Annotated in this window: 70 protein-coding genes, 1 pseudogene and 1 other annotated feature (2 of these 72 running past the window's edge); of the genes and pseudogenes, 69 read left to right on the top strand and 2 right to left on the bottom strand. The window is 50.2% G+C overall.

Annotated features, from left to right (window positions below; genetic code table 11):
- From E6C60_RS18610 to E6C60_RS18290, 65 genes and pseudogenes are all read left to right on the top strand, one after another.
- Positions 1 to 1,040 carry the 3' portion of a PIN/TRAM domain-containing protein gene (locus tag E6C60_RS18610; protein ID WP_138227170.1) on the top strand. It extends 49 nt beyond the left edge of the window, so 1,040 of the gene's 1,089 nt are visible here — the last part of the coding sequence; its start codon lies beyond the left edge, outside the window; the stop codon is at positions 1,038 to 1,040.
- A gap of 96 nt (positions 1,041 to 1,136) precedes the next feature.
- Positions 1,137 to 1,835, top strand: coding sequence for a 2-C-methyl-D-erythritol 4-phosphate cytidylyltransferase (ispD, locus tag E6C60_RS18605; protein ID WP_138227169.1), 699 nt, complete (start codon positions 1,137 to 1,139; stop codon positions 1,833 to 1,835).
- On the top strand, positions 1,832 to 2,320 hold the full coding sequence (ispF, locus tag E6C60_RS18600) for a 2-C-methyl-D-erythritol 2,4-cyclodiphosphate synthase (RefSeq protein ID WP_138227168.1): 489 nt from the start codon (positions 1,832 to 1,834) through the stop codon (positions 2,318 to 2,320). The genes ispD and ispF overlap by 4 nt, the downstream gene beginning before the upstream one ends.
- A 58-nt stretch (positions 2,321 to 2,378) precedes the next feature.
- Positions 2,379 to 3,839, top strand: a complete 1,461-nt coding sequence (gene gltX, locus E6C60_RS18595) for a glutamate--tRNA ligase (protein ID WP_217496350.1) — start codon at positions 2,379 to 2,381, stop codon at positions 3,837 to 3,839.
- Positions 3,840 to 4,303: 464 nt separating this feature from the next.
- Positions 4,304 to 5,011 (top strand): serine O-acetyltransferase, encoded by a 708-nt coding sequence (gene cysE, locus E6C60_RS18590; RefSeq protein WP_138227166.1) that lies wholly within the window; start codon positions 4,304 to 4,306, stop codon positions 5,009 to 5,011.
- A gap of 24 nt (positions 5,012 to 5,035) precedes the next feature.
- Positions 5,036 to 6,442 carry a cysteine--tRNA ligase gene (gene cysS / locus E6C60_RS18585; RefSeq protein ID WP_138227165.1) on the top strand — a complete coding sequence of 469 codons (1,407 nt, stop codon included), beginning with the start codon at positions 5,036 to 5,038 and terminating at the stop codon, positions 6,440 to 6,442.
- Positions 6,439 to 6,882: a Mini-ribonuclease 3 gene (locus tag E6C60_RS18580; protein ID WP_138227164.1), complete on the top strand. Its 444-nt coding sequence runs from the start codon at positions 6,439 to 6,441 to the stop codon at positions 6,880 to 6,882. Before cysS ends, E6C60_RS18580 begins: the two co-directional genes overlap by 4 nt.
- Positions 6,883 to 6,957: 75 nt before the next feature.
- Complete coding sequence (gene rlmB / locus E6C60_RS18575) at positions 6,958 to 7,707, top strand: 23S rRNA (guanosine(2251)-2'-O)-methyltransferase RlmB (protein ID WP_138227890.1); 750 nt, start codon at positions 6,958 to 6,960, stop codon at positions 7,705 to 7,707.
- Between the two features lie 7 nt (positions 7,708 to 7,714).
- Entirely contained in the window at positions 7,715 to 8,239 is a 525-nt protein-coding gene (locus E6C60_RS18570) for an NYN domain-containing protein (RefSeq protein ID WP_138227163.1), read from the top strand.
- Between the two features lie 157 nt (positions 8,240 to 8,396).
- On the top strand, positions 8,397 to 9,044 hold the full coding sequence (sigH, locus tag E6C60_RS18565) for an RNA polymerase sporulation sigma factor SigH (protein ID WP_138227162.1): 648 nt from the start codon (positions 8,397 to 8,399) through the stop codon (positions 9,042 to 9,044).
- Positions 9,045 to 9,421: 377 nt separating this feature from the next.
- Entirely contained in the window at positions 9,422 to 9,571 is a 150-nt protein-coding gene (gene rpmG / locus E6C60_RS18560; protein WP_006212941.1) for a 50S ribosomal protein L33, read from the top strand.
- A 21-nt stretch (positions 9,572 to 9,592) separates the two neighbouring features.
- Complete coding sequence (secE, locus tag E6C60_RS18555; protein WP_138227161.1) at positions 9,593 to 9,784, top strand: preprotein translocase subunit SecE; 192 nt, start codon at positions 9,593 to 9,595, stop codon at positions 9,782 to 9,784.
- A 21-nt stretch (positions 9,785 to 9,805) separates the two neighbouring features.
- Positions 9,806 to 10,339: a transcription termination/antitermination protein NusG gene (nusG, locus tag E6C60_RS18550; protein WP_138227160.1), complete on the top strand. Its 534-nt coding sequence runs from the start codon at positions 9,806 to 9,808 to the stop codon at positions 10,337 to 10,339.
- Between the two features lie 65 nt (positions 10,340 to 10,404).
- Positions 10,405 to 10,830 (top strand): 50S ribosomal protein L11, encoded by a 426-nt coding sequence (rplK, locus tag E6C60_RS18545; RefSeq protein WP_138227159.1) that lies wholly within the window; start codon positions 10,405 to 10,407, stop codon positions 10,828 to 10,830.
- A gap of 82 nt (positions 10,831 to 10,912) precedes the next feature.
- On the top strand, positions 10,913 to 11,605 hold the full coding sequence (gene rplA, locus E6C60_RS18540; protein ID WP_138227158.1) for a 50S ribosomal protein L1: 693 nt from the start codon (positions 10,913 to 10,915) through the stop codon (positions 11,603 to 11,605).
- Between the two features lie 68 nt (positions 11,606 to 11,673).
- Positions 11,674 to 11,831 (top strand) — a sequence feature (ribosomal protein L10 leader region).
- A 52-nt stretch (positions 11,832 to 11,883) separates the two neighbouring features.
- Positions 11,884 to 12,387, top strand: coding sequence for a 50S ribosomal protein L10 (rplJ, locus tag E6C60_RS18535; RefSeq protein ID WP_138227157.1), 504 nt, complete (start codon positions 11,884 to 11,886; stop codon positions 12,385 to 12,387).
- A gap of 62 nt (positions 12,388 to 12,449) precedes the next feature.
- A complete protein-coding gene (gene rplL / locus E6C60_RS18530) occupies positions 12,450 to 12,812 on the top strand; it encodes a 50S ribosomal protein L7/L12 (RefSeq protein WP_138227156.1) in 363 nt (120 codons plus the stop codon).
- Between the two features lie 208 nt (positions 12,813 to 13,020).
- Positions 13,021 to 13,629, top strand: coding sequence for a class I SAM-dependent methyltransferase (locus E6C60_RS18525; protein ID WP_138227155.1), 609 nt, complete (start codon positions 13,021 to 13,023; stop codon positions 13,627 to 13,629).
- Positions 13,630 to 13,975: 346 nt separating this feature from the next.
- Entirely contained in the window at positions 13,976 to 17,521 is a 3,546-nt protein-coding gene (gene rpoB / locus E6C60_RS18520) for a DNA-directed RNA polymerase subunit beta (protein WP_138227154.1), read from the top strand.
- Between the two features lie 88 nt (positions 17,522 to 17,609).
- Entirely contained in the window at positions 17,610 to 21,221 is a 3,612-nt protein-coding gene (gene rpoC, locus E6C60_RS18515) for a DNA-directed RNA polymerase subunit beta' (protein ID WP_138227153.1), read from the top strand.
- Positions 21,222 to 21,400: 179 nt separating this feature from the next.
- On the top strand, positions 21,401 to 21,652 hold the full coding sequence (locus E6C60_RS18510; protein WP_138227152.1) for a ribosomal L7Ae/L30e/S12e/Gadd45 family protein: 252 nt from the start codon (positions 21,401 to 21,403) through the stop codon (positions 21,650 to 21,652).
- Positions 21,653 to 21,789: 137 nt separating this feature from the next.
- Complete coding sequence (gene rpsL / locus E6C60_RS18505; RefSeq protein ID WP_138227151.1) at positions 21,790 to 22,209, top strand: 30S ribosomal protein S12; 420 nt, start codon at positions 21,790 to 21,792, stop codon at positions 22,207 to 22,209.
- 50 nt (positions 22,210 to 22,259) lie between these two features.
- A complete protein-coding gene (gene rpsG, locus E6C60_RS18500; protein ID WP_138227150.1) occupies positions 22,260 to 22,730 on the top strand; it encodes a 30S ribosomal protein S7 in 471 nt (156 codons plus the stop codon).
- A gap of 46 nt (positions 22,731 to 22,776) precedes the next feature.
- Positions 22,777 to 24,855, top strand: a complete 2,079-nt coding sequence (gene fusA, locus E6C60_RS18495; RefSeq protein ID WP_138227149.1) for an elongation factor G — start codon at positions 22,777 to 22,779, stop codon at positions 24,853 to 24,855.
- 99 nt (positions 24,856 to 24,954) lie between these two features.
- Positions 24,955 to 26,145, top strand: coding sequence for an elongation factor Tu (gene tuf / locus E6C60_RS18490; protein ID WP_138227148.1), 1,191 nt, complete (start codon positions 24,955 to 24,957; stop codon positions 26,143 to 26,145).
- 355 nt (positions 26,146 to 26,500) lie between these two features.
- A complete protein-coding gene (rpsJ, locus tag E6C60_RS18485; protein WP_006676490.1) occupies positions 26,501 to 26,809 on the top strand; it encodes a 30S ribosomal protein S10 in 309 nt (102 codons plus the stop codon).
- A 38-nt stretch (positions 26,810 to 26,847) separates the two neighbouring features.
- On the top strand, positions 26,848 to 27,471 hold the full coding sequence (rplC, locus tag E6C60_RS18480; protein WP_138227147.1) for a 50S ribosomal protein L3: 624 nt from the start codon (positions 26,848 to 26,850) through the stop codon (positions 27,469 to 27,471).
- 28 nt (positions 27,472 to 27,499) lie between these two features.
- The gene (rplD, locus tag E6C60_RS18475; protein WP_138227146.1) at positions 27,500 to 28,123 is read left to right on the top strand and encodes a 50S ribosomal protein L4; all 624 of its coding nucleotides are present in this window, start codon (positions 27,500 to 27,502) and stop codon (positions 28,121 to 28,123) included.
- Positions 28,123 to 28,416, top strand: a complete 294-nt coding sequence (gene rplW, locus E6C60_RS18470) for a 50S ribosomal protein L23 (RefSeq protein WP_138227145.1) — start codon at positions 28,123 to 28,125, stop codon at positions 28,414 to 28,416. The genes rplD and rplW overlap by 1 nt, the downstream gene beginning before the upstream one ends.
- A gap of 28 nt (positions 28,417 to 28,444) precedes the next feature.
- Complete coding sequence (rplB, locus tag E6C60_RS18465) at positions 28,445 to 29,275, top strand: 50S ribosomal protein L2 (protein ID WP_138227144.1); 831 nt, start codon at positions 28,445 to 28,447, stop codon at positions 29,273 to 29,275.
- A gap of 68 nt (positions 29,276 to 29,343) precedes the next feature.
- Complete coding sequence (gene rpsS / locus E6C60_RS18460) at positions 29,344 to 29,619, top strand: 30S ribosomal protein S19 (RefSeq protein WP_138227143.1); 276 nt, start codon at positions 29,344 to 29,346, stop codon at positions 29,617 to 29,619.
- 36 nt (positions 29,620 to 29,655) lie between these two features.
- Positions 29,656 to 29,988, top strand: coding sequence for a 50S ribosomal protein L22 (rplV, locus tag E6C60_RS18455; RefSeq protein WP_138227142.1), 333 nt, complete (start codon positions 29,656 to 29,658; stop codon positions 29,986 to 29,988).
- Positions 29,989 to 30,001: 13 nt separating this feature from the next.
- Positions 30,002 to 30,667 carry a 30S ribosomal protein S3 gene (gene rpsC / locus E6C60_RS18450; RefSeq protein ID WP_046680965.1) on the top strand — a complete coding sequence of 222 codons (666 nt, stop codon included), beginning with the start codon at positions 30,002 to 30,004 and terminating at the stop codon, positions 30,665 to 30,667.
- A gap of 2 nt (positions 30,668 to 30,669) precedes the next feature.
- Entirely contained in the window at positions 30,670 to 31,104 is a 435-nt protein-coding gene (gene rplP, locus E6C60_RS18445) for a 50S ribosomal protein L16 (RefSeq protein ID WP_007132562.1), read from the top strand.
- The gene (rpmC, locus tag E6C60_RS18440) at positions 31,094 to 31,291 is read left to right on the top strand and encodes a 50S ribosomal protein L29 (RefSeq protein WP_007132561.1); all 198 of its coding nucleotides are present in this window, start codon (positions 31,094 to 31,096) and stop codon (positions 31,289 to 31,291) included. The genes rplP and rpmC overlap by 11 nt, the downstream gene beginning before the upstream one ends.
- A 42-nt stretch (positions 31,292 to 31,333) precedes the next feature.
- On the top strand, positions 31,334 to 31,600 hold the full coding sequence (gene rpsQ, locus E6C60_RS18435; RefSeq protein WP_025336666.1) for a 30S ribosomal protein S17: 267 nt from the start codon (positions 31,334 to 31,336) through the stop codon (positions 31,598 to 31,600).
- A gap of 38 nt (positions 31,601 to 31,638) precedes the next feature.
- Positions 31,639 to 32,007, top strand: a complete 369-nt coding sequence (gene rplN / locus E6C60_RS18430; RefSeq protein ID WP_138227141.1) for a 50S ribosomal protein L14 — start codon at positions 31,639 to 31,641, stop codon at positions 32,005 to 32,007.
- A gap of 56 nt (positions 32,008 to 32,063) precedes the next feature.
- Positions 32,064 to 32,420: a 50S ribosomal protein L24 gene (rplX, locus tag E6C60_RS18425; protein WP_138227140.1), complete on the top strand. Its 357-nt coding sequence runs from the start codon at positions 32,064 to 32,066 to the stop codon at positions 32,418 to 32,420.
- Positions 32,421 to 32,447: 27 nt separating this feature from the next.
- On the top strand, positions 32,448 to 32,990 hold the full coding sequence (rplE, locus tag E6C60_RS18420; RefSeq protein WP_138227139.1) for a 50S ribosomal protein L5: 543 nt from the start codon (positions 32,448 to 32,450) through the stop codon (positions 32,988 to 32,990).
- A gap of 45 nt (positions 32,991 to 33,035) precedes the next feature.
- Positions 33,036 to 33,221 (top strand): type Z 30S ribosomal protein S14, encoded by a 186-nt coding sequence (locus E6C60_RS18415; protein WP_013312154.1) that lies wholly within the window; start codon positions 33,036 to 33,038, stop codon positions 33,219 to 33,221.
- Between the two features lie 33 nt (positions 33,222 to 33,254).
- Positions 33,255 to 33,653 (top strand): 30S ribosomal protein S8, encoded by a 399-nt coding sequence (gene rpsH, locus E6C60_RS18410; protein WP_006212908.1) that lies wholly within the window; start codon positions 33,255 to 33,257, stop codon positions 33,651 to 33,653.
- A 29-nt stretch (positions 33,654 to 33,682) separates the two neighbouring features.
- Positions 33,683 to 34,225 carry a 50S ribosomal protein L6 gene (gene rplF / locus E6C60_RS18405; protein ID WP_138227138.1) on the top strand — a complete coding sequence of 181 codons (543 nt, stop codon included), beginning with the start codon at positions 33,683 to 33,685 and terminating at the stop codon, positions 34,223 to 34,225.
- Positions 34,226 to 34,338: 113 nt separating this feature from the next.
- Positions 34,339 to 34,707, top strand: coding sequence for a 50S ribosomal protein L18 (gene rplR / locus E6C60_RS18400; RefSeq protein WP_138227137.1), 369 nt, complete (start codon positions 34,339 to 34,341; stop codon positions 34,705 to 34,707).
- A 27-nt stretch (positions 34,708 to 34,734) separates the two neighbouring features.
- Positions 34,735 to 35,232, top strand: a complete 498-nt coding sequence (rpsE, locus tag E6C60_RS18395) for a 30S ribosomal protein S5 (RefSeq protein ID WP_138227136.1) — start codon at positions 34,735 to 34,737, stop codon at positions 35,230 to 35,232.
- Between the two features lie 12 nt (positions 35,233 to 35,244).
- Entirely contained in the window at positions 35,245 to 35,430 is a 186-nt protein-coding gene (gene rpmD, locus E6C60_RS18390; protein ID WP_138227135.1) for a 50S ribosomal protein L30, read from the top strand.
- A 44-nt stretch (positions 35,431 to 35,474) separates the two neighbouring features.
- A complete protein-coding gene (gene rplO, locus E6C60_RS18385) occupies positions 35,475 to 35,915 on the top strand; it encodes a 50S ribosomal protein L15 (protein ID WP_138227134.1) in 441 nt (146 codons plus the stop codon).
- Positions 35,915 to 37,213, top strand: a complete 1,299-nt coding sequence (gene secY, locus E6C60_RS18380) for a preprotein translocase subunit SecY (RefSeq protein ID WP_138227133.1) — start codon at positions 35,915 to 35,917, stop codon at positions 37,211 to 37,213. The genes rplO and secY overlap by 1 nt, the downstream gene beginning before the upstream one ends.
- Before the next feature lie 80 nt (positions 37,214 to 37,293).
- Positions 37,294 to 37,947, top strand: a complete 654-nt coding sequence (locus tag E6C60_RS18375; protein ID WP_138227132.1) for an adenylate kinase — start codon at positions 37,294 to 37,296, stop codon at positions 37,945 to 37,947.
- Positions 37,944 to 38,696 (top strand): type I methionyl aminopeptidase, encoded by a 753-nt coding sequence (gene map, locus E6C60_RS18370; RefSeq protein WP_138227131.1) that lies wholly within the window; start codon positions 37,944 to 37,946, stop codon positions 38,694 to 38,696. Before E6C60_RS18375 ends, map begins: the two co-directional genes overlap by 4 nt.
- 8 nt (positions 38,697 to 38,704) lie before the next feature.
- The gene (locus E6C60_RS18365; protein ID WP_138227130.1) at positions 38,705 to 39,010 is read left to right on the top strand and encodes a KOW domain-containing RNA-binding protein; all 306 of its coding nucleotides are present in this window, start codon (positions 38,705 to 38,707) and stop codon (positions 39,008 to 39,010) included.
- A 2-nt stretch (positions 39,011 to 39,012) separates the two neighbouring features.
- Positions 39,013 to 39,228 (top strand): translation initiation factor IF-1, encoded by a 216-nt coding sequence (gene infA, locus E6C60_RS18360; protein ID WP_006212898.1) that lies wholly within the window; start codon positions 39,013 to 39,015, stop codon positions 39,226 to 39,228.
- A 75-nt stretch (positions 39,229 to 39,303) separates the two neighbouring features.
- On the top strand, positions 39,304 to 39,417 hold the full coding sequence (gene rpmJ, locus E6C60_RS18355; RefSeq protein WP_003333770.1) for a 50S ribosomal protein L36: 114 nt from the start codon (positions 39,304 to 39,306) through the stop codon (positions 39,415 to 39,417).
- Between the two features lie 18 nt (positions 39,418 to 39,435).
- Entirely contained in the window at positions 39,436 to 39,804 is a 369-nt protein-coding gene (rpsM, locus tag E6C60_RS18350; protein ID WP_138227129.1) for a 30S ribosomal protein S13, read from the top strand.
- 19 nt (positions 39,805 to 39,823) lie between these two features.
- Positions 39,824 to 40,219: a 30S ribosomal protein S11 gene (rpsK, locus tag E6C60_RS18345; RefSeq protein WP_054956043.1), complete on the top strand. Its 396-nt coding sequence runs from the start codon at positions 39,824 to 39,826 to the stop codon at positions 40,217 to 40,219.
- A gap of 131 nt (positions 40,220 to 40,350) precedes the next feature.
- A complete protein-coding gene (locus E6C60_RS18340; protein ID WP_138227128.1) occupies positions 40,351 to 41,295 on the top strand; it encodes a DNA-directed RNA polymerase subunit alpha in 945 nt (314 codons plus the stop codon).
- A gap of 34 nt (positions 41,296 to 41,329) precedes the next feature.
- Positions 41,330 to 41,695, top strand: coding sequence for a 50S ribosomal protein L17 (rplQ, locus tag E6C60_RS18335; protein WP_138227127.1), 366 nt, complete (start codon positions 41,330 to 41,332; stop codon positions 41,693 to 41,695).
- A 382-nt stretch (positions 41,696 to 42,077) separates the two neighbouring features.
- Entirely contained in the window at positions 42,078 to 42,869 is a 792-nt protein-coding gene (gene truA, locus E6C60_RS18330; RefSeq protein ID WP_138227126.1) for a tRNA pseudouridine(38-40) synthase TruA, read from the top strand.
- Between the two features lie 278 nt (positions 42,870 to 43,147).
- Entirely contained in the window at positions 43,148 to 43,585 is a 438-nt protein-coding gene (rplM, locus tag E6C60_RS18325; RefSeq protein WP_138227125.1) for a 50S ribosomal protein L13, read from the top strand.
- 19 nt (positions 43,586 to 43,604) lie between these two features.
- The gene (rpsI, locus tag E6C60_RS18320) at positions 43,605 to 43,997 is read left to right on the top strand and encodes a 30S ribosomal protein S9 (protein WP_046680986.1); all 393 of its coding nucleotides are present in this window, start codon (positions 43,605 to 43,607) and stop codon (positions 43,995 to 43,997) included.
- Between the two features lie 427 nt (positions 43,998 to 44,424).
- Positions 44,425 to 44,799 carry a sensory rhodopsin transducer gene (locus E6C60_RS18315; protein WP_138227124.1) on the top strand — a complete coding sequence of 125 codons (375 nt, stop codon included), beginning with the start codon at positions 44,425 to 44,427 and terminating at the stop codon, positions 44,797 to 44,799.
- 151 nt (positions 44,800 to 44,950) lie between these two features.
- A pseudogene (locus E6C60_RS18310) lies at positions 44,951 to 46,576 on the top strand (transposase).
- Positions 46,577 to 46,691: 115 nt separating this feature from the next.
- On the top strand, positions 46,692 to 47,384 hold the full coding sequence (locus tag E6C60_RS18305; protein WP_138227123.1) for a phosphoadenylyl-sulfate reductase: 693 nt from the start codon (positions 46,692 to 46,694) through the stop codon (positions 47,382 to 47,384).
- A 51-nt stretch (positions 47,385 to 47,435) separates the two neighbouring features.
- Positions 47,436 to 48,605 (top strand): sulfate adenylyltransferase, encoded by a 1,170-nt coding sequence (gene sat, locus E6C60_RS18300; protein WP_138227122.1) that lies wholly within the window; start codon positions 47,436 to 47,438, stop codon positions 48,603 to 48,605.
- A gap of 74 nt (positions 48,606 to 48,679) precedes the next feature.
- Entirely contained in the window at positions 48,680 to 49,432 is a 753-nt protein-coding gene (cwlD, locus tag E6C60_RS18295) for an N-acetylmuramoyl-L-alanine amidase CwlD (protein WP_138227121.1), read from the top strand.
- 92 nt (positions 49,433 to 49,524) lie between these two features.
- The gene (locus E6C60_RS18290; RefSeq protein WP_138227889.1) at positions 49,525 to 50,601 is read left to right on the top strand and encodes an Mrp/NBP35 family ATP-binding protein; all 1,077 of its coding nucleotides are present in this window, start codon (positions 49,525 to 49,527) and stop codon (positions 50,599 to 50,601) included.
- A 94-nt stretch (positions 50,602 to 50,695) separates the two neighbouring features.
- Here E6C60_RS18290 and gerD read toward each other — a convergent pair whose 3' ends face one another.
- A complete protein-coding gene (gerD, locus tag E6C60_RS18285; RefSeq protein ID WP_138227120.1) occupies positions 50,696 to 51,415 on the bottom strand; it encodes a spore germination lipoprotein GerD in 720 nt (239 codons plus the stop codon).
- 127 nt (positions 51,416 to 51,542) lie between these two features.
- Between gerD and E6C60_RS18280 the strand changes: the two genes are divergently transcribed.
- Both E6C60_RS18280 and E6C60_RS18275 read left to right on the top strand, forming a co-directional pair.
- Complete coding sequence (locus tag E6C60_RS18280; RefSeq protein ID WP_138227119.1) at positions 51,543 to 52,136, top strand: KinB-signaling pathway activation protein; 594 nt, start codon at positions 51,543 to 51,545, stop codon at positions 52,134 to 52,136.
- Between the two features lie 269 nt (positions 52,137 to 52,405).
- Positions 52,406 to 52,933 carry a type I methionyl aminopeptidase gene (locus tag E6C60_RS18275; RefSeq protein ID WP_138227118.1) on the top strand — a complete coding sequence of 176 codons (528 nt, stop codon included), beginning with the start codon at positions 52,406 to 52,408 and terminating at the stop codon, positions 52,931 to 52,933.
- A gap of 290 nt (positions 52,934 to 53,223) precedes the next feature.
- Here the strand turns inward: E6C60_RS18275 and pdaB are convergent, their stop codons facing one another.
- Positions 53,224 to 54,027 carry a polysaccharide deacetylase family sporulation protein PdaB gene (pdaB, locus tag E6C60_RS18270; protein WP_138227117.1) on the bottom strand — a complete coding sequence of 268 codons (804 nt, stop codon included), beginning with the start codon at positions 54,025 to 54,027 and terminating at the stop codon, positions 53,224 to 53,226.
- A 93-nt stretch (positions 54,028 to 54,120) separates the two neighbouring features.
- Between pdaB and E6C60_RS18265 the strand changes: the two genes are divergently transcribed.
- The gene (locus tag E6C60_RS18265; RefSeq protein ID WP_138227116.1) at positions 54,121 to 54,732 is read left to right on the top strand and encodes a stage II sporulation protein M; all 612 of its coding nucleotides are present in this window, start codon (positions 54,121 to 54,123) and stop codon (positions 54,730 to 54,732) included.
- Positions 54,733 to 54,909: 177 nt separating this feature from the next.
- Positions 54,910 to 55,013, top strand: the 5' portion of a protein-coding gene (locus E6C60_RS18260) for a hypothetical protein (protein ID WP_046680992.1). 127 nt of this gene lie beyond the right edge of the window; only the first 104 of its 231 coding nucleotides appear in the window; its start codon is at positions 54,910 to 54,912; the stop codon falls past the right edge of the window.

The following is a 55,013-nucleotide window of genomic DNA, read 5'->3' as shown; positions in this document are numbered from 1 at the left end:
GCGGAAATTCGTTATATGAGTGGCTGGAGCCATCGTTTCCCGAGCTGGGGCTCGTATTTGGTCAAGGCATGCTGGGAGGGGGAAGCGGGGTGTTTGCTCTCTTGGGTGCGCTGCTGTTCGGGATGAGCGGGACGCTTCTGGCCGACCGATTCGCCGGAAGGCTGCAGGGAGTGATTGCTGCCTGCGCAAGAGTGCCTATGAACGAGCTGGCTGCCGGTATGGCGGGTCTATTGGGAGGCCTGCTGCTGTCGCTGCTCCTCTCCCCAGGCCTTGCCTGGCTGGGCCAGGGAGGACGCCTGCTTCAGGTCGGCCTGACGCTGCTGGGAGGCTATGCGGGCTACCGGATCGGCCTGGAGAAGAAGGACGAGCTGGCATCCTTCTGGATGAGCGGCCGCTGGAGTCAGAGCGCCGAACCGGAGCCGAGCTGGTTCGAGGAGCATAAGATTCTGGATACCAGTGTCATTATTGACGGCAGGATCGCTGATATTTGCAAGACCGGGTTTATTGAGGGGACAATTGTCATTCCTGAGTTTGTGCTGGAGGAGCTGCAGCATATCGCGGATTCATCTGACCTGCTGAAGCGCAATCGGGGACGGCGGGGACTGGATATTTTGAACAAGATCCAGAAGGAGCTGGACGTCAAGGTACTCATCTATGAAGGAGACTTTGAAGACATCTCCGAGGTGGACAGCAAGCTGGTCAAGCTGGCAAAGGTGCTTCAGGGCAAGGTGGTAACCAACGATTTCAATCTCAACAAGGTATGTGAGCTGCAGGGCGTGTCGGTGCTGAACATCAATGATCTGGCGAATGCGGTGAAGCCGGTCGTGCTGCCAGGCGAGGAAATTCTCGTGCAGATCATCAAGGATGGCAAGGAGCACGGTCAGGGCGTGGCTTATCTGGATGACGGGACGATGATCGTCGTGGAAGGCGGACGGGATTATATCGGCAACATGATGGAGGTGCTGGTCACAAGTGTCCTTCAGACCTCGGCGGGACGGATGATTTTTGCGAAACCGAAACTGTTGGAAAAAGCGCAGTAAACAGGTATGATGGAACATGTACCTATACTGCGCGCCGCAGCAGGGATGACAGGCAAGCTTCTCTAAAGCGGGGCATTTTGGAACAGGGGTTTTGATATGTTTACGGGCTTCGGAGCCGTGATTGTAGCGGCAGGAAAAGGTTCAAGAATGGGCACCCGGGAAAGCAAGCAGTTTCTGGACATTGGCGGCAGGCCAATTGTGGTCCAGACCCTGGATATATTTAACCGCCTGCCATGGATGGAAGAAATCGTGCTGGTGACGGGGGAAGACGATGTGCCGCGCTGTCAGGACTGGATCTCGGAGTACGGATTGGACAAGGTCAAGGCTGTCGTCCCCGGCGGCCGGGAGCGTCAGGAGTCCGTGTATCTCGGGATCCTGCAGCTGCACAGTGAATGGGTGATGATCCATGACGGGGTACGTCCCTTCGTGACGCACGAGGAGATCGCAGCCTGCAGGGATACCGCGATCCGGGAGGGAGCGGCTGTGCTGGCCGTGCCTGTGAAGGATACGATCAAGCAGGTCAACGGGCAGGGCCTGATTACGGGCACACCGGCCCGTCAAAGTCTGTGGGCTGTGCATACGCCGCAGGCTTTTCGTCTTGCTGATTTGCTGCGAGCCCACGAGACGGCACAGCAGGACGGCTTTACGGCAACGGATGATGCGATGCTGCTGGAGCATCTCGGGCTGCCGGTGGCGATTACAGAGGGCAAATACAGCAATATCAAAATTACGACGCCGGATGATCTGGTGCTGGCGGCGTTGATGACACGAAACAAGGAGGAGTCGGATTCATGATTCGCGTAGGCCAGGGATTTGATGTGCATCAGCTGACGGAGGGCAGACCCTGCATTATCGGCGGGGTGCATATTCCGTACGAGAAGGGACTGCTGGGGCATTCCGATGCCGATGTGCTGCTGCATGCTTTGAGTGATGCGATTCTCGGCGCATTAGGTCTGGGCGATATTGGCAGACATTTTCCGGACACTGATCCCGCTTTTAAGGATGCCGACAGTCTGAAGCTGCTGGAAGAGGTGTGGAGCATGGCCAAGGAGAAGGGCTATTCGCTGGGGAATGCGGACTGTACCATTATTGCACAAAAGCCGAAGATGGCGCCGTACATCCCGCAGATGGCCGAAATTATGGCCAAGGCCATGAATGCCGAGCCGGAGCAGATCAATGTGAAGGCGACGACGACCGAGCAGCTGGGCTTTACGGGACGGGGCGAAGGCATTGCCGCGCAGGCGGTTGTCTGTCTCGTTTCAGATATGCTATCATCTTGAGCAAAGAAATCATTCAATATTTTACCAAAAAAAGAATATGCCTACGGAGGAATCATCCATGACTGAAGAAGTCCGCGTCCGTTATGCGCCGAGTCCAACCGGACATCTACATATCGGCAATGCCAGAACGGCGCTGTTTAATTATTTGTTTGCCCGCAAGCATGGCGGGAAATTCATTATCCGGATCGAAGACACAGACGTGAAGCGCAACGTGGCCGGCGGCGAGGAGAGCCAGCTGAAATATTTGAAATGGCTCGGCGTGCAATGGGATGAAAGCGTGGACGTAGGCGGTGCCTACGGCCCTTACCGCCAGACCGAGCGTCTGGACCTGTACCGCACCTACTGGCAGGACCTGCTTGACCGCGGCCTGGCATACTACTGCTACTGCACAGAGGAAGAGCTGGAGCAGGAGCGGGAGGAGCAGATGGCCCGCGGTGAAACGCCGCGCTACTCCGGTAAGCATCGGAATCTGACAGAAGAGCAGCGCGCAGGCTTTGAGGCCGAGGGGCGGGTACCGAGCATTCGCTTCCGTGTTCCGGACGAACGCATTTATACCTGGGATGACATGGTGAAGGGCACGATCTCCTTCAACAGCAAGGAAACCGGCGACTTTGTCATTGTGAAAAAAGACGGCATCCCTACGTACAACTTTGCTGTAGCGCTGGATGATTCGCTGATGAAGATCAGCCACGTGCTTCGCGGCGAGGATCACATCTCCAATACGCCGCGTCAGCTGATGATCTACGAAGCGCTGGGCCTGACTCCGCCGCAGTTCGGTCATATGACCTTGATTACGAATGAGCATCACAAGAAGCTGAGCAAGCGGGATGAGTCGATCATCCAGTTTATCGAGCAGTATGACCAGCTGGGCTATTTGCCGGAGGCGCTGTTCAACTTCATCGCGCTGCTGGGCTGGTCCCCGGAAGGCGAGGAGGAAATCCTCTCCCGGGAGCAGCTGATCGAGATGTTTGATGCAAACCGTCTGTCCAAGAGCCCGGCTGTATTCGATACGAAGAAGCTGGAGCATCTGAACAATGCTTATATCAAGCAGGCGGACCCGGATGTGGTGGCGAATCTGGCGATTCCTCACCTCCAGAAGGCCGGCCGTCTTCCTCAGGAGCTGGATGCACAGGAAGAGTCTTGGGCACGCGCTTTGGTTGCCCTGTATCAGGAGCAGCTGACATCCGCTTCAGAAATTGTTGAATTATCCAGCGTATTTTTCCGCACTCATCTGGAAATGGATGAAGAGGCGGCAGAGATTATGGCAGGAGAGCAGGTGCCTGCTGTGCTGTCCGCACTTCGCCAGAAGCTGGAGGCAAGCGAGACATTTACCGCTCAGCACGTCGCTGCCCTGATTAAGGAAGTGCAGAAGGAGACCGGCTTTAAGGGCAAGCAGCTGTTCATGCCGATCCGGGTAGCATTGACCGGGCAGACGCATGGCCGGGATTTGAATCAGACCATCTGGCTGCTGGGCAGAGATCGGGTGCTGGAGCGCCTTGAATCCCAGATCAAGGGCTAGGCTTGCAGCCTGGGCATGGAGACCTCTTGCCACAGCGTCTTCTTTTGAGTAGAATATAGAGCAGTATCAAGGTACGAAGTCATAATGAAACAGCAATGATCAGGAGAAGTACGCGTGAATGAAGGCGGATTACAGAGAGGATTGCGGGAGTGATGGTCATGCCAGGCATGGCTCCTCCAGGCTGAAAGCGATCCACTGCCGAGAGCGGAAATGCGCCTGGGAGCTGCATTGTTGAAGCGGTTTTTACGTTAGACAATGCCGGTCGTCCCCGTTACGGACTGGAGTGGAATCCGGGGTTTACCCTTGTTGGAGCTGTCAAGACGGCAGCTGATCAGGGCGTGCCAGGATTCAAGCAGAGTGGGACCGCGTAATCGACGTCTCTGCAGCGAGAGCTGCAGGGGCGTTTTTTGTTTTATATTTTGCAGACAGCGGGACGGTAGTGGTAAAGAGAGAGGGGGAGGACCATGTTCAAGCAGATGAAGTCGGATATTCGCACGGTGTTCGAGAACGATCCGGCCGCCCGTGGGTGGTTTGAGGTAGTATTCACGTACTCCGGACTTCATGCCCTGTGGGCGCACCGGGTGGCTCATGCGTTGTTCAAAAGACGATGGTACACGCTGGCCCGCGTCATTTCACAGATCAGCCGGTTTATGACCGGCATTGAGATTCACCCTGGTGCGCGCATCGGCCAGCGGCTGTTTATCGACCATGGAATGGGTGTAGTGATTGGGGAGACCTGTGAGATCGGCGATGATGTTGTCATTTATCAGGGAGTTACCCTGGGGGGCACGGGCAAGGAAAAGGGGAAACGGCATCCGACCATCGGCAGCAACGTGGTTGTCGGCTCTGGCGCCAAGGTACTGGGCTCCTTCTCCATTGGGGATAATTCCAATATCGGCTCCAATGCCGTCGTGCTCCGGGAGGTGCCGGCGAACAGCACGGTGGTGGGCAACCCGGGCAAGGTCGTGAAGCAGAACGGAGAGCGGGTGCGGGATCGGCTGGATCATACCCGGCTGCCGGATCCGGTGGTGGATATGCTGCGAACGATGCAAAAGGAAATTGATGAGCTGCGCGAGGAGCTGAGCCGCCGTCAGGAGACGGGGTCTGGGTCCGGTGATCCCGCTCGTGAACCTCTGGAGGCAGCGGTGCATAAAGATTTACAAAAGCGATAGGACGAAAGGAATGTGACCCTAACCATGGCACTTCACCTGTATAATACACTAACCCGCAAGAAGGAAGCTTTTCAGTCCAATGAACCTGGCAAGGTCAGCATGTATGTGTGCGGCCCGACCGTATACGACTATATTCATATCGGCAATGCGCGCCCGATGATCTTTTTTGATGTGGTGCGCGGTTATTTGGAGCAGCAGGGCTATGCTGTGAATTATCTCGTTAACTTTACCGATGTGGATGACAAAATGATCCGCAAGGCGGAGCAGACCGGAACGACCGTGCCGGAAGTGGCAGAAAAGTTTATTTCTGCTTATTACGAGGATCTGGACGGCCTGGGCATTCCGCGGGCAACGCTGAACCCGCGTGTGACAGAGAACATGGAACCGATCATCGGGTTCATCTCGGAGCTGATCGACAAGGATTTCGCTTATGAGAATGGTGGAGACGTATTCTACCGGACGCGCAAGTTTCAGGACTATGGAAAGCTCTCTCAGCAGAACCTGGATGAGCTGCAGTTCGGCATCCGGATCGAGGTGGACCGGCGCAAGGAGAATCCGGAAGACTTCGTGCTGTGGAAAGCAGCCAAGCCCGGTGAAATTTCCTGGGATAGCCCATGGGGAAGCGGCCGCCCGGGCTGGCATATTGAATGCTCGGCCATGGCCCGCCGGTACTTGGGGGATACGCTGGATATTCACGGCGGCGGCCAGGATCTCCAGTTCCCGCACCACGAGTGCGAGGTGGCTCAGTCGGAAGCCTTGACGGGCAAGCCGCTGGCGAACTATTGGATGCATAACGGCTACATTCGAATCAACAATGAGAAAATGTCGAAATCACTCGGTAACGGTGTGCTGGTGCGGGAGCTGCGGAATCAATATACGAAGGAAGCGATTCGCTATTTCATGCTCTCGACACACTACCGCAACCCGCTGAATTTCAGTGATGAGGTGATGGATCAGGCACAGAGCAGCATTGATCGGATCAGCAATGCAGCCGGCAACATCCGTCACCGTCTGGAGCTGGCTGTGTCTTCACCGGATGGACATCCCAGCGAGACGGTTACTAAGAGTATGGCCGCTGTGCTGGCGGAGTTCCATCACAAAATGCAGGATGACTTCAATACACCGGACGCCATTACAGCGATGTTCCAATGGGCAGCAGAAGCCAATCAGCTGCTGCAGCAGCCCTCCATCCCGTCAGAGGACCTGAAGCTTGTGCTGGCTGCCTATGAAGAGATGAACGGGGTGCTTCGCATCGTGGACACACCGGCAGAAGAGCTGCTGGATGAAGAGGTTGAGCAGCTCATCCGCGAACGTGTAGAGGCCCGCAGCAGCAAGAATTGGGCGAGAGCCGATGAAATTCGCGATTTGCTGGCAGCTCGGGGCATCCTGCTGGAGGATACGGCGCAGGGGATGCGCTGGCGGCGTAAATGAGCGGCGGTCCTATGCAGGGACAGGACGGATGGTTTCCTTATCCGTCCTCCCGCCCTCTCCGCTTAATACCGCCGATTGTACTGGCGTATATAGGAGATGCTATATATGAGATGGCAGTTCGCCAGTATTTGATTTCCAAGCCGGGCTTGCGGCCGAATCATTTGCACCGGGCTGCAACCAGCCTGGTCTCCGCCCGGGCCCAAAGCGCAATTCTAAGCTTTCTGGAGTCCCGGTTAACGGAAGAGGAGAGAGATGTGGTCCGCCAGGGACGGAATGCCAAGTCCGGCAGCGTACCCAAGAATGCCGATGTACTGGAGTACAGGCATGCTACGGCGTTTGAATGTCTGGTAGGCTATCTGTATTACGCCAATCAGCATGACCGGCTTCGGGAGCTGATCGGCCAAGGTATTGAATACAAAGAAAATCATGTCGAATCATAAATGTCGAATCATGAAATAACCCAGCCGCCGACCTGCAGCACTCGCAGCATTGGCAGGCATCAGGAGGAAGCTGTTATGCAGGAAGAAGAAATCATTGCCGGGAAGCACTCGGTAACAGAGGCGCTCCGTTCGGGACGCACCATCAATAAAATATGGATTGCTGAAAATGCACAAAAGCATCTGACGCAGCCCATCATTGCTGAAGCCAGAAAAGCGGGGATCGTCATTCAAAATGTGGACAAGCGCAAGCTGGACCAGATGGTGCCCGGCGTACAGCACCAGGGTGTTGTAGCCCAGGCAGCCCCATACGCATACGCAGAGCTGGACGACCTGCTCAAGCGTGCTGAAGAGAAGGGGGAAGCTCCCTTCCTTTTGCTTCTCGATGAGATCGAGGATCCTCACAATCTGGGCTCCATCCTGAGAACCGCAGACTGCACGGGCGTTCATGGCGTCGTTCTGCCCAAGCGCCGGTCTGCCCAAGTGACAGCCACGGTATCCAAAACCTCGGCCGGAGCAGTAGAGTACGTTCCTGTCGCCCGCGTGACGAATCTTGCGCAGACGATTGAGCAGCTTAAGGAAATGGGCGTATGGATCGTAGGCACGGCCGTGGATGCAGCGGAGGAACTTTTTGAATCGACGGTATTCGACGGACCGGTTGCTATTGTTATTGGCAACGAAGGCAAAGGCATGGGGCGGCTGATCCGGGAGAAATGTGACGTGCTGGTCAAGCTTCCAATGTCCGGACAGATCAACTCCCTCAACGCTTCCGTAGCGGCAGGAGTCATTATGTACGAGGTGCTCCGCCGCCGCCGCGCCAAGGGGTAACGGGAAGATGGCCGATTGGCGGGATGTACTGCTGGTCGACGGCTATAATATGATCGGCGGCTGGCCCTTTCTGGCGAAGCTTGCGAAGATCAGCATGCAGGAGGCGCGGGATGGCCTGTTGGAGAGGCTGGCGGACTATCAGGCTTTTTCGGGACTGCGCGTTATTGCGATTTTTGATGCTTATCTGGTGCCGGGGATCGGCAAGTCGTTTACGCAGGGGAAGGTGCAGGTGTATTTCACCAAGGAAAAAGAAACCGCTGATGAGTGCATCGAGCGCCTGGTAGTGGAGTTCAGCCATCGTCGCCGCAAGATCTATGTCGCGACCAGCGATCTCATGGAGCAGCATGTTATTTTTGCGCTGGGCGCGCTGCGGATTCCGGCACGGGAGCTGCTAAGCCAGATCGAGCAAAGCGAGCAGGAGGTAAAGCGCCGGATCAGAGAGGACCGGGAGCGTTCACAGCGAAACACCCTGGAAGGCAAGGTTTCCGATAACATTCTTCAACAGCTGGAGCGCTGGCGGCGTGAGAAATAAAGACCGTTTAAAGACATCAAGCAGCACTTTACAGTTATGTTATTAATGTTCTAAAACAGGGATACTGTGGTTGACGGTCTGAAAGGCATCATATATACTTGTCATATATTTCAAGCGAGTGACGGGCTACCGTGCGTTCCGGGCCGGAGGGATTCTATTGAGTGTCGACCTCAAGGAAGTCATATTATTGTCGAGGTATGATGTTGCTAGTGATGAAGACATTGTCGAGGCGGTCCGTGAAGGTGAAATCGGGGCGTTGGAATATCTGATCAATAAGTACCGGAATTTTGTTCGTGCCAAGGCGCGCTCTTACTTTCTTATCGGCGCCGACCGGGAGGACATCGTTCAGGAAGGCATGATCGGCCTGTACAAGGCTATTCGGGATTTCAAGGGAGACAAGCTGTCCTCATTTAAAGCGTTTGCGGAGCTGTGCATTACACGGCAGATCATTACGGCCATCAAGACGGCTACGCGTCAGAAGCATATTCCCCTGAACTCCTATGTATCCTTGGACAAGCCGATTTATGATGAGGATTCGGACCGGACGCTGCTGGATGTCATTTGCGGCACGGCGGTGTGTGATCCGGAAGAGTTAATTATTAACCAGGAAGAGTTTGTCGGGCTGGAAGACAAGATGTCAGAAATTCTGAGCGACCTTGAACGCAAAGTACTCATGCTCTATTTGGACGGCCGCTCTTATCAGGAAATTGCCGTGGATTTAAGTCGTCATGTTAAGTCGATTGATAACGCCCTTCAGCGTGTAAAGCGGAAGCTGGAGCGATATTTAGAGGTGCGGGATCATTGATTGTGGAAGGGAAGGCTCGGATTCGGGCCTTTTTTTGTTAGTGTGGGCTCTTGCAAAGGTTTCGTCTGGAGCGAGATTGACCATAATGGAAAGTAATGCATCCTTGGGATCAGAGAGAAAAAGGCTTGAAATGGCGAGTTCCATGTGATAAAGTGTTTCAGGTAGGCCTAAATTCGCGTTTTCATGAATGATCGCAGGAGCACCTAAAGCTCTAGCGGTTTATTCAGAATATGAGCAGGTACGGATTTTTTTTATTTGTGCAGGCTTATGTTCCGCGGGAATATTGGTGATCCGTCTTTATTCGGATAGCCGGTATTTCTACTAGGATTAATATCGGTTCTTCTGATGAAGAAGGACGTCTTCGGGAGGTGTACATCATGCGGGTAATTATCACTTTGGCTTGTACAAGCTGCAAACAAAGAAACTACACAACCACCAAAAACAAGCGAAATCACCCCGACCGCATGGAGATGAAGAAATTTTGCAAGTTCTGTAACGAGCAAACTCCTCATCGCGAAACCAGATAGTTTTTTGGAGGTGTAGTCGGCGTGAAACGTGGTTTCAAGTCTCTGTTTTCCTTTTTCTCTGAAAGCTGGGGTGAACTTAAAAAAGTTCGCTGGCCCAATCGTAAAGAATTGACAAACTACACGTTGATCGTTATCGGCACCATTGCGTTTGTCACTGTTTATTTTTGGGTTCTAGACATCGGCATCTCCGCTGTGATCGAAGCGATAATTTAGAAGGGTCCCAGGTGGCTTGATATGGAAAAAAGATGGTACGTAGTTCATACCTACTCTGGGTATGAGAATAAGGTCAAAGCCAATTTGGAAAAACGCGTCGAGTCCATGGGCATGGAGGACAAAATATTCCGCGTTCTTGTTCCGATGGAAGAAGAAGTGGTAGACAAGGACGGTAAGAAGAAGACCGTCATGCGTAAAGTTTACCCGGGATATGTCTTGGTCGAAATGATTCAAACGGATGACTCCTGGTATGTTGTTCGCAACACGCCTGGGGTAACGGGATTTGTCGGATCGACAGGTTCGGGCTCCAAACCCACAGCTTTGCTTCCAGAAGAGGTAGAACAGATTCTGAAGCATATGGGCATGGCAGAACCGAAGCCGAAGATCGAGTTCGACATCAAGGAATCCGTTCGGATCAAGGTAGGTCCTTTTGCGAATTTTGTGGGCTCCGTGGAAGAAATCTTGGTTGAGAAGAGTAAGCTGAAGGTGCACGTCAACATGTTTGGACGGGAAACCCCGCTGGAGTTGGATTATACTCAAGTGGAGAAGATATAAGGTTTCTTGTGGGAGGGCGCTACAAGGCGTCCGAGTACCACTATTGATGCAAGGAGGTGTCTCACATGGCTAAAAAGGTAATCAAGGTTGTTAAACTGCAAATTCCTGCAGGTAAAGCGAATCCAGCTCCTCCAGTAGGTCCGGCATTGGGTCAAGCGGGTGTCAACATCATGGCATTCTGTAAAGAATTCAACGCTCGTACTGCTGATCAGGCTGGCCTCATTATCCCGGTCGAAATCTCGGTATTCGAGGATCGTTCCTTTACATTCATCACCAAAACTCCACCGGCTGCTGTTCTGCTGAAGGTTGCTGCTAAGATCGAAAAAGGATCCGGCGAACCGAACAAGAAGAAGGTTGCAACGGTAAAGCGTGACGCAGTGCGTCAAATCGCGGAGCAAAAGATGGAAGACCTGAACGCTGCATCTGTTGAAGCTGCAATGCTGATGGTTGAAGGTACTGCCCGCAGTATGGGTATTACAGTTGAAGACTAGGTTCTATTGATCTTTACCCCGGACTTGGTCCGGAATATGTGGGAGGACATTCCGCTAATACCACAAAGGAGGAACATTTAACATGGCTAAACATGGTAAGAAATATGCCGAAGCTGCCAAGCTGATTAACAGCGAAGCAACTTACGAGCCTTTGGAAGCCGTTGAACTGGTGAAGAAGGCTGCAACTGCCAAATTCGACGAGACGGTCGAAGCGGCTGTACGTTTGGGCGTTGACCCGCGTAAACAAGACCAGGCTGTCCGCGGTGTTGTAGTCCTGCCTCACGGCACGGGTAAAACACAGCGCGTACTGGTATTTGCAAAAGGTGAAAAAGCGAAGGAAGCCGAAGCGGCTGGCGCTGATTTTGTTGGCGATCAGGACATGATCAACAAAATCCAACAGGGCTGGTTCGAATTCGACGTCTGCGTAGCTACACCTGATATGATGAGTGAAGTAGGTAAATTGGGCCGTCTGCTCGGCGGTAAAGGTCTGATGCCTAACCCTAAAGCCGGAACGGTTACTTTTGATGTTGCCAAGGCTGTTCAAGAAATTAAAGCCGGTAAAATCGAGTATCGTCTGGACAAAGCAGGTCAAATCCACGCGCCAATCGGCAAAGTGTCCTTTGATGCGGCTCAACTGAACGACAACCTGAAAGCTTTGGTTGACGCTCTGAACCGCGCGAAGCCAGCGGCTGCTAAAGGTGTATACCTGAAGAACATCGCGATCTCTTCGACGATGGGACCTAGCGCACGCGTGAGCACAGCTAGTTACAGATAATAATTGCCATTGACTTTTGTCATGGACATTGATATGCTGTAACAGTTGTCATGAAGATGACTTGTTATTACATTCGAATATGCTTACCGTAGACAGTAGGTGCCGTTAGCAGGCTTAATCTCCTACCGAGGTGTTATGATAGAACGTCAACAGCTATGCCGATGATTCGGTATAGGGATGATTCATCAGGCCTTCGTGATTCTACGGAGGCTTTTTTGATGCCCGTAGGATGGGAAGTGTGACTTTCCAGCTAACCATACAATCAGGAGGTGTAAATATTGGCAAACGCAAAAGTGATTCAATCCAAGCAGGAAGCGGTGGACGCGGTTACTTCCAAGCTGCGCGAAAGCGTATCGACCGTTGTAGCGGACTATCGTGGACTGAACGTTGCCCAGGTAACTGAACTGCGTAAGCAGCTTCGTGAAGCCGGCATCGAATTTCAAGTATTGAAGAACACACTGCTTCGTCGTGCGACAGCAGCTGCAGAGCTGACTGAGCTGGACGAAGCGCTGACAGGACCTACCGCGATTGCATTCAGCAAAGATGATGCTGTTGCTGCGGCTAAAATCCTGAATGATTTCGCCAAGAAGAACGACGCATTGAAATTGAAGGGTGCCGTTGTTGAAGGCCGTGTGATCAGCACGGAAGAGATCAAGGCACTGGCAGAGCTTCCTTCTCGCGAAGGTCTCCTCTCCATGCTCCTCAGCGTGCTTCAAGCGCCAGTTCGCAACTTCGCGCTTGCAGTTAAAGCTGTGGCCGAGAAAGAAGAGCAAGGAGCGTAAGCTTCCTGTTCACCTAGCAGTATAAAACCAATAAACCTAATATAAATGGAGGTTCAACCCAAATGAGCAAAGAGCAAATCTTGGAAGCAATTAAAGGTATGTCCGTTCTGGAACTGAACGATCTGGTTAAAGCAATCGAAGAAGAATTCGGCGTAACTGCTGCAGCTCCAGTTGCAGTAGCTGGTGGCGGCGCAGCAGCAGCTGAAGCTGAGCAAACTGAGTTCGACGTAATCCTGAACTCCGCAGGCGCGTCCAAAATCAACGTAATCAAAGTTGTTCGCGAAATCACAGGTCTTGGCCTGAAAGAAGCGAAAGAACTGGTTGACAACGCACCGAAGCCACTGAAAGAAAAAGTATCCAAAGAAGACGCTGAAGCTGTTAAAGCGAAGCTGGAAGAAGCAGGCGCTGCAGTAGAAGTGAAGTAATTCATTTCTCCAAAGCTTGTGATTGAAATGACCAAACCCCTTGAATTTCGGTTCAAGGGGTTTGTTATTATAGGCAGCCACGGGAAGCTGATCCAGCTAGAATATGGCTTGCTGCATTCGGGTATACTGAAACTATGCAGGCATTTTTCGGCCCGAGGGTGCTAAGAGGTTGATAGGATGATTTCGGAAGGTGTGAGAAGGAGAGATTATGCCGAATCAGCATTACTATTCTAACAATCCGGAGTCGGGTCATGATCGGCGAAAGCTGGATGTTGTTCTTCGCGGTACGAAGCTGAGCTTCATCAGTGACGCGGGGGTGTTCTCCAAAGGGGGAATCGATTACGGCAGTAAGGTCTTGATTGAAGCCATGGAATTTCCGGCACAGGCTAAGGTGCTGGATGTGGGCTGCGGCTACGGGCCTATCGGCTTGTCTGCAGCAAAGCTCGCCTCTGCCGGGCATGTCACGATGATAGATGTGAACAGCCGGGCTGTTGAACTGGCGAAGGAGAATGCTGCTCTGAACGGGATTGGCAATGTCACCATCCTGGAGAGTGATTTGTTTTCGTCTATTCAAGGCGAAGCCTTTGATGTCGTGCTGACCAATCCGCCGATCCGTGCAGGCAAAGAAACAGTGCACACTATTTTTGAAGAAGCGTATCGCCATCTTCGGGACGGCGGGGCGCTGTGGATCGTCATTCAGAAGAAGCAGGGCGCTCCATCTGCGAGAGCCAAGCTTGAAAGTCTGTTTCAGCAAGTAGAGGAAGTGACCAAGGATAAGGGATACCGTATCCTCAAGGCCGTTAAAACGACAACATAAATGCAACAAACTGGGCATTGACCCGGCTTGTTCATTGTGGTATTATTATAAAATGTCAGTATTAGGATGGTCTCTTTATCTGTAGTTTGCTGAAATGTCAAGCCTTGACATGGCTAAGGCTGAATAAAGTCAGTCGTGTTGACGTATAATATGTACATTTTGGGCAAATCTACTGGATATGAGATGATTATCATAACCATGGATAAGCTGCTCTTTTTTCGAAACGTCTTCGATAAGGGCTTTTCTCTATTTATGGGAGTATCCTCTGTATGTTCCATTATAGTGTTACAAACAGAGGTTCGCAATGTATTTTTAAAAGTGAGTAGACATGAGGGGTGAGTTTAAGTTGGCAGGACATCTTGTTCAATATGGTCGACGCACTCGGCGAAGTTATGCACGTATTAACGAGGTACTCGAAGTTCCGAACCTGATTGAGATCCAACAAAAATCCTACGAATGGTTTTTGGAGGAAGGACTTCGCGAAATGTTTCAGGACATCTCGCCAATTCAGGACTTTACAGGAAACTTGGTGCTGGAGTTTATTGACTACAGCCTCGGAGAACCGAAATATACCGTCGATGACGCGAAAGAACGCGACGTTACTTATGCGGCGCCGCTCCGCGTAAAGGTTCGTCTCATCAACAAGGAGACAGGAGAAGTCAAGGAGCAGGAAGTGTTCATGGGAGATTTCCCGCTGATGACGGAAACCGGAACATTCATCATTAACGGTGCCGAACGGGTCATTGTCAGCCAGTTGGTTCGCTCTCCCAGCGTCTATTTCAGCACTAAAGTGGACAAAAACGGAAAGAAAACATACACTGCTACCGTTATTCCGAACCGTGGTGCCTGGCTGGAGCTTGAAACGGATGCGAAGGACATCGTTTATGTCCGGATCGACCGTACACGCAAAATTCCAGTGACGGTGCTGCTTCGCGCTCTGGGTTTTGGCACGGATGCCGAAATTCTGGACCTGCTCGGCAATGACGAGTACATTCGCAATACCCTGGATAAAGATAATACAGATTCTACAGAGAAGGCGCTCATTGAGATCTATGAACGTCTCCGTCCAGGCGAACCGCCGACGCTGGAGAATGCAAAGAGCCTGCTCGTCGCACGTTTCTTCGATCCGAAGCGTTATGACCTGGCGAATGTAGGCCGCTATAAGATTAACAAGAAGCTCCATATCAAGAACCGGCTGTTTAACCAGCGTTTGGCTGAAAGTCTGGTTGATACAGAGACGGGTGAAATTATCGCTGAAGCGGGTCAAACCGTGGATCGCCGTCTGCTGGATGAAATCATTCCGTACCTGGAGAACAATGTAGGCTTCAAAACCTATCATGTTGCCGGTGGCGTTATGGAAAGCGATGATATTCCGCTTCAGACTATTGATGTGTTCTCTCCGTTTGAGGACGGCAAGGTCGTTAAGGTTATTGCGAACGGAATTATCGACAAATCCGTAAAGCACATTACTCAAGCGGACATCATTTCTTCGATCAGCTATTTCATTAACCTGCTGCATGGCATCGGCGATACGGATGATATTGACCATCTGGGCAACCGTCGTCTTCGTTCTGTGGGTGAGCTGCTGCAGAATCAATTCCGTATCGGTTTATCCCGTATGGAGCGCGTAGTACGGGAGAGAATGTCCATTCAGGACGCTAGTGTGATTACGCCTCAGGCGCTGATCAACATTCGCCCGGTTATCGCATCGATTAAGGAATTCTTCGGAAGCTCTCAGCTGTCACAGTTTATGGACCAGACGAATCCGCTGGCAGAGCTGACGCATAAGCGTCGTCTGTCTGCACTCGGACCGGGCGGTTTGACTCGGGAACGTGCCGGCTTTGAAGTGCGGGACGTCCATCACAGTCACTACGGCCGGATGTGTCCGATTGAAACACCGGAGGGACCGAACATTGGTCTGATCAACTCCCTTTCGACCTTTGCCCGCATTAACGAGTACGGCTTTATTGAAGCGCCGTATCGCTGGGTAGATCCGAAGACCGGACAAGTGACCACGCAGATTGATTACTTGACCGCGGACGAAGAGGATAACTATGTGGTGGCCCAGGCTAATGCGGAATTGACAGAAGAGAGCAAGTTTAGGGACGATATGGTTATTGTCCGTTACAATAAGCAGTCGGATAACATTTTGCCAATGCCAAGTGAACGTGTAGACTACATGGACGTTTCACCGAAGCAGGTTGTATCTGTTGCGACCGCGCTTATTCCGTTCCTGGAGAACGATGACTCCAACCGCGCACTGATGGGATCGAACATGCAGCGTCAGGCTGTACCTCTGTTGATTCCTAAAGCTCCGCTGGTTGGAACGGGAATGGAACATAAATCCGCGAAGGATTCCGGTGTATGTATTGTATCCAAATACGATGGAATTATTGAGCGTTCGTCTGCGAACGAGATCTGGCTGCGCCGAGTTGAATCGGTAGACGGTCAAGAGGTCAAAGGCGATATCGTTAAGTATAAATTACACAAATTTATGCGTTCGAACCAAGGTACCTGCATTAACCAGCGCCCGATCGTACAACGCGGTGATGTGATCCAGAAGGGTGACATCCTGGCGGACGGTCCATCCACGGAGATGGGTGAACTGGCACTGGGACGTAACGTAGTCGTTGCTTTCATGACCTGGGAAGGCTACAACTATGAGGATGCAATCCTGCTCTCCGAGAAACTCGTGAAAGAGGATGTTTACACATCCATTCATATTGAAGAATATGAGTCTGAAGCACGGGATACGAAGCTCGGTCCGGAAGAGATCACACGGGATATTCCGAACGTCGGGGAAGAAGCACTGAAGAACCTGGATGAGCGCGGTATTATTCGCATCGGAGCAGAAATCAGCGCGGGCGACATTCTCGTTGGTAAAGTAACGCCTAAGGGTGTTACTGAGCTGACAGCAGAGGAACGCCTCCTGCACGCAATCTTTGGTGAGAAGGCTCGTGAAGTCCGTGATACCTCGCTCCGCGTACCGCATGGTAGTGACGGGATTATCGTGGATGTTAAGGTGTTTACTCGCGAGAACGGCGATGAGCTGCCTCCGGGCGTGAATCAGCTGGTGCGCGTGTATATTGCTCAGAAGCGGAAGATCTCGGAAGGCGATAAGATGGCCGGACGCCATGGTAACAAGGGTGTCGTGGCGCGGATTTTGCCGGAAGAGGATATGCCTTTCCTTCCAGACGGCACGCCGGTACAGGTTGTTCTTAACCCGCTGGGGGTACCTTCCCGGATGAACATCGGACAGGTGCTGGAGGTTCACTTGGGTATGGCTGCGCTGCAGCTGGGAATCCATGTCGCGACCCCGGTATTTGACGGTGCCAGCGAGTACGACGTGTTTGATACGATGGAAGAAGCAGGCATGCAGCGCAATGGTAAGACCGTGCTGTATGACGGACGTACGGGAGAGCGCTTTGAGCGCGAGGTTACCGTTGGCGTCATGCACATGATCAAGCTCGCGCACATGGTTGACGATAAGATTCACGCCCGTTCCACGGGTCCTTACTCTCTCGTTACACAGCAGCCGCTGGGTGGTAAAGCTCAGTTCGGCGGTCAGCGTTTCGGGGAGATGGAGGTATGGGCACTGGAAGCCTATGGTGCTGCATATACCCTTCAGGAAATCCTCACCGTCAAGTCCGATGATGTGGTTGGTCGTGTGAAGACTTACGAGTCTATCGTCAAGGGCGAGAATGTACCGGAGCCAGGAGTTCCGGAGTCGTTCAAAGTATTGATCAAGGAGCTTCAGTCCCTCGGTATGGATGTCAAAATCCTGAGCGAGGACGAGCAGGAGATCGAAATGAAAGAGCTGGACGACGAGGATGAGGGCGGCAACGATAAGCTGAGCCTCAACCTGGAAGGTGCGGAAGTCGGAGTAGAATAATTGTCATGCCACCCCGCCGGTGAACAGCCGGCGGTGGTGTTGTGAGTGAAAGCCATATAACTAGGACTAGGTTGAGGAGGGTTGCTCCTTGTTGGATGTTAACAATTTTGAGTACATGAAAATCGGCCTGGCTTCCCCGGAGAAGATTCGTTCTTGGTCCCGAGGTGAAGTCAAGAAGCCGGAAACGATTAACTACCGTACATTGAAGCCGGAGAAGGAAGGCTTGTTCTGCGAACGTATTTTTGGTCCTCAGAAGGACTGGGAATGTCATTGCGGCAAGTATAAGCGCGTCCGTTATAAAGGCGTTGTGTGCGATCGCTGCGGCGTTGAGGTTACTCGCGCGAAGGTTCGCCGCGAACGCATGGGCCATATCGAGCTCGCTGCTCCTGTATCTCATATCTGGTACTTTAAAGGCATTCCGAGCCGGATGGGCCTTGCGCTGGATATGTCTCCACGATCCCTGGAGGAAATTATTTATTTCGCTTCGTATGTCGTGACTGACCCGGGTGATACACCTCTTGAAAGAAAACAGCTGCTGTCCGAGAAGGAATACCGCAGCTACCGTGAGAAGTACGGGTACGGATTCCAGGCTGGTATGGGTGCCGAGGCTGTGAAGAAGCTTCTTCAGGACTTGGACATCGATAAAGAGCTGGAGTTCTTGAAAGAAGAGCTGCGTACCGCTCAAGGGCAGCGCCGCAACCGTGCGATCAAGCGGCTGGAGGTTATTGAGGCCTTCCGTAACTCCGGTAACAATCCGGAGTGGATGGTTATGGATGTGCTTCCGGTCATTCCGCCGGAGCTGCGCCCGATGGTTCAGCTGGACGGTGGACGTTTTGCGACATCGGACCTGAATGATTTGTATCGCCGCGTCATTAACCGGAACAACCGTCTGAAGCGTCTTTTGGACCTGGGTGCGCCGGATATTATCGTTCAGAATGAGAAGCGGATGCTGCAGGAAGCGGTAGACGCCCTTATTGACAACGGACGCCGTGGCCGTCCGGTAACTGGTCCCGGCAACCGTCCTTTGAAATCTCTCAGCCATATGCTGAAGGGTAAGCAGGGCCGTTTCCGTCAGAACCTGCTGGGTAAGCGGGTAGACTACTCCGGCCGTTCGGTTATCGTAGTCGGTCCTTACCTCAAAATGTATCAGTGCGGCCTGCCGAAGAAGATGGCACTGGAGCTGTTCAAGCCTTTTGTGATGAAAGAGCTCGTGAACAAGGGTCTTGCCCACAATATCAAGAGTGCTAAACGCAAGGTAGAACGCGTAAGCCCTGAGGTATGGGACGTTCTTGAAGAAGTTATTAAGGAGCATCCGGTTCTGCTGAACCGTGCCCCAACTCTGCATAGACTCGGAATCCAGGCGTTCGAGCCGATTCTGGTAGAAGGTCATGCAATCCGTCTGCATCCGCTCGTATGTACGGCCTACAACGCCGACTTTGACGGTGACCAGATGGCGGTGCACGTACCGCTTTCGGCGGAAGCTCAAGCAGAGGCACGTTTGCTGATGCTGGCCTCCGGTAACATTTTGAACCCGAAAGACGGCAAGCCAGTCGTGACTCCGTCCCAGGATATGGTTCTCGGCTCCTTCTACCTCACGATGGACAACAAAGAGGAAAAAGGCACCGGCATGATTCTGGGTAGTGTCAACGAAGCAGTGTCCGCTTATCAGCGTGGTGCTGCAGGACTGCATGCACGCGTAGCCATTCCGGTGAAGGCATTGGGCAAAACCAGCTTTACCGACAAGCAGCAGCAGGCTATGCTCGTGACAACGGTCGGGAAGATTATTTTTAACGAAATTTACCCGGCAACCTTCCCTTATATCAACGAACCGACTCGTGAGAACCTGTTCCAGGGCACTCCGGAGAAGTTCTTTGTATATGAAAAAGGCGCTGACATCCAGGAGGTTATTCAGAGCCTGCCAATCAGCGGGGCGGTCGGCAAAGAATACCTGGGTCAAATCATTGCACGCTGCTTCGAGACGTATCATACAACCGAGACCTCTGTGATTTTGGATAAAATCAAACAGCTCGGCTTTACGTATTCCACACGTGCAGGCGTCACTGTCGCAGTATCCGACGTTATTGTACCGGATGAGAAGAACGAGATTCTGAAGGAATCTGATGGTAAGGTCAGCGTCGTTATGAATCAGTACCGCCGTGGTCTGATTACGAATGAAGAGCGCTATGACCGCGTTATTGATATCTGGTCCAAGGCGAAGGATGATATTACCGAAGTGCTCATGAAGTCGATGGACCGCTTCAACTCCATCATGCTCATGGTAGATTCCAAGGCACGGGGTAACAAATCCCAGATCACACAGCTCGGCGGTATGCGCGGTCTGATGGCGAACCCGTCCGGACGAATCATTGAATTGCCGATCAAATCGAACTTCCGTGAAGGTCTGACGGTACTCGAGTACTTCCTGTCCACGCACGGTGCGCGTAAAGGTCTTGCTGATACGGCGCTGCGTACAGCGGATTCCGGTTACCTTACCCGTCGTCTGGTTGACGTGGCCCAGGATGTCATTGTACGTGAAGACGAGTGCAGCACGGATAAAGGCTTCACTGTGAGCCGGATTCAGGACGGTAAGGAAGTAATCGAGGATCTGTATGATCGGATTGAAGGACGTTACTCCTTTGAAACGGTTCGTCATCCGGAAACCGGAGAAATTCTCGTGCACCGTAATGAGCTTATTGACTCCGATAAGGCAGATGCTATCGTAAAAGCTGGTGTCGAGAAGCTTCAAATCCGGTCTATTCTAAGCTGTCGTGCCCGTCACGGCGTCTGCAAAAAATGCTACGGCCGTAACCTGGCTACCGGCAAATTTGTGGAAATTGGCGAAGCTGTCGGTATTATCGCAGCCCAATCCATCGGGGAGCCGGGAACCCAGCTCACGATGCGTACGTTCCATACCGGGGGCGTAGCGGGTGATGATATCACGCAGGGTCTTCCGCGTATTCAGGAGCTGTTTGAGGCCCGGAATCCGAAAGGTCAGGCTACCATCAGTGAGATTGACGGTGTCGTGAAAGAAATCCGTGAAACCAAGGACCGCCGCGAGATTGAGATCCAGGGTGAAGCGGAGACCAAGGTGTATTCTGTCACCTACGGTTCTCGTCTGCGCGTAAGCGAAGGCAAACAAATCGAAGCCGGGGATGAATTGACCGAGGGCTCGATTGACCCTAAAGAAATGCTGCGCATTAAAGGAATCCGAGGCGTGCAGAACTATATCCTTCAGGAAGTTCAGCGCGTATACCGGAACCAGGGCGTAGAAATTAACGATAAGCACGTGGAAGTCATGATCCGCCAGATGCTGCGTAAATTCCGCATTGTTGACGCGGGAGATACCAGCCTGCTTCCAGGCTCCTTCGTGGATCTGCACGAATATGAGTCTGCAAACAAGGTGGCGATCCTGTCGGGTAAAGAGCCGGCAGTGGCGAAGCCGGTGCTGCTCGGTATTACCAAGGCATCTCTGGAGACAGATTCATTCCTGTCCGCGGCCTCCTTCCAGGAGACAACCCGCGTACTGACAGATGCCGCAATCAAGGGTAAAGTTGACCAGCTGCTCGGTCTGAAAGAGAATGTAATCATTGGTAAGCTGATCCCTGCAGGAACAGGTATGAACCGTTACCGCAGTGTGAAGTTTGAAGGCCAGGACGAAGTCTCGGACAACCAAGAGCTGGAAAGTGTAAACGCGGAGTAATCTGCACTGAATAGAATCCAAAGAGGCGGCTGCAGCGGCACGAAATCCGGCAGCTGCAGCCCTGCCTCTTAAATTCTAACTGTAATTATATAAATGCTTGACATCGCTATATGCAGATGCTAATATAGCAAAGGTGCTTGAGCATCAGCTCTATTCCTGTTCTTTTGGAGGGTATGTTCGTGTCTGGTGATAAGAAATGGCAGGACGCTCAACTGAAGATCGGTACGAAGCAAACCATGAAGGCCGTGGAGAACGGTCAGGCTGCTGAGGTATATGTAGCCGAAGATTGCGACAAGCGTTTGATAACGAAGATTGTATCCCTGTGTCAGAAGCATGGTGTGGATATAACGTATGTGCCAACAACGAGGCAACTCGGCGAGGCGTGCGGAATCGAAGTCGGTGCTGCGATGTCAGCAGTCTTGAAATCTTAGGTTAAGAAACTGTTTTTGTTGCAGGAGGTCACTTCTGTCGGCAAAAACTTTTCATTTGTTCTTTTATGAACCGCCTGGGTCTGTGGACTTAAATCAGGTTTGTAACAGAATGATAAATTGAGGAAGGGGGTGGCAGCATGCCAACAATTAACCAACTGGTCCGTAAAGGCCGTCAAGCTAAAGTTTACAAATCGAAATCTCCGGCTCTGCAAAAAGGCTTCAACGCTTTGAAACGTGAGGAAACCGATTTGAGCGCTCCGCAAAAACGCGGTGTTTGTACTCGTGTAGGTACAATGACACCGAAGAAGCCGAACTCCGCGCTTCGTAAATACGCGCGTGTACGCTTGACTAACCGTATCGAGGTTACAGCTTACATTCCGGGTATCGGTCATAACCTGCAGGAGCACAGTGTAGTACTGGTTCGTGGCGGTAAAGTAAAAGACCTTCCGGGTGTACGTTACCACATCGTTCGCGGCGCACTTGATACCGCTGGTGTGAACAACCGGATGCAGGCTCGTTCCAAGTACGGCGCGAAGCGTCCTAAAGCGAAGAGCTAATTCATACAACCATCAACAAGCTAGCTTAACATAAAGAAAGGGGGATATCCATGCCACGCAAAGGTCCAGTTACTAAAAGAGACGTGCTGCCAGATCCGGTTTATAACAGCAAGCTGGTTACTCGTCTGATCAACCGCATTATGCTGGATGGTAAAAGAGGTGTAGCACAAAGCATCCTTTACAACGCATTCAACCTGATCCAGCAGCGTACCGGCAATGATCCGATGGAAGTGTTTGAAGCAGCCATCAAGAACATCATGCCAGTATTGGAAGTTAAAGCACGCCGTGTCGGCGGTGCAAACTACCAGGTGCCGATCGAAGTTAAACCTGAAAGACGTACATCCCTGGGATTACGTTGGCTCGTAAACTACTCCCGCAACCGCGGCGAGAAGACAATGGAAGAGCGTTTGGCGGCTGAGATTATCGATGCTTCCAACAACACAGGCGCTTCTGTTAAGAAACGCGAAGACACGCACAAAATGGCTGAAGCGAACAAAGCGTTTGCTCACTACCGTTGGTAGGATTAAGCCGTTCATAAAACTTCAATTTTGAAGGGAGACTATTGTCATGGCAAGAGAGTTCTCCTTGAAAAATACACGTAATATCGGGATCATGGCGCATATTGACGCTGGTAAGACGACCACCACAGAGCGGATCTTGTTCTACACAGGCCGTACGCACAAAATCGGTGAAGTTCACGAGGGTGCGGCTACAATGGACTGGATGGAGCAGGAACAGGAGCGCGGGATCACGATTACTTCCGCTGCGACTACCGCTCAATGGAAAGGTCATCGCGTTAATATTATCGACACCCCGGGACACGTTGACTTCACAGTAGAAGTTGAACGTTCCCTTCGTGTATTGGATGGGGCAGTAGGTGTATTCAGTGCGAAAGAGGGCGTAGAGCCTCAGTCCGAGACCGTATGGAGACAAGCAGACCGCTACGGCGTTCCGCGGATCGCATACGTGAACAAGATGGACATCATCGGCGCGGACTACCTGAATGTTGTGAAAGACATGAGAGACCGTCTGCAAGCGAATGCGGTAGCTATTCAGTTGCCAATCGGCGCTGAGTCTGACTTTGTAGGAATCATCGATATCGTTGAGGAAAAAGCTTATATGTATAAGGATGACCTCGGCCAAAATATCGAAGAAGCTGAAATTCCAGCGGACTACAAGGATCAGGTAGAAGAGCTCCGCAATGAGCTGATCGAGAAGGTTGCAGAACTGGATGAAGAGCTGACCATGAAATACCTCGAAGGAGAAGAAATCTCCATAGCTGAGCTGAAAGGTGCTCTTCGTAGAGGTGTAGTAGAGGTTAAGATCTTCCCAGTGATTTGCGGCTCATCTTACCGCAACAAAGGTGTTCAGCTGATGCTGGATGCAGTTATTGACTATCTGCCGGCTCCAGTTGACGTACCAGACATTAAAGGTACACTGGAAGACGGAACAGAAGCAATCCGTAAGTCTGGTGACGACCAGCCGTTCTCGGCTCTGGCGTTCAAGATTATGACGGACCCTTATGTGGGTAAACTGACATTCTTCCGCGTATACTCCGGTATTCTGCAATCCGGTTCATACGTATTGAATGCTACTAAAGGCAAGCGCGAGCGGATCGGACGTATCCTTCAAATGCACGCGAACAGCCGTCAAGAAATCTCTGAAGTATACTCCGGAGATATCGCAGCAGCTGTAGGTTTGAAAGATACAGGCACAGGTGATACACTGTGTGATGAGAAGAATCCGGTTATTCTGGAATCCATGAACTTCCCGGATCCAGTAATCGAGATCGCTGTGGAGCCAAAGACCAAAGCGGACCAGGACAAGATGGGTGTCGCTCTTGGTAAATTGACGGAAGAGGATCCAACTCTCCGTGCTCATACTGATGAAGAAACCGGTCAAACGATTCTTGCAGGTATGGGTGAGCTTCACTTGGATATCATCATCGACCGTATGCGTCGTGAGTTCAAGGTAGAGACCAATGTGGGTAAACCACAGGTTGCTTACCGTGAAACCTTCCGCACCCCAGGTCGCGTTGAGGGTAAATTCGTTCGTCAGTCCGGTGGTCGTGGTCAATACGGTCACGTTTGGGTTGAGTTCGAACCTCTGGAGCCAGGTACTGGCAACCAGTTCGAGAGCAAGATTGTCGGCGGTTCCGTACCTAGAGAATATGTTGGTCCTGCACAGCAAGGGATTGAGGAGCAAATGAAGAACGGTGTACTCGCCGGCTTCCCTCTCGTTGACGTTAAGGCAACGATTGTTGACGGTTCCTACCATGATGTCGATTCCAACGAAATGGCGTTTAAAATCGCCGGCTCCATGGCATTGAAAGCAGCTAAAGACAAGTGTAAGCCTGTCCTGCTTGAGCCAATCATGAAAGTGGAAGTTACCGTCCCTGAGGAATACATGGGCGACGTAATGGGTATGCTGAACTCCCGTCGTGGACGCATCGAAGGTATGGATGCTCGCGGTGGCGCTCAAATTATCCGTGCGAAGGTGCCTCTGTCCGAAATGTTCGGTTACTCCACAACCCTGCGTTCCGGTACACAAGGACGCGGTGTGTTCTCCATGGAACTCTCTCATTATGAAGAAGTTCCGAAGAACATCTCCGAAGAAATCGTGTCCAAGAACAAAGGCGGAGAATAATAACGTTTTACCTGTCGGAGCGGAGGGCGGAAACTTCATCGTTGCCGCAGCTCCCAACCGGCCCAAACATATATATCCCCTTAAGGAGGAATTGTTCAAATGGCAAAGGCTAAATACGAACGTACGAAACCCCATGTTAACATCGGTACTATCGGTCACGTCGACCATGGTAAAACTACGCTGACTGCAGCAATCACAACTGTACTGTCCAAAACTTACGGCGGTGCTGCTGTAGCATTCGATCAAATCGATAAAGCTCCAGAAGAGCGCGAGCGCGGCATCACAATCTCTACTGCACACGTAGAGTACGAAACTGACAACCGTCACTATGCACACGTTGACTGCCCAGGTCACGCTGACTATGTTAAAAACATGATCACTGGTGCAGCTCAAATGGACGGAGCAATCCTGGTTGTATCCGCAGCTGACGGCCCAATGCCGCAAACTCGTGAGCACATCCTGTTGTCCCGTCAGGTAGGCGTTCCTTACATCGTCGTATTCCTGAACAAATGCGACATGGTTGAAGACGAAGAGCTTCTGGAACTGGTAGAAATGGAAGTTCGCGATCTCCTGAGCGAGTATGACTTCCCAGGCGACGACACTCCAATCACTCGTGGTTCTGCTCGTGAAGCGCTGACGAATCCGGATGGCGAATGGGCTCAAAAGATCGTTGAAATGTTCAAAACGATCGATGAGTACATCCCTCTTCCAGAGCGCGACACTGACAAGCCTTTCCTGATGCCTGTCGAGGACGTATTCTCCATCACTGGTCGTGGTACCGTTGCTACAGGTCGTGTAGAGCGTGGTACTGTTAAAGTCGGCGACGAGATCGAAATCGTTGGTATTCAAGAAGAAACTAAGAAATCCGTTGTTACGGGCGTTGAAATGTTCCGTAAATTGCTGGATTCCGCTCAAGCGGGCGACAACATCGGCGCACTGCTGCGCGGTGTAGACCGTACTCAAATCGAGCGTGGTCAAGTACTGGCAAAGCCAGCTTCCGTTAAGCCGCACACTGAGTTCACTGCTCAAGTGTACGTGCTGAGCAAAGAAGAGGGCGGACGTCATAAGCCTTTCTTCACTGGCTACCGTCCACAGTTCTACTTCCGTACAACTGACGTAACTGGCGTTATCAACCTGCCAGAAGGCGCAGAAATGGTTATGCCTGGTGATAACATCACTGTAACGGTTAACCTGATCTCCCCAATCGCGATTGAAGAAGGAACTAAGTTCTCCATTCGTGAAGGCGGTCGTACAGTAGGTGCGGGTTCCGTAGCTACAATCATTAAGTAATATAAAGACTTAACGTCTGATTATAAAGCAACAGTGTACTGGAACGAGCAACAATGTGATGTCCCGTAGAAGAGTCTGGCTTAGCAGCCAGACTCTTTTTTAATGAAGATCTGCTGAGATCTTTAGCTTTGTTTGGAAGGGTATTCCTGCCAGATAAAACGGTAAAGATAAATTATAAAGAAAAGCTTGCATTGAGCCTAGCTATTCTATATAATAATGAATGTTGTTCTGCGACGTTGCGATGATGTGAGAGGTTACTGACACACCCGGCCCCTTTGCCATGGAGCAGGTGGTTAGAAAATTTTCACGGAGTATGTCCGATACCAAATTGGGCGATAGAAGGAGGGAAAATAAAATGGCAAAGCAAAAAATCCGTATTCGTTTGAAAGCTTACGACCACAGAATTCTTGATCAATCCGCTGAGAAAATTGTTGAAACAGCAAAGCGTTCGGGTGCCGGCGTATCTGGTCCGATCCCATTGCCAACTGAGAAACAAGTAATTACCATTCTCCGTGCGGTACACAAGTACAAGGATTCTCGGGAACAGTTCGAGATGCGCACACATAAGCGTCTGATCGACATCGTGAACCCGACTCCACAAACTGTGGATGCCTTGATGCGCTTGGACCTGCCGTCCGGTGTAGATATCGAAATCAAGCTGTAATATACGAAATTTATTGAGAAGAGAAAAGAGGTGTCAACATGAAAGGTATCTTAGGGAGAAAGCTCGGAATGACTCAAGTATTTACCGCTGAAGGTAATGTAATTCCTGTTACTGTTATCGAAGCAGGTCCTTGTGTTGTTTTGCAAAAGAAAGATCTCGAGAACGACGGCTACGAAGCGATTCAGGTCGGATTCTCTGACAAGAAAGAAAAGAACGCCAACAAGCCAGAGGCAGGACATGCGAAAAAAGCTAACACTGCACCTAAGCGCTACGTTCGCGAAATTCGCGGTGTTGACCTCGCGTCTGTCGAGGTTGGCCAAGAGCTGAAGGCTGATGTCTTCGCTGAAGGCGAGTTTGTTGACGTAACCGGCATTTCTAAAGGTAAAGGATTCCAAGGTGTTATCAAGCGCTGGGGCCAAAGCCGCGGACCTATGTCCCACGGTTCCCGTTATCACCGCCGTCCAGGCTCCATGGGTTCCATTCAAGCGAACCGTGTTCCTAAAGGCAAGCGCCTGCCAGGTCACATGGGCCATAACACTGTAACAATCCAGAAGCTTGAAGTCGTTCGTGTAGATACAGAGCGCAACGTACTGCTCGTGAAAGGTTCCATTCCAGGACCTAAGAAAGGCTATGTACAAATTAAAGAAACGGTGAAGAAGTAATCTCGCCTGAAGAAAGGAGGAACAAACAATGCCTAAAGTAGCACTTTTTAGTATCGACGGCAGCCAAGTGGGTGAAGTGGAACTGAATGATTCCGTCTTCGGAATCGAGCCTAACGCTCATGTTCTGCACAGCGCAGTATTGCTGCAGCGTGCTTCCCTGCGCCGTGGTACACACAAAGTTAAAGGACGTTCTGAAGTACGCGGCGGCGGACGCAAGCCGTGGAAACAGAAAGGTACTGGTCGTGCCCGTCAAGGTTCGATCCGTTCACCGCAATGGAAAGGCGGCGGCGTCGTATTTGGACCGACTCCACGCAGCTATTCCTTTAAATTGCCGAAGAAGGTTCGCCGTCTAGCGATCAAATCCGCGCTTTCCTCGAAAGTACAGGATAACAGCATCATCGTGCTGGATCAGCTGACAATGAACGCTCCAAAGACCAAAGAGTTTGCTAACATTCTCAGCAACCTGAAAGTGGGAAGCAAAGCTCTGATCGTGGCTCCTAGCTATGATGACAATGTAGCCTTGTCCGCTCGTAACATCCCAGGTGTGAAGTTTGTAGCGGCTGATGGCATTAATGTTCTTGACGTACTGACGTACGATCAACTGATCATTACGAAAGAAGCAGTCCAGAAGGTAGAGGAGGTGCTCGCGTAATGAAGGATCCTCGCGATATCATTAAGCGCCCAGTGATCACGGAACGTACGGCTGACTACATGGCTGAGCTGAAATATGCTTTTGAAGTAGACATTCGTGCGAACAAGACGGAGATCAAGAAAGCTGTTGAATCCATTTTCAACGTAAAAGTTTCGAACGTTAACACCATGCGTGTTCCTGCGAAGCCGAAGCGTTATGGCCGTCACTCCGGTTACACATCGGAATGGAAGAAAGCTATCGTAACTCTTACTGCTGACAGCAAGCCGCTTGAGTTTTTTGAAGCAGTTGAATAAGAATCTGTAAAGTTAGGAGGGAAACACAGTGCCTATTAAAAAGTATAAACCGACATCCCCGGCTCGACGCAACATGTCCGTGTCGACGTTTGAAGAAATCACAACAAACCAGCCGGAGAAATCGTTGCTGGCGCCTCTGAGCAAAACAGCAGGCCGCAACAACCAAGGTAAAATTACAGTTCGTCACCATGGCGGCGGACACAAGCGTAAATACCGTATCATCGACTTTAAGCGTACGAAGGACGGCATTCCAGGTCGCGTTGCTACTATCGAATACGATCCAAACCGTACTTCCAACATCGCTCTGATCCATTATGCAGACGGTGAGAAGCGTTATATCATCGCTCCTAAAGGCTTGAAGGTTGGAGACCAGGTCGTTTCCGGCGCTGGTGCTGACATCAAGATCGGTAACGCACTTCCACTGGAGAACATTCCGGTCGGTACCGTTATCCACAATATCGAGCTTCAACCAGGTAAAGGCGGACAGCTGGTTCGTGCAGCCGGTACTGAAGCACAGCTTCTCGGTAAGGAAGAAAAGTATGTTACGATTCGTCTGACTTCCGGTGAAGTGCGTCACATCCTGAAAACCTGCCGCGCGACAATCGGCTCCGTTGGTAACGGCGATCATGAGCTGATCAAGATCGGTAAAGCAGGCCGTAGCCGCTGGCTGGGTCAACGTCCAGAAGTTCGCGGTGTTGTAATGAACCCTAACGATCACCCTCACGGTGGTGGTGAAGGCCGCGCTCCAATCGGACGTAAGTCTCCAATGTCTCCATGGGGTAAACCAACCCTGGGTGCGAAGACTCGTAAAAAAGGAAAAGCTTCTGACAAATATATCGTTCGCCGCCGCACGAAGTAATACACATTGTGCATAACTTCGTGTCACGTGCGAGTGACGAGACAATTTGGTGAAGGGAGGATTACCATATGAGCCGTAGTTTGAAAAAAGGACCTTTCATTGACGGATATCTGCTCAAAAAAGTGGAGGAGCTGAACAGCACGGAGAAAAAGGTTGTAATTAAAACCTGGTCCCGCCGCTCCACGATTTTCCCGCAATTTATCGGTCACACATTCGGAGTATACGATGGCCGTAAGCACGTGCCAGTATACGTAACGGAAGACATGGTAGGACACAAGTTGGGCGAGTTCGCGCCAACCCGTACCTACAAAGGTCATGAAGACGATAAGAAAACCAGAAGATAATTTTGATAGCTCTTTGTTTGAGAGGAGGTTAAACCCATGGAAGCAAAAGCACATGTAAAATCGATTCGGATCGCTCCTCGTAAAGCTCAACTGGTAGTTGACTTGATCCGCGGCAAGCAGGTCGGCGAAGCAATTGCAATTCTTCGTCACACTCCGAAAGCTGCTTCACCGGTTGTAGAGAAGCTGCTGAACTCGGCGATCGCAAACGCTGAGCATAACTATTCTTTGGACGTTAGCAAGCTGGTCGTAACTCAAGCTTACGTCAACCAAGGTCCGACAATGAAACGTTTCCGCCCTCGCGCGATGGGACGTGCAAGCCGGATTAACAAACGCACCAGCCATATTACTTTGGTGGTAGCTGAAAAATAAGGAGGGAAAACGTGTGGGTCAAAAGGTAAATCCAGTAGGACTCCGTATCGGAATTATCCGTGACTGGGAATCTAAATGGTATGCAGGCAAAGATTTCGGTGATCTTTTGCTGGAAGACGTGAAAATCCGTGAATACCTGAAGAACAAGCTGAAAGATTCCGCTGTATCCCGTATCGAGATCGAGAGAGCAGCGAATCGCGTGAACGTAACCATCCATACTGCGAAACCAGGTATGGTTATCGGTAAAGGTGGTTCGGAAGTTGAAGTACTGCGCGGTCAAGTGACCAAAATCGCTGGCGGCAAAAAAGTCCACATCAACATTTCCGAAATCAAAAACCCTGAGATCGACGCAATTCTTGTTGCGGAGAGCATTGCACAACAGCTGGAGCGTCGTGTATCGTTCCGTCGTGCTTTGAAGCAAGCAATCCAAAGAACTATGCGTGCCGGAGCTAAAGGGATCAAAACATCGGTCAGCGGACGTCTTGGCGGCGCCGAGATCGCTCGTACGGAAGGCTACAGTGAAGGAACTGTTCCACTTCATACGCTTCGTGCAGACATTGACTACGGTACAGCAGAAGCGCATACGACTTACGGCCGTATCGGCGTGAAAGTATGGATCTATCGTGGAGAGGTTCTTCCTACGGCTAAGAAACAAGCTGCTCAGGAAGGAGGCAACTAATCATGTTGGTACCAAAACGTGTAAAACACCGCAAGCAACAGCGCGGCCATATGAGAGGCCAAGCTAAAGGCGGTACTGAACTGAACTTCGGTGAATTCGGTCTGCAGGCTATGGAGCCGGGCTGGATCACGAACCGTCAGATCGAAGCTGCGCGTATTGCGATGACTCGTTATATCCGCCGTGGCGGTAAAGTATGGATCAAGATTTTCCCTGACAAGCCGATTACTCAAAAGCCTCTCGAAGTGCGGATGGGTAGCGGTAAAGGTAACGTTGAGAAATGGGTTGCCGTTGTGAAGCCAGGCAAGATCATGTTTGAACTTGGAGGCGTCTCTGAGGAAATCGCCCGCGAAGCGATGCGTCTTGCCGCTCACAAGCTGCCTGTAAAAACAAAGTTTGTGAAACGTGAAGAAGTGGGTGGTGAAGCAAATGAAAGCTAATGAACTGCGTAACTTGACCACTGCAGAAATCGAGCAAAAAATCGCCGGATTTAAAGAGGAACTCTTTAACCTCCGTTTTCAATTGGCTACTGGTCAGCTTGACAATCCGACCCGGATTCGTGACGTACGCAAAGAAATAGCTCGTGCTAAAACCGTGATCCGTGAAAGAGAACTTGGGATTAGTTAATGAAACAGACCCTGTTGTCTGTATTCAGAAAGGAGGCCAACAATGAGCGAAGAACGCAATGCTCGTAAGGTGCAAATCGGTAAAGTAGTCAGCGACAAAATGGATAAAACCATCGTGGTAGCTGTTGAAACTTATAAAAAGCATGACCTGTATCACAAGCGCATTAAATACACCAAAAAATTTAAAGCGCATGATGAGAACAACACAGCTCAAATCGGAGATACCGTTAAGATCATGGAAACTCGCCCTCTCTCCAAAGACAAGCGCTGGAGACTGGTTGAAGTTGTAGAGAAAGCGGTCATCATCTAAATATAGCAAGCAGCTTTTGTTGAAAGGAGGAAATATCAATGATTCAACCATTTACACGTTTGGCTGTTGCCGACAACTCTGGTGCGAAGGAACTGATGTGTATCCGCGTATTGGGTGGTACTGGTCGCCGTACAGCTCAAATCGGTGATTTGATCGTGTGCTCCGTCAAACAAGCAACACCAGGCGGCGTTGTCAAAAAAGGTGATGTAGTCAAAGCGGTTGTCGTACGCACTAAGCGTTCTGTACGCCGGAAGGACGGATCTTACATCTCTTTTGATGAGAATGCAGCGGTCGTTGTGAAAGAGGACAGAAGCCCGCGCGGAACTCGTATTTTCGGACCAGTCGCTCGCGAACTTCGCGAAAGAGACTACATGAAGATCGTTTCCTTGGCTCCGGAAGTTATCTAATTGGACGGATCAGTTAAGTAATGCTTGTGAATCACAGGCCCCAGGAGGTGTAACGAATGCCTAGAGTGAAAAAAGTTCTGGAATCCCATAACAATAAGCTTCACGTGAAGAAAGACGATAACGTGATTGTGATCAGCGGTAAGGACAAAGGCAAAAAAGGCCGCGTCATCGCAGCTTACCCTCGTGAGAACCGCGTTTTGGTGGAAGGCGTAAACATGATCAAGAAGCATCAGAAGCCAAGCCAGCAAAACCCGCAAGGTGGTATCATCGAGAAGGAAGCTCCAATCCACGTTTCGAACGTAATGCATATTGATCCGAAGAGCGGAGGCGTAACCCGTATCGGTTACAAAGTGCTGGACAACGGCAAAAAGGTTCGCGTCGCTAAGAAATCCGGAGAAGCAATCGATAAATAAGACGTTAAGAAAGGAGGTCCTTGAATCATGGCAGCAAGAATGAAAGAACGTTTTCTGAATGAAGTAACTCCTGCTCTGATGCAGAAGTTCAGCTACAAAACAGTTATGCAGGTTCCGAAAATCGAGAAGGTAGTCATCAACATGGGTGTAGGTGACGCTGTTGCTAACTCGAAGGTGCTGGATTCCGCGGTGAACGACATGCAGCTGATCGCTGGCCAGAAGCCGGTTATCACTCGCGCTAAGAAATCCATCGCCGGATTCAAACTGCGTGAGAACATGCCAATCGGTGTGAAGGTTACTCTGCGCGGCGAGCGCATGTACTACTTCCTCGACAAGCTGTTCAACGTTACGCTTCCACGCGTACGTGACTTCCGCGGCGTATCCACTAAAGCTTTTGATGGCCGTGGCAACTACACGCTTGGCTTGAAAGAGCAGCTCATCTTCCCAGAGGTTGAGTATGATCAAGTAGATAAGGTTCGTGGTATGGATATCGTTATCGTTACGACGGCTAAGTCGGACGAAGAGTCCCGTGAACTGCTGGCTCAACTGGGCATGCCTTTCGCGAAGTAACACCGTCGTTCTTTCTCCGAAACTATTTAGGAGGTGTCAGGCTAAGTGGCAAAAACTTCGATGAAAGTTAAACAACAACGCACACCAAAGTTCAAAGTGCGGGCTTATACCCGCTGTGAGCGTTGCGGTCGTCCACATTCGGTACTGCAGAAGTTTAAAATTTGCAGAATTTGTTTCCGTGAATTAGCTTATAAAGGCCAGATTCCTGGCGTGAAAAAAGCAAGCTGGTAAGAAGTTTATAACCGGGAAGGAGGTACACCCTACATGACTATGTCCGATCCAATTGCAGATATGCTTACTCGTATCCGTAACGCCAACACTGTGCGTCACGAGACAGTAGAAATGCCTGCATCGACCATTAAGAAGCAAATCGCTGACATTCTGAAGCGTGAAGGTTTCATCCGTGATGCAGAATTCGTGGAAGATAACAAACAAGGGATCATCCGCGTATTCCTGAAATACGGTTCCAATAACGAACGTGTTATTACAGGTCTGAAGAGAATCAGTAAGCCTGGTCTGCGTGTTTATACGAAGAGCAACGAAGTTCCTCGTGTACTCGGCGGTCTCGGTATCGCGATCATCTCTACTTCCAAGGGAGTAATGACCGACAAAGAAGCTCGTCAAAGCAAAGCCGGCGGAGAAGTTCTCTGCTACGTTTGGTAATTAACGTCACAAGATAGGAGGTGCAATGAATGTCCCGTATTGGTCGTAAACCAATTGCAATCCCAGGCGGTGTGGAAGTCACACTCGATAACTCTGTAATCACAGTTAAAGGACCTAAAGGTACCCTGACTCGTGCATTGCATAAAGATATGCAGGTTTCGGTAGAGAACAACGAGATCAACGTCGTTCGTCCTTCCGATCAAAAGACTCATCGTTCTTTACACGGCACAACCCGCAGCGTTGTCTCAAATATGGTCAGCGGTGTTACTGAAGGCTTCTCTAAGAACCTTGAGCTCGTGGGTGTCGGTTACCGTGCAACAAAGTCCGGTGACAAAATCGTTCTGAACGTGGGTTACTCCCATCCGGTTGAAATTACACCGGAGCCAGGAATCGAGTTTGAGGTTCCATCCAACACCAAGATTACGGTTCGTGGTATCGATAAAGAGCGCGTAGGTGCTTACGCTGCTAAGATCCGTTCCGTTCGTGAACCTGAGCCGTATAAAGGCAAAGGTATCAAGTACGAAGGTGAGCGCATCATCCGTAAAGAAGGTAAGGCTGGTAAGAAGAAGTAAGACTGATCACCTGCGGGTCAGCCCGCTGGCTTGGTCTAGTGTTAGCTTTTACTTACCCCTTGCGTCTTAAAGTGAAGCTGTAAAGGCATAACTGAAAGGAGTGAAAGGGAAGCATGATCACCAAACAGGATAAGAACAAGGCTCGTTTGAAAAGACATCTGCGTGTTCGGAAGAAAATTCAAGGAACTGCAGAGCGTCCACGTTTGAACGTGTTCCGTTCTTCAAAACATATCTATGCTCAACTGATCGATGACGTAGCTGGCGTAACACTGGCTTCGGCTTCTACATTGGATAAAGAATTGAGCAGCGACATCTCCAACGGCGGCAGCGTGGAATCCGCGCGTAAAGTCGGTGAGCTGGTTGCAAAGCGTGCAGCAGATAAAGGCTACAAAGCAGTCGTGTTCGACCGCGGCGGATATCTGTATCACGGACGTATTCAAGCGCTGGCTGAAGCAGCTCGCGAAGCAGGCCTTGAATTTTAAGAAAATTTTCAAAAGGAGGTAAACGACTTGCGTGTAGATCCTAACACTTTAGAACTGACTGAAAGAGTTGTAAATATTAACCGCGTTGCTAAGGTTGTAAAAGGCGGTCGCCGTTTCAGCTTTAGCGCTCTCGTTGTTGTCGGTGATGGCAAGGGTTGGGTTGGAGCAGGTATCGGTAAAGCTGGCGAGGTTCCAGATGCCATTCGCAAAGCTATTGAAGATGCGAAGAAAAACCTGATCCACATTCCACTCGTGGGAACCACAATTCCTCACCAAGTAACAGGTCACTTCGGTGCTGGCCGCGTATTCATGAAGCCTGCATCTGAAGGTACTGGAGTAATCGCTGGCGGACCGGTTCGTGCTGTATTGGAACTGGCTGGCGTAGGCGACATTTTGACAAAATCATTAGGTTCTTCGAACTCCATGAACATGGTCAATGCAGCTTTGGAAGGCTTGTCCCGCCTGAAGCGTATTGAAGAAGTTGCGAAGCTTCGCGGCAAATCTGTCGAAGAGCTAATGGGTTAAGGAGGGAATCTCATGAGTAAACTTGAAATCACCCTCGTGCGCAGCGTGATCGGCCGTCCGGAAGATCAGCGTGTGACTGTGAAAACACTGGGCTTGCGTAAAATCAACCACTCCGTGGTTCATAACGACAATCCAGCTATTCGCGGTATGGTCAAGAAGGTTAATCACCTGGTTTCTGTTAAAGAAATCGAAGGTTAATCCCGGGTACTCAACCCGGATACATTAAGGAGGTGCAACGACAGATGAAGTTACATGAGCTGAGCCCAGCTGCAGGATCCCGCAAAGAGCGTAAGCGCGTTGGACGCGGAACAAGCAGTGGTACGGGTAAAACATCAGGTCGAGGTCACAAAGGACAAAACTCCCGCTCCGGCGGTGGCGTGCGTCCAGGCTTCGAGGGCGGTCAAAATCCGCTGTATCGTCGTCTTCCGAAACGTGGTTTCGTGAACCCGACCCGGAAAGAATACGCGGTTGTGAACATCGAAGAACTGAACAGCTTTGCAGAGGGTACTGAAGTGACTCCAGAAGTTTTGGTTGAGAGCGGCATCGTAAAAAATACGAAGAGCGGCATCAAAATTCTTGGTAACGGCGAAGTGTCCGTAAAGCTGACTGTAAAAGCGAATAAGTTCTCTCAAACTGCGGTAGAAAAGATCGAGGCTGCCGGCGGTAAAACCGAGGTGATCTAATGTTTAAGACCCTGCAAAATATATGGCGTGTCGAGGATCTTCGCAATCGGATCATATTTACCCTGTTAGTCCTCATTGTGTTTCGTATCGGCTCCTTCGTACCGGTTCCCGGTGTGAACAAGGATGTCTTTACGCAAAGCAACGAGGCGGGCAATGAGCTGTTTGGTCTCCTTAACACGTTTTCGGGGGGCGCGTTATCGCAGTTTTCGATCTTCGCTCTCTCGATCTTTCCATATATTACATCGTCCATTATCGTACAGCTTCTGTCGATGGACGTCATTCCGAAGTTTGCGGAATGGGCCAAACAAGGGGAACACGGTAAAAAGCAGTTGGCTCAGATTACTCGTTATGGTACGGTAATACTGGGTCTGATCCAAGCATTCGGGATGTCGATCGGCTTTAACCGTCTATACGGCACCGAGATGATTCCTAATGCAGGCTTTGTCGATTATCTGGTCATTGCGATCGTGTTGACCGCAGGTACATCCTTCTTGATGTGGCTCGGTGAGCAGATTACAGAAAAGGGTATCGGCAACGGTATTTCGATTATTATCTTCGCAGGTATCGCAGCTGGTATTCCAATGCATATCCGCTCTACAATCGAATCCAATTTCATTCAAGACAATCAGATTTTCCTGAACAGTCTGAAGGCAATTGTGATCGTACTGATCCTGATTTTGATTGTAACGGGCGTTGTGTTTATCCAGCAGGGGATCCGCAAGATTCCAGTACAATACGCGAAGCGTGTTGTAGGCAACAAAATGTTTGGCGGACAGAACACGCACATCCCGCTGAAGGTCAATGGCGCTGGCGTCATTCCGGTCATCTTCGCGATGTCGCTGCTTCAATTCCCCGTCATTCTGGCCAGCTTCTGGTCCACAACGGACTGGGCGAAGTGGATTACCGCTTATCTGGCTTATGACGCGCCGCTGGGCATGGTCCTTTATGTATTGATGATCATCGGTTTCACGTTCTTCTACACCTTCGTGCAGATGAATCCGAACCAGATGGCTGATAATATGAAGAAAAACGGCGGCTACATTCCGGGCATCCGTCCTGGTAAAGCTACCGAGAAGTACTTGACCCGTGTTATGACACGGTTGACGATGACAGGAGCGCTGTTCCTGGCCGTAATTTCTGTACTTCCTGTCTTCTTTGGCGCTTTGGCCGACTTGCCTCGTACCGTCCAAATCGGTGGTACATCCTTGCTGATCGTGGTGGGCGTTGCGCTCGATACGATGAAGCAGATTGAGAGCCAGCTGATCAAGCGTCACTATAAAGGATTTATCAATAAATAAGTAATAGGTTCCGGGTAGTGGCTTGTCCCCTTCCGGCACCTATTATGCTGTTCTAACTACAGGCTAGAGGAGGGACTAGGGTGAACATCTTATTCATGGGACCTCCTGGGGCAGGCAAAGGTACACAAGCAGAAGCGATCGTCAATACATTCGGTATTCCTCATATCTCTACAGGTGATGCATTTCGCCTGGCGATCAAGCAAGGAACACCTATTGGTGTGAAAGCCAAGGAATATATTGATCAAGGTCTGCTAGTGCCTGATGATGTGACGATCGGGATTGTGGAAGAGCGTCTGCAGCAGTCCGATTGCGAAAAAGGTTTCTTATTGGATGGCTTTCCAAGAACCCTTTCGCAAGCGGAAGCGCTGGATGACATTCTGAACCGCATGAACACCGGTCTAGATCATGTCATTAACCTGAAGGTTGACCGCGACAAGCTGCTTGCTCGTCTGACAGGACGCCGTATTTGTAAATCCTGCGGCGCTACCTATCATGTCATCTTCAACCCGCCTAAACAGGAAGGTATTTGTGATAAATGCGGCGGCGAGCTGTACCAGCGCTCTGATGATAATGAAGAGAGTGTGGGCATTCGCTTGGACGAATATATCAACAAAACAGCACCACTCCTCACGTTTTATGAAAATAAAGGCCTTCTGCGTCAAATGGATGGTGAACAGGAAATCGACGTGGTTTCGGAAGAGATTGCGTCTATACTGCGGGGCTCACGTGAATGATCATTTGTAAATCCGAAACGGAACTGGGCTTGATGAGAGAGGCGGGCCGGATTGTGGCTGAGTGTCACAAGCTGCTGGCTTCTCACGTTCAACCGGGGATAACCACGGGGGAACTGGACCACATAGCCGACGTGTTTATTCGCAGCCAAGGCGCTTTGGCGTCCTTCAAAGGCTACAACGGATTTCCTTCCAGCATTTGCGCATCAGTGAACGAAGAACTGGTGCACGGATTTCCCGGTACACGCAAATTGATCGAGGGCGATATCGTCACGTTTGATATCGGTGCACAGTATGAGGGTTACCACGGTGACTCGGCATGGACGTACCCGGTGGGCAGAATCTCTGATGAGGCTCAGCGCCTGCTAGAGGTTACAGAAGTCGCATTATATGCGGGACTGGCACTAATTAAACCTGATGTCCGCTTGTTTACAATCTCTCATGCCATCCAGCGTCACATCGAGGAGGCGGGCTTTTCCGTCGTCCGGGAGTATGTTGGCCATGGCGTAGGGGCAGAACTGCATGAAGATCCGCAGATCCCGAACTACGGCATTCCGGACCGGGGACCGAGGCTTAAGCCGGGCATGGTGCTCGCGATTGAACCGATGGTCAATGCCGGTAAACGGAATGTAAAGACGCTGGAAGACAATTGGACGGTTGTTACGGTTGACGGCTCATTGTGCGCTCATTTCGAGCATACAGTTGCAGTCACCGCAGAAGGTATGGAAATCTTGACGAAGCTGCCGGAGTAGGTGATACGTTGAATAAACCAGTCACATTGAGCTTGGGTCAGGTCGTTAGGATCTTGAGAGGCAAAGGTGCCGATCAGCATGCCGTTATCGTTTCTATTGAGGACAGCAAGTATGTTAAGATAGCGGATGGGCACAGCATTAAATTCGATCAGGCGAAGAAAAAGAACATTCTTCATCTGATGCCTCAATCCTTTATTAGCAGCGAAGTTGTAAACAGTTTGCAAGAAAGCGGTCGGGTAACAAATGGAAAGCTGCGGTTCGCCGTCAGCCGATTTTTATCCGAGAATCCGAATGCTGATCAGAAAGGAGAATGATTGTGGCCAAAGAAGATGTCATTGAAGTCGAAGGCACGGTCATCGAGCCGTTGCCGAATGCAACATTCAAGGTCGAGCTGGAAAATGGTCATCAGATTTTAGCTCACGTCTCCGGGAAGCTGCGGATGCACTTTATCCGTATCCTTACAGGTGACAAAGTGGTTGTCCAACTTTCACCATACGATTTAACTAAAGGTCGTATCACTTACCGTAAATAGATGTCGTTTCCGTCTGGAAACAACAAAAGCTGCGAAGCGGTTTTACTGATGTAAAACTTGGAGGAGGTAATTGACATGAAGGTAAGACCTTCTGTGAAGCCTATTTGCGAGAAATGCAAAGTCATTCGCCGCAAAGGGAATGTAATGGTTATCTGTGAAAATCCGAAACACAAACAAAAACAAGGTTAAAGAAGGGGGTGTAGCGTAATGGCTCGTATAGCTGGTGTGGATTTGCCACGTGACAAACGCGTTGAGATCGCCTTGACTTACATTTTCGGAGTCGGCAAAACGACTTCCCAGAAAATTATCAATGAAGCAGGCATCAATCCGGACACTCGTGTCCGTGATCTGACAGAAGACGAAGTAAACAAATTGCGCGAAACGATCGACGGTAATGTGAAGGTTGAAGGTGACCTGCGTCGTGAAATTTCTTTGAATATTAAACGTCTCTCGGAGATTGGCTGCTACCGCGGTATTCGTCACCGTCGTGGTCTGCCTGTCCGTGGTCAACGTACTAAAACCAATGCTCGTACACGTAAAGGTCCTCGTCGTACGGTAGCGAACAAAAAGAAATAAGAAAGGGGGATAACAGACAATGGCTAAACCAAAAAAAGTCGTACGTACTAAACGTCGTGACCGCAAAAATATTGAATCTGGCGTGGCTCACATCCGTTCCACGTTCAACAATACGATTGTTACCATTACGGATCCCCACGGAAATGCTATTTCTTGGGCGAGCTCCGGCGGCATGGGTTTCAAAGGTTCCCGTAAGTCCACTCCGTTTGCTGCACAGATGGCTGCTGAAACAGCGGCTAAAGCAGCAATGGAACATGGCATGAAGGCTGTAGAGGTTATGGTTAAAGGTCCGGGCGCTGGCCGTGAGGCAGCTATCCGTTCCCTCCAGGCTGCAGGTCTTGAAGTTAACCTGATCAAGGACGTAACACCAATTCCGCATAACGGATGCCGTCCGCCAAAACGTCGTCGCGTATAATGAAGTCATCCTGTTAATGTGGTATAAATCCGGTGCAATCTGCTAAGAATGGTTGTTTAGGCATACTACATGGATTACTGGATAAGATGACAGTTTCATATAGGAGCGACGTTTGAAGGAGGGGTACTTGCGTGATTGAAATCGAAAAGCCGAAAATTGAGACCGTTGATGTCAATGAGGAAGGAACCTATGGAAAATTCATAGTTGAACCGCTGGAGCGTGGCTACGGCACAACGCTGGGGAATTCTCTCCGCCGCATTTTGCTGTCCTCGCTGCCTGGTGCAGCTGTCACATCTATTCAGATTGACGGCGTTCTGCATGAGTTCTCTACGGTTCCGGGTGTCATGGAAGACGTGACTGAAATCATTTTGAACCTGAAGGCTTTGTCGCTGAAGATTCATTCCGACGAAGAGAAAGTGTTCGAAATTGATGCGGAAGGCGAAGGTGTCGTGACTGCCGGAGACATCCGTGCAGACAGCGATGTGGAGATTCTTAATCCGGATCTGCATATTGCGACGCTTGGCCCGGGTGCAAGACTTCATATGCGTGTTTTCGCCAATCGCGGTCGTGGCTATGTCCAGGCGGATCGGAACAAGCACGATGACCAGCCTATCGGCGTCATTCCCGTCGATTCGATCTATACGCCGATCAGCCGTGTCAACTACAGCGTTGAAAACACCCGCGTAGGTCAAGTGACCAACTATGACAAGCTGACTATGGAAATCTGGACGGATGGCAGCATTCGCCCGGAGGAAGCCGTCAGCCTTGGCGCCAAAATCCTGACCGAGCACCTCTTCCTGTTCGTCGGTCTGACCGACGAAGCGAAGGATGCCGAGATCATGGTCGAAAAAGAAGAAGACAAGAAAGAAAAAGTGCTTGAAATGACGATCGAAGAGCTGGATCTCTCCGTACGTTCCTATAACTGCCTCAAACGTGCCGGCATCAATACGGTACAAGAGCTGACGACGAAAACTGAAGAGGATATGATGAAGGTCCGTAACCTGGGCCGCAAATCCTTGGAGGAAGTTCAAGAGAAGCTTGAAGAGCTAGGTTTGGGACTCCGTTCGGAAGAATAGTCTCGCGATTGCTTTAGCAAAGGAGGGAAAACACATGGCATACCAAAAGTTGGGCCGCGATTCCAGCGCGCGTAAAGCGTTGTTTCGTGACCTGGTAACTGATCTGTTCTTGTACGAGCGTATTCAAACAACCGAGGCGAAAGCCAAGGAAGTGCGTTCCATCGCTGAAAAGCTGATCACCAAGGCAAAGCGCAATGACCTGCATGCACGTCGTCAGGTAGCTGCATTTGTTCGTCGTGAAACGGTTGATGGTGAGCAGGATGCAATTCAAAAGCTGTTTGCTGAGATTGCACCTCGTTACTCCGAGCGTGCCGGCGGATACACTCGTATCCTGAAGCTGGGACCTCGTCGTGGTGACGCAGCTCCTATGGTCTATCTGGAACTGGTAGACCGCGCTTAATCATTACAATCTAACCTGTTAGATCACTATTGAAATCTTGTGGCTGCAGCCGAAAGGTTTCAATAACGACAGTGAGCTTTGCATCCGAAGTGACTGTAGTTATGTATGCCCGGCTCGTTACCGATTTATCCCCTGTGATAATCGTTCAGAGCCTAGATCAGGGACGTGGTTCGAGATGGAACATGCCGTACTTGTTCGGCTCCTCTCGGCTACACCTGTGGCATCGTAAGGTAGGCCTTCTAGTCATGCAGCTGACTGTGAAGGATCGGCTGGCATGATGAAAAGGAGCTCCTTGGTGGGCTCTTTTTTTAGGTGTTTTTGGACCAGGCTGCACTCACCTAACCGGGGAGAACGACATCAGGCACCAGGCAGGAGGGAAATTATGCGCAATCTTCTGATGAGAGTAAGCTACGACGGTACGAACTATAATGGCTTTCAGACACAGCCGGACGGCAACACCGTTCAGGATGTGATTGAGCAGGCCATCTACGGCTTGACGGGGGAATCGTTGAAAATCACGGCCTCAGGCCGAACCGATGCCGGCGTTCATGCTCGGGGACAGATTTTTAATTTCTGCTCCGTTGCCATGATTCCTCCGGAGCGGTGGTGTTCGGCTCTGAACTCCAGGCTGCCTTCGGACATTGTCGTAACTGATGCACAGGAGGTTTCGCTTGATTTTCATTCCCGCCGGGAGGCGAAGCGCAAAACCTACCGATATACGATCAACGCCAACCAGTTTCCGGATCCTTTTCATCTCCGTTATCAATTTCACCATTATGGACGGCTGAATGTGAGCGCAATGGAGGAAGGCTTGAAGCATTTACTGGGCACGCACGATTACACCAGCTTTGCTTCCCGCCGCTCCACCAAGCCATCTCATGTTCGGACGATTTATGATGCATGGATGGAGGTTGACACCAGCATGAGCCGGGATCACCCACGAGATCAGGGTGTCGTACACACCTATATCACGGGCAGTGGATTTTTACAGCATATGGTGCGGATTATTATGGGTACGCTGATTGAGGTCGGTGAGGGCAAACGTACGCCTGAAAGCGTTAGGACTGCGTTAATCGCGCAGAATCGTGCAGCGGCAGGGCCAACAGCGGTCAGCCATGGCTTGATGCTGTGGGACGTTGAGCTGGATGCAGCCTCTTATATAATCAGGACTTAACAGGCACTGGGCTAATGCTGAGATCGCTGTTTTTGGAGACGGTGTAAACGTCCTGGCAGCAGCGCTGTTTTCAAGGTCATTACCTTAAAAAACACTTGCAGTTTATGCGTGTATCCTGTATTATATAAGTTGTGTTTTCTTAACGGCTCTCCCACAGCCCCGGTTGAGAAAATGCCGTAATACGATCCATTTAACACTTAAATTTGCTTCACACATGAACGAAGATAAATGATGAACATTTGAAACTTTTTCGGATGAATACAAGGAGGAAACTTAACATGCGTACCACCTATATGGCGAAGCCAAATGAAGTTGAGCGTAACTGGTACATCGTTGATGCCGAAGGCAAAACGCTTGGCCGTTTGGCAAGTGAAGTTGCGGCTCTGATCCGCGGCAAGCACAAGCCACAATTTACTCCACATGTGGATACTGGCGACTTCGTAGTCGTAATCAACTCGGAGAAGATTGTACTGACCGGGAAGAAGATGTCCAACAAGAAATACTACCGTCACTCCATGCATCCAGGTGGATTGAAAGTGACTGTTGCTGAAGACCTGATCAAGAAATTCCCTGAGCGCGTGATCGAAAGCGCCGTTCACGGCATGCTTCCTAAAACTCGCATGGGCGAGAAAATGAAGCTGAGACTGAAAGCATATGCAGGCACAGCACATCCACACGAAGCTCAAAAACCAGAAGTTTACGAACTTCAAGGTTAATTAAAAGGAGGACAGTTTCATGGCACAAGTACAATACTATGGGACAGGTCGTCGTAAGCATTCGGTAGCACGTGTTCGCCTTGTACCGGGTGAAGGACGAATTGTCATCAATAAACGCGATATCAACGAATATTTCGGTTTGGAAACTCTCAAGCTGATCGTTAAGCAACCTCTGACACTGACTGAAACATTGGGCAAATACGATGTTCTTGTCATTGCTCATGGCGGCGGCATTTCCGGTCAAGCTGGCGCAATCCGTCACGGTATTTCCCGTGCATTGCTGAAGGCTGACCCTGAATTCCGTGGTTCCCTGAAGAAAGCTGGATTCCTGACTCGTGACCCTCGTATGAAAGAACGTAAGAAATACGGTCTTAAAGCGGCTCGTCGCGCTCCTCAGTTCTCCAAGCGTTAATATTATTTTTGTTCTTACGAAAGCTCTTGGCCATCCGGCCAAGGGCTTTTTTTGTGGTACGCCCAGCATGGGTCTTTTGTTTTTCTGGGTGTCGCACTTCTATTACAATCTGTCATATGTAGAAGGATTATGTGTAGTCAAATGCGAAGTATTACGTGAACTCAATCAAGGGCTTCACTAAGCGAATAGGAGCCACCAGTTTGAACAACGTGTTAACGTTCATCCAACTTCTTATTAAATCTGTAAGGGTAAATTTTTTTTCTATTAATACCTGCAGCTTTATCATTTTTTAACTTGCACAATAAATCATATAGAGACCGAGATTTTATTGCGGAACCCTTCTATGTAAGTAGTCATTTTACAGATCACTTTATGATAAACTTAAACTTGAATTATATTGGAAATTCATCATAAGGAGGACTTAAAAATGTGTAAAGGCAAGACTCATTGGATTATTCCGGACGGGTATATTCCCCCAACTAGCTCAGGGGAACTGGTAAGTCATGAATCCGTATGTGTTCTAAATTTAAATGCGGATGAGATTACCGTTACGATTAATGCATATTTTGAGGATCGGGAACCGATTTTGGGGATGAATACTCAAGTGCCTGGGCAGCGCACCAGACATATCCGAACTGCGCACATCGAGTCAAGTAGTGGTGTTTCAATTCCTGCTGGAGTGCCATATGCTATGGAGGTCATTGCTAGTAAACCTGCGTTTGTGCAGTATAGCCGACTTGACTCTACACAAGCAGAAAATGCACTAATGAGTGTTATGGCATATTCCGTAGATAAAGACTGATAATACAAGAGTCTTATGTAGGGCTTGCTGAACGCTCATAAAATCGCTAAAAACCGCATAACAACAAGGGCTTTTGGTGCTTTGTGTCGAATTCATATGCAAAGGAATGCATCGAAAGTACAGCAAAAACTTTGCAGATGGAATGATGGAAGTGTTCAAACCGACCGCGTATCTCGAAAATCAATGGATCATGCCAGGCGATTTCTTTCTCCCTTTCGGAGGGAAACTGAACGAAGAAAATCGCTGGGTTCAGTTGGCGCGGTTGGTGCCTTGGGTGGAAGCCGAGAAAAAGTACGGACAGTTTTTCAAAGACACGCTCCGCGGTCAACAAACGATCCGTTTGCGGATGGGGCTTGGTGCATTAATCATTCAAGAGCGTATGCAGTTGACGGACAGAGAAACCATGGAATCGATTCGTGAAAATCCCTATATGCAATACTTCATCGGTCTGCCCGGATTCGCGATGAAGCAGCCGTTCCATCATTCCATGATGACGCATTTCCGAAAGCGCTTGACGGAAGTGCTGGCTGAACTGAACGAGCTCGTCGCCTCCACGGGCGCGAAGGAAACAAAAGACGATGATGACAGCAATGACGCAAGCGGCGGTGGTCAAGGAAAAGTAAAGCGCTCGAAGAAGGAAGTCCCTGCCGTTCAAGCCGAACAGCAAACGATGTTTGTGGAGGCGTCGGATGAATCGTCAAAAGCAGGACCACCCCAGACGGCCGCAATGCCAGAGAGTCCTGAAGCGACAACGTCTGTTTCTGAAGCGCATCTGGTATCGACAGTATCAGAAGCGACAGCTTTGCAAAATCAAGGGACCATGCTGGTAGATGCCACTTGCGCGCCAGCGGATGTATCATATCCCACAGATCTGAACCTGCTGAATGAAGCGCGGGAGAAGCTCGAAGCGATCATCGATACGTTGCATGAACCGTTCATCGGACAAACGGTGAAACCACGTACGTACCGGGAAAAGGCGCGCAAACCATTTCTTGCCGTCTCCAAGGAACGCAGGCCGGGACCCAAAGTGATTCGCAAAGCCATCAGACTTCAGCTCGGTTACGTTGGACGGAACCTTGCCATCATCGCCGAACAAGCCGAGGTGCAGGAGCTCACGCTGCTTAGCCGCAAAGCCTACCGAGACTTGCTGGTCATTCATGAACTTTACCGTCAGCAGTTACACATGTACAATGCACGTTCTCACCAGATGGAAGATCGGATCGTCAGCATTCATCAGCCGCATATCCGGCCGATTGTACGAGGGAAAGCCAAGGCACGCGTCGAGTTCGGAGCCAAGATCGCAGTAAGCATGACCAAAGGCTATGCGTTCCTGGATCGGCTGTCCTGGGATAACTTCAACGAGAGCACGACGCTTATTGACGTGATCGAGAAGTAACGCAAGCGTATGGGATTCTATCCGGCTGTCGTCCAAGCCGATCAAATCTATCGCACGCGCGAAAACCGGAGCTTCTGCAAGCAACATGGAATCCGACTAAGTGGACCAGCATTGGGGCGCAAGCCGAAAAATGGACCGACAAGCGAAGAAAAGCAAGTTCTCAAACAGGACACCGGCGAACGAAACGCGATTGAAGGCAAGTTTGGAGAAGGCAAGCGCAAGTATGGGCTTGGCTGTATTCGCGCACGCCTTGCAAAGACAAGTGAATCGGTGATTACGCTACAGCTTCTGGTGATGAACTTGGAACGTAGGCTCCGCGTTCTTTTTTTCCTCATTTTCACGATGCAGTCTCGTGGACGCCTAGCTCTGAAGGCTGGATAAAGAATCGTTCAGCAAGCCTATTTAAGGTGTTGACAATATATAGGAATGGTCTATACTTAATTCATACTAATTACGTAGGATTATGTGGGATTAATAAGCACTGGAGGTCAAAGACATGAACTTATTAGAGAAAGAGCAGTTAATCCAAGAGCAGGCTATTGCATTAGAGACGGCTTCTGCTGAAGAAATCATTCGATACGCTGTTCAAACCTTTCCCAACATTACGTTTGCCTGCAGCTTTGGTGCAGAGGATGTAGTGCTGGTGGATATGGTTCAGAAGATCAGCCCGGGAACGGATATCTTTTATTTGGATACCGACTTTCACTTTGAAGAGACGTACCATACCCGGGATCGGTTAGTAGCGAAATATAATATGGAATTTGTACGCGTTGCACCAGTCCTCTCGCCGGAAGAGCAGGCGGCACAGCATGGAGATACGTTATGGCAGGTGAACCCGAACCAATGCTGCAATATCCGCAAGGTAGAGCCGCTCACACGAATTTTGTCTCAGTATGATGCCTGGATTACAGGGATCCGACGCGATCAGGCGCCCACACGCGCCAATGCCAAAAAGATCGAGTATGACCATAAGTTTGGCCTGGTGAAGTTTAATCCGATCGCAGATTGGACTCAGGATGAGGTATGGGCATATATCCGGGAGCATGACGTTATTTATAATCCGCTTCATGATCAGAATTATCCGAGTATCGGCTGCCACTATTGCACTCGTCAGGTGATGCCGGGTGAGGATCCGCGTGCTGGACGCTGGTCCGGGAATGAGAAAACGGAGTGCGGACTTCATAAATAAATCAATTCATACCTGAAGAAGTACAAGAACAAAGAACAGGAGGCTCACTTCATGACAACCATGCAGCCGCACGGTGGTGCGCTTATTAACCGTATTGCAGAACCGGAACGACGTCAGGCTTTATTGGAGTCTGCAGGCAACCTGCCTGCCATCCCTATCAATACATGGGCCATTTCAGATCTGGATCTGATCGGAGTCGGTGCGTTTTCACCTCTACAAGGCTTTATGAGTAAAAAAGATTATCGTGCTGTCCTGGACACGATGCGTTTGGCAGACGGAACCGTTTGGAGCATTCCCGTGACACTAGCCGTGCCTGATGCTACAGCCGTTACTTTGAGTGCCGGTGAGCAGGCCGCATTGATAGGAGAAGAGGATGGCGTGATCTACGCCATTCTGACCGTTGAAGACGTCTATAGCGTAGATCAGCGCGAAGAAGCGCTAAAGGTGTTCAAAACCGAGGACCCGGAGCATCCAGGGGTCAAGAAGCTGTTTGAGCGCCCTAATGTATATGTGGGAGGCTCTGTAGAGATTCTCAATCGGCCTCAGCCTGCCCGTTTCCAGGAGTTTTACTTCGATCCGGCGCAGACACGTGCTTTATTCGAAGAGCGTGGGTGGAAGACCGTAGTGGGCTTTCAGACCCGCAACCCGGTGCATCGGGCTCATGAATACATTCAGAAGAGTGCTATGGAAATTGTGGATGCGCTGTTTCTGAACCCGCTCGTCGGTGAAACCAAGTCGGATGATGTGCCGGCTGATGTACGTATGAGAAGCTATCTCGCTTTGCTGGAGCACTATTACCCACAGGACCGCACATTTCTGGGCGTATTCCCGGCGGCAATGAGGTATGCAGGACCAAGGGAAGCCATTTTCCATGCGATGGTCCGCAAAAATTACGGCTGCACCCATTTCATCGTCGGCCGGGACCATGCGGGGGTGGGCGATTACTACGGTACATATGAAGCCCAGGAAATTTTCCGCCACTTTTCAGCAGAAGAGCTTGGCATTACCCCGCTGTTCTTTGAGCACAGCTTCTTCTGTATCCAATGCGGCAATATGGCATCCAGCAAGACTTGCCCGCACGATAAGGAGCAGCACCTGACCTTATCCGGCACGAAAGTGCGCGGACTGCTGAGAGAGGGCAAGTGCCCGCCGCCGGAGTTCACACGGCCTGAGGTTGCAGCGATCCTCATTGAAGGCATGAAAGAGCAGGTCAGCGTCTAGAACGCCGCAACATATTTATCCATCTTGTCCCATACATATAAGTACAACACTTATAGGGACGAGGTGGATTTTTTATGTCCAGGCCGGAACGCGATAAGGTAACCATATGGATCTCCTGGAAAAAGATAAAGCAAAGCCTGATAGGGCTTGGACTGCTGCTTTTACTGCTTGCCGTAGTGACCTACGAAATTCCAACGAACAAAACCGTTCAATATTGGAGCCTGCCGCTGGCAGGAAAGGTAATCGCATTGGATGCGGGTCACGGTGGCCCGGATGGGGGAGCTGTCAGCCGCCAGGGCGTGATTGAGAAGGATATTAATCTGGCGGTCACGCTGTATTTGCGGGATTATCTTCAGCAGGCAGGAGCCTTGGTGATCTTAACGCGAGAAGGGGATTATGATCTGGCCTCTCCGGAAACCGCGGGATACTCCAAGCGAAAAACCGAGGATCTAAACAATCGGGTGCGGCTGATTGAAAATAAGCAGGCTGACCTGTTTATCAGCATTCATCTGAATAGCATTCCTTCTAACCGCTGGAGTGGTGCCCAAACCTTTTACCCACCGGGAAAAGAAGAAAGCAGACGTTTAGCGGAGCTGATCCAGAGTGAAATTCGTCACCAGCTCGAGAATACGCAGCGGCTGGCCAAGACGGATGACAAAATCTTTTTGCTGCAAGCGCTCAAAATCCCGTCCGCACTCGTAGAGGTCGGCTTTCTGTCTCATCCGCAGGAGTCCGAAATGCTGAGGGATGAGAAGTACCAGCGAAAGGTGGCAGCCTCTATATATAATGGCGTTCTGAGATATAGTGCAGGAGAGCGCTCCAACTAATCGGCAGCACGGGTGAAGTAGTGGTATAATGTAGGCTGAATAACATTCCAGAGATTGAGCCACTAACCAAAGTTGAGGTGCGATTCGATATGCTGATAAGCAGAGAGCAGGTACAGGAGATTTTACAGCCGCTGCAGGACCCGGAGACTGGACAGAGTCTAATGGAGCTGCAACGCATTCGTGACATTGTAGTTAAAGATAACACTGTGCGTTTATCCGTCACGTACACAACCGAAGAGACGCGGACGCTGCTGAATGCGCAGATTCGAGAGCTGCTGCAGGCACTGGGAGCAGAGGATATTCATATCCGGATGCGGCCGCTGGAGGACAAGTCGAAGGAAGAAGAGCTGGACCGCGAGAAGCTGACCAAAGGACACGCAGCCGGGATGAAGCATGAGCTGCTGGCCCCGGAATCGGGCGTTCAGTTTATTGCGATTGCGAGCGGGAAAGGCGGGGTGGGGAAATCTACCGTGACCGTTAACCTGGCGACCGCGCTTGTCCGCCAAGGCAAGAAAGTCGGCTTGATCGATGCAGATATTTACGGCTTTAGCGTTCCGGACATGATGGGGATGGAGGAAGGCCCCGTCGTTACGGATGACGGCGTCATCATTCCAGTGGAGCGGTTTGGCGTCAAGGTGATGTCGATGGGCTTCTTCATTCGGGAGAACAGCCCGGTCGTGTGGAGAGGGCCGATGCTGGGCAAAATGCTCCGTCAGTTTTTTGATGATGTAGCTTGGGGTGACCTGGATTACATGCTGCTGGATTTACCTCCCGGTACCGGTGATGTAGCGCTGGACGTGCACCAGATGATCCCGCAGAGCAAAGAGATTATTGTTACCACACCCCATGCCACGGCGGCGTTCGTAGCTGCTAGAGCGGGAGCTATGGCGCTTCAGACGAACCATGAGGTGCTGGGCGTTATCGAAAACATGGCCTATCGGAACTGTCAGCACTGCGGCGAGAAGGATTATATTTTCGGCCGCGGAGGCGGAGGAATGCTGGCAGACAATCTTCATACCGAACTGCTGGGACAGCTTCCATTAAGCGCACCGGACAACCTTCCGACAGATCCAGACTTCTCCCCATCGGTATATAAAGAAGACACTGAGAGCGGCCAGATTTATGAGGAGATTGCAAAGGCTGTAATTTCAAAGTGTGCACCCCGTTAAGACAACCTTAATGCATGAAATGTCCATAGACTAACAATAAACTCCCTGATTTCCATAATCAGGGAGTTTATTGTATGGCCAGATCAGCACTGCGTTAGCTGCCACCACCACTGCCTTCACCGCCGCCACCGCCGCTTTCCCCTTCACTGCCGCCTTCACCGCCGGCCTCTCCGCCATTTTCACTGCCGCCGCCGCTCTCGCCGCCCTGCTCCTTTTCAACGGCTGGCTGCAGCTCATCCTTCACAACCGTCTTCAGCAGTTGCAGGACTTCCATCCGGAAGAGCGGGTTTTGCATGGCCTCTTGCATAATTGTCATCGTCTGCTTACGGTAATCCGGCGTTTTCGTCAGCTCTAAGAAGGATTTCATGATTTCAGGTGACTTCATAATTTCCTCCACGGACTTTTGATACGTAGGGTCCTTAATGAGCTGGAGATGAAGCTGCTTACTTTCAGCGTTGATCGCTTTAGCAAATTCACCTGCAAACTGGGGGTCGGTCATGATCTTCTCAATTTCTTTTTTATAATCCTCAGACACGAGTGTATCCTTGACGGCCAGACGAATATCGTCGCCCGACTGGGCCGACAAAATTTTAGCGCCAGAAGCTCCGCCGCTTTCGCCGGACAATGAGCCGCCGCCCAGAGCCTCCTCGACCGCTTTTTTGCCCTCGTCTGTTTTGAGGATATCAACCACCATGGATTTCATCTCTTTATAGCCCATCTGCTGGGCAGTATAGCCTTGATCGGAGCCGCACCCCGTTACTAATATCAAGGTGAGTCCCAGACCGCTGAATAAACAAAATAAAGGCCGCTTCATGCCCGTAGTCCTCCTTTGTGTGGGTGCTGTCCATAGTATGTGATGGAATGTAAGAAATATGTCGAAGTGATCATGGTTTTTTATTGAGAAGGTTGGTAAAATAATGACTTGTGGGGGTGGAGATCACTTGAGCTTACGGAAGTGGGCAAGATTATTTTGGAAAACGATGCTGGTCGGCGCGATTGCCGCAGTGATCGCAGGTGTGGCGCTGCAGCTGGCGACGGGCAATATTGAGTTTAAGGGAGCGGTCGACCTGACCATCTATCCGTTAATCCTGCTGGGATACGGTGCACTGGTCAGTGTGTACTCGCAATTAGGTTTTTTTGCTTATCTAACGCTGAATTATATCGGAATTGGTGTATTTCGGCCAAAAACCTGGGGATACGTTCAGCTCGTCTTGTCCGTACTGGCTCTGATGGAGCTTATTTTTCTGCGGACATTTGTGGGGAACGAACAAAATTTCACTTGGGATTTAATCATTGCGATCGGGATTCTGCTGACCGCCGTTGTCGTTACTTACTTCAAAGTAAACATGACAAACAGCAAAGCGCTGATCCCAACCATGTTTTTCATGCTGGCAGTGACCATTCTGGAAATCATCGGCGTATTAAAGATTGGCGAGAACAATGCCACTGTATTTTTAATTATTCCTTTACTGGCATGTAATGCCTATCAGATTCTGACGCTGCATAAAGTGACTCAGAACGTAGAAAAGAGCTAATTTACTTAGCTCTTTTTTTGTTGCAGCGTGTCTGGTTAGACAAGCATTTTCTATCCGGGCAGGTGTGAAGGGGAAGCGGGTTGATTCCTATGATTCGTGAAGAGATCGATTCCAAGTCACCGGAATCCACAGCTGCCATTATATATGGTTCGCTTATCGGCTATGCCATGCTGAACATCCATCACCATATGCTGACTGACTGAGATGGATATTGAAAGGATTGTGGATACGATTTTTTGGGGCATACAGTCGAAGGAGAGATGAATACAATGGTTACTCTGAAATCAAGAGCAGAAATTGAAGAAACGAGAAAAGCCGGTCGAATTGTCGCTGCTTTTCATCAGGCCGTGTCTGATTTAATCGTGCCTGGTGTTACGACCCTTGATATCGAGGCGTTCGCGCTTCGGTTTCTGAAGGAGAAAGGCGCTAAAGCAGCTATAGTCGGGAACCGTATAGGGGATGTGATGCACGCGGTGCAATCTCATGCTGAGCAGCATGGATTCTCCGTGGTTCGTGATCTGCTTGGACATGGTATAGGACGGGAAATGCACGAGGAACCCAATTACCCTCATGTGGGCAGGCCTGGCAGAGGCTTTCGTTTAAAAGAAGGAATGGTTATGACGATCGAGCCGATGATCAACGCTGGAACAGCGGTCATGACGGTAGATGCTGATGGATGGACCGCGAGAACGGCTGACGGCTCGCTTTCGGCACAGTATGAACACACCATCGCTATTACTGCAGACGGTCCGATCATATTGACTACAATGAGTCACCCTGCCAATTCACTCTTTTAAAAACCCGTTTCCAGTCCACGGCCAAGCCGAAGAACCATTGCATAGCCTGGAAACGGGGATACAGGGCTATTTAATCACTGTTACATTACTGACCGAAGCTTTGATCGTCATGTATTCAAATTCATCATTTTATCCCCGTCGTATTGATTTCTTCTTCAGTCTCCTTGTATAAAAGAACATCCTCTTCCATCATTTCTTCATCCGAAGTACAAACTCATAGGCAACCCACCGTGGAAAGGAATTCGCCTGCTGTGCTAACATGAACTTAAAAGCTACATCACAGTGAGCATTTAACGATTCACTGCATCCTCTATATGCTTTTGCATTGTAGATTGATCCTGAACGGGTGAGCCTTTGGTGCTGCTTTGCTGCAGCAAATCGGTTACGGTGACGAATTCATAGCCCTTGCGGCGCAGCTCATCAATAATGTCCGGAAGCGCTTCGTGAGTCTGTTTCACGGAGTCGCTGGCATGAAGCAGAACAATGTCTCCCGGGTGCGCCTTACTTACAACGCGATCTACAATCTGGTCGGTGCCAATGTTTTTCCAGTCCTGAGAATCGGTGTCCCACTGAATGACCGTATAGTTCAAGCTGTCGGCGATGCTCAGCACTCTTTTGTCGAAATCGCCGTTCGGAAGCCGGATTAGCCTCGGTTCTTGTCCCGTCACAGTGGTTAAAATAGAGTGAGCCGTTGTAATCTGCTTGCGTATTTCCTCATCTGACAGCGTACTATAATTATCATGCTTGAATCCGTGGCTACCGATCTCAAAACCGCCTTCCTTGATCTTGCTCACGATATCAGGATGGCTTTTGCTCCAGGGTGCGGACAGGAAGAAGGAAGCCTTGGACACCCCCTTGTCTTTCAACACCTGTAAAATCGGCTCGGCGCGCTTCTCTCCCCAGCTAATGTCAAATGTCAAAGCAATCTGCTTCTTCTCCGTCGGGACACTGTACACGGCCGCAGGCGTGTTCTCCGAGAATACGGAAATATGATCACTTTCCACATAAATGACTCCGACCGCAAAGACGGCAGCAGCAAGAACAAAACTGAACCGCTTAATTTTCTGCCCATTCAAAACATAAAAGAAACTCATACCGGCAGGCTCCTCTCCCTTCATACTGCAAAAAGCTTGTTTACTAAAATCTATGCTCGTACCGATAACTTATTACTGTAAAGGAGGCAGCGTATGTATCGATTTACTACTTTTCTTAAAGACCTGGGCACGATTCGTGGTGCTCTGATTGTATCTGCTGTACTGTTTGTGCTCGCGGTCGCAGCGGGCTGGAACGCCAGCCAGGAGATCCAGGAAATCTTAGCTGGAGAAATTCAGGCCTTAGCAGAAACAAGCCAGAATTTGAGCGCGTCGGACAATCCGGAGCTGAGCTTTTTTGTGTTTATTTTTCTGAACAATGCGATCAAAAGTTTAATAGTCATGTTTGCAGGCCTGCTGCTCGGAATTATTCCTTTCGTGTTTCTGGCTATGAACGGGATGGTGCTTGGTTTTCTCATGGAGCTGGTTCGTGCAAACGGTGGAGATCTCAATGAGCTTATCTTTAAAGGCTTACTGCCGCACGGCATTATTGAAATACCGGTGCTCATCATTGCAGGAGCTTACGGACTCATGCTGGGTGCTCTGGTCATTCGTAGCATTCTTCCCGGTCAGGAAAAAGGGGAGGCTCTTGGCTTGAAGTGGAGAACAGCATGGAAAAAAACGGGCACGGCCTCTCTTTGGATCCTAATACTGCTCTTCGTTGCCGCAATAATTGAAAGTACAATTACCCTGTGGCTGATGTCATAATTTTCCCGGAATATGAGCATACCTAATAAAGCAGTTTACGACCTATCGAATTTTGTTTATTGAACATTATGGATGGCAAGCAAGAAGAGTGGAAGTTCGACAGTTCATACACATACATAGGAGAACGGAAGCGGGAGAGCAGAATAACCGCACCGGAATCCAGAGGAGGTCAGGATGATGCTCGGAATGCTATTTAACGAGAAAGAATGCAAAGAGCTGGATTACGTACTGCGAAAAGAGCTGGATGAAATGCTGCTGGATTTGAGTGACCAGCGATTGGA

Source organism: Paenibacillus algicola (assembly GCF_005577435.1).
Classification (GTDB): Bacteria; Bacillota; Bacilli; order Paenibacillales; family Paenibacillaceae; genus Paenibacillus_AQ; species Paenibacillus_AQ algicola.
This window is presented reverse-complemented; position numbering and strand designations above follow the sequence as displayed.

Bases quoted from the DNA above. Each gene is read 5' to 3' on its own strand.
- fusA (WP_138227149.1), top strand. From the start codon at position 22,777: ATGGCAAGAGAGTTCTCCTTGAAAAATACACGTAATATCGGGATCATG.
- pdaB (WP_138227117.1), bottom strand. From the start codon at position 54,027: ATGAGTTTCTTTTATGTTTTGAATGGGCAGAAAATTAAGCGGTTCAGT.
- rplP (WP_007132562.1), top strand. From the start codon at position 30,670: ATGTTGGTACCAAAACGTGTAAAACACCGCAAGCAACAGCGCGGCCAT.
- rpsM (WP_138227129.1), top strand. From the start codon at position 39,436: ATGGCTCGTATAGCTGGTGTGGATTTGCCACGTGACAAACGCGTTGAG.
- E6C60_RS18570 (WP_138227163.1), top strand. From the start codon at position 7,715: ATGGCCGATTGGCGGGATGTACTGCTGGTCGACGGCTATAATATGATC.
- rpsL (WP_138227151.1), top strand. From the start codon at position 21,790: ATGCCAACAATTAACCAACTGGTCCGTAAAGGCCGTCAAGCTAAAGTT.
- cysS (WP_138227165.1), top strand. From the start codon at position 5,036: ATGGCACTTCACCTGTATAATACACTAACCCGCAAGAAGGAAGCTTTT.
- map (WP_138227131.1), top strand. From the start codon at position 37,944: ATGATCATTTGTAAATCCGAAACGGAACTGGGCTTGATGAGAGAGGCG.
- E6C60_RS18275 (WP_138227118.1), top strand. From the start codon at position 52,406: ATGGTTACTCTGAAATCAAGAGCAGAAATTGAAGAAACGAGAAAAGCC.
- rpsJ (WP_006676490.1), top strand. From the start codon at position 26,501: ATGGCAAAGCAAAAAATCCGTATTCGTTTGAAAGCTTACGACCACAGA.
- cysE (WP_138227166.1), top strand. From the start codon at position 4,304: ATGTTCAAGCAGATGAAGTCGGATATTCGCACGGTGTTCGAGAACGAT.
- rplC (WP_138227147.1), top strand. From the start codon at position 26,848: ATGAAAGGTATCTTAGGGAGAAAGCTCGGAATGACTCAAGTATTTACC.
- rplQ (WP_138227127.1), top strand. From the start codon at position 41,330: ATGGCATACCAAAAGTTGGGCCGCGATTCCAGCGCGCGTAAAGCGTTG.
- cwlD (WP_138227121.1), top strand. From the start codon at position 48,680: ATGTCCAGGCCGGAACGCGATAAGGTAACCATATGGATCTCCTGGAAA.
- rpsQ (WP_025336666.1), top strand. From the start codon at position 31,334: ATGAGCGAAGAACGCAATGCTCGTAAGGTGCAAATCGGTAAAGTAGTC.
- rplF (WP_138227138.1), top strand. From the start codon at position 33,683: ATGTCCCGTATTGGTCGTAAACCAATTGCAATCCCAGGCGGTGTGGAA.
- tuf (WP_138227148.1), top strand. From the start codon at position 24,955: ATGGCAAAGGCTAAATACGAACGTACGAAACCCCATGTTAACATCGGT.
- rlmB (WP_138227890.1), top strand. From the start codon at position 6,958: ATGCAGGAAGAAGAAATCATTGCCGGGAAGCACTCGGTAACAGAGGCG.
- E6C60_RS18265 (WP_138227116.1), top strand. From the start codon at position 54,121: ATGTATCGATTTACTACTTTTCTTAAAGACCTGGGCACGATTCGTGGT.
- rplL (WP_138227156.1), top strand. From the start codon at position 12,450: ATGAGCAAAGAGCAAATCTTGGAAGCAATTAAAGGTATGTCCGTTCTG.
- rpmC (WP_007132561.1), top strand. From the start codon at position 31,094: ATGAAAGCTAATGAACTGCGTAACTTGACCACTGCAGAAATCGAGCAA.
- rpsG (WP_138227150.1), top strand. From the start codon at position 22,260: ATGCCACGCAAAGGTCCAGTTACTAAAAGAGACGTGCTGCCAGATCCG.
- nusG (WP_138227160.1), top strand. From the start codon at position 9,806: ATGGAAAAAAGATGGTACGTAGTTCATACCTACTCTGGGTATGAGAAT.
- rplM (WP_138227125.1), top strand. From the start codon at position 43,148: ATGCGTACCACCTATATGGCGAAGCCAAATGAAGTTGAGCGTAACTGG.
- gltX (WP_217496350.1), top strand. From the start codon at position 2,379: ATGACTGAAGAAGTCCGCGTCCGTTATGCGCCGAGTCCAACCGGACAT.
- rplA (WP_138227158.1), top strand. From the start codon at position 10,913: ATGGCTAAACATGGTAAGAAATATGCCGAAGCTGCCAAGCTGATTAAC.
- E6C60_RS18315 (WP_138227124.1), top strand. From the start codon at position 44,425: ATGTGTAAAGGCAAGACTCATTGGATTATTCCGGACGGGTATATTCCC.
- rplK (WP_138227159.1), top strand. From the start codon at position 10,405: ATGGCTAAAAAGGTAATCAAGGTTGTTAAACTGCAAATTCCTGCAGGT.
- rplX (WP_138227140.1), top strand. From the start codon at position 32,064: ATGCCTAGAGTGAAAAAAGTTCTGGAATCCCATAACAATAAGCTTCAC.
- rpsK (WP_054956043.1), top strand. From the start codon at position 39,824: ATGGCTAAACCAAAAAAAGTCGTACGTACTAAACGTCGTGACCGCAAA.
- rpsH (WP_006212908.1), top strand. From the start codon at position 33,255: ATGACTATGTCCGATCCAATTGCAGATATGCTTACTCGTATCCGTAAC.
- rpmG (WP_006212941.1), top strand. From the start codon at position 9,422: ATGCGGGTAATTATCACTTTGGCTTGTACAAGCTGCAAACAAAGAAAC.
- rpmD (WP_138227135.1), top strand. From the start codon at position 35,245: ATGAGTAAACTTGAAATCACCCTCGTGCGCAGCGTGATCGGCCGTCCG.
- sat (WP_138227122.1), top strand. From the start codon at position 47,436: ATGACAACCATGCAGCCGCACGGTGGTGCGCTTATTAACCGTATTGCA.
- rplW (WP_138227145.1), top strand. From the start codon at position 28,123: ATGAAGGATCCTCGCGATATCATTAAGCGCCCAGTGATCACGGAACGT.
- rpsI (WP_046680986.1), top strand. From the start codon at position 43,605: ATGGCACAAGTACAATACTATGGGACAGGTCGTCGTAAGCATTCGGTA.
- rpmJ (WP_003333770.1), top strand. From the start codon at position 39,304: ATGAAGGTAAGACCTTCTGTGAAGCCTATTTGCGAGAAATGCAAAGTC.
- gerD (WP_138227120.1), bottom strand. From the start codon at position 51,415: ATGAAGCGGCCTTTATTTTGTTTATTCAGCGGTCTGGGACTCACCTTG.
- rplR (WP_138227137.1), top strand. From the start codon at position 34,339: ATGATCACCAAACAGGATAAGAACAAGGCTCGTTTGAAAAGACATCTG.
- rpsS (WP_138227143.1), top strand. From the start codon at position 29,344: ATGAGCCGTAGTTTGAAAAAAGGACCTTTCATTGACGGATATCTGCTC.
- E6C60_RS18525 (WP_138227155.1), top strand. From the start codon at position 13,021: ATGCCGAATCAGCATTACTATTCTAACAATCCGGAGTCGGGTCATGAT.
- rplD (WP_138227146.1), top strand. From the start codon at position 27,500: ATGCCTAAAGTAGCACTTTTTAGTATCGACGGCAGCCAAGTGGGTGAA.
- ispD (WP_138227169.1), top strand. From the start codon at position 1,137: ATGTTTACGGGCTTCGGAGCCGTGATTGTAGCGGCAGGAAAAGGTTCA.
- truA (WP_138227126.1), top strand. From the start codon at position 42,078: ATGCGCAATCTTCTGATGAGAGTAAGCTACGACGGTACGAACTATAAT.
- secY (WP_138227133.1), top strand. From the start codon at position 35,915: ATGTTTAAGACCCTGCAAAATATATGGCGTGTCGAGGATCTTCGCAAT.
- rplE (WP_138227139.1), top strand. From the start codon at position 32,448: ATGGCAGCAAGAATGAAAGAACGTTTTCTGAATGAAGTAACTCCTGCT.
- rplN (WP_138227141.1), top strand. From the start codon at position 31,639: ATGATTCAACCATTTACACGTTTGGCTGTTGCCGACAACTCTGGTGCG.
- rplO (WP_138227134.1), top strand. From the start codon at position 35,475: ATGAAGTTACATGAGCTGAGCCCAGCTGCAGGATCCCGCAAAGAGCGT.
- E6C60_RS18305 (WP_138227123.1), top strand. From the start codon at position 46,692: ATGAACTTATTAGAGAAAGAGCAGTTAATCCAAGAGCAGGCTATTGCA.
- rplV (WP_138227142.1), top strand. From the start codon at position 29,656: ATGGAAGCAAAAGCACATGTAAAATCGATTCGGATCGCTCCTCGTAAA.
- E6C60_RS18580 (WP_138227164.1), top strand. From the start codon at position 6,439: ATGAGCGGCGGTCCTATGCAGGGACAGGACGGATGGTTTCCTTATCCG.
- ispF (WP_138227168.1), top strand. From the start codon at position 1,832: ATGATTCGCGTAGGCCAGGGATTTGATGTGCATCAGCTGACGGAGGGC.